General features: G+C 46.7%; 40 protein-coding genes and 1 pseudogene. 16 read left to right on the top strand and 25 right to left on the bottom strand.

The genetic code is table 11. The features are described 5' to 3' along the window. Positions 1-24 precede the first annotated feature (24 nt). Positions 25-2,172, bottom strand: a complete 2,148-nt coding sequence (locus BBG47_RS17940; protein WP_065292837.1) for a DNA topoisomerase III — start codon at positions 2,170-2,172, stop codon at positions 25-27. Positions 2,173-2,306: 134 nt separating this feature from the next. On the opposite strand from BBG47_RS17940, the gene BBG47_RS17935 reads away from it, so the two are divergent. The 5 genes from BBG47_RS17935 to serS all read left to right on the top strand — a co-directional run bounded on the left by BBG47_RS17935 (position 2,307) and on the right by serS (position 6,819). Continuing rightward, a complete protein-coding gene (locus BBG47_RS17935) occupies positions 2,307-3,038 on the top strand; it encodes a TraX family protein (RefSeq protein ID WP_065292836.1) in 732 nt (243 codons plus the stop codon). 98 nt (positions 3,039-3,136) lie between these two features. After that, positions 3,137-3,862 carry a TraX family protein gene (locus BBG47_RS17930; RefSeq protein WP_065292835.1) on the top strand — a complete coding sequence of 242 codons (726 nt, stop codon included), beginning with the start codon at positions 3,137-3,139 and terminating at the stop codon, positions 3,860-3,862. A gap of 374 nt (positions 3,863-4,236) precedes the next feature. Then, positions 4,237-4,716 carry a glutathione peroxidase gene (locus tag BBG47_RS17925; RefSeq protein ID WP_021254754.1) on the top strand — a complete coding sequence of 160 codons (480 nt, stop codon included), beginning with the start codon at positions 4,237-4,239 and terminating at the stop codon, positions 4,714-4,716. Positions 4,717-4,737: 21 nt separating this feature from the next. Then, on the top strand, positions 4,738-5,214 hold the full coding sequence (locus BBG47_RS17920) for a MarR family winged helix-turn-helix transcriptional regulator (RefSeq protein WP_083189416.1): 477 nt from the start codon (positions 4,738-4,740) through the stop codon (positions 5,212-5,214). A gap of 321 nt (positions 5,215-5,535) precedes the next feature. Continuing rightward, entirely contained in the window at positions 5,536-6,819 is a 1,284-nt protein-coding gene (gene serS / locus BBG47_RS17915) for a serine--tRNA ligase (RefSeq protein ID WP_065292834.1), read from the top strand. Positions 6,820-6,872: 53 nt separating this feature from the next. Here the strand turns inward: serS and BBG47_RS17910 are convergent, their stop codons facing one another. The 3 genes from BBG47_RS17910 to BBG47_RS17900 form a co-directional block, all read right to left on the bottom strand. Then, positions 6,873-7,391: a VanZ family protein gene (locus tag BBG47_RS17910; protein WP_021254757.1), complete on the bottom strand. Its 519-nt coding sequence runs from the start codon at positions 7,389-7,391 to the stop codon at positions 6,873-6,875. A 13-nt stretch (positions 7,392-7,404) separates the two neighbouring features. Continuing rightward, entirely contained in the window at positions 7,405-8,370 is a 966-nt protein-coding gene (locus BBG47_RS17905) for a copper amine oxidase N-terminal domain-containing protein (protein ID WP_065292833.1), read from the bottom strand. Positions 8,371-8,700: 330 nt separating this feature from the next. Further along, entirely contained in the window at positions 8,701-9,366 is a 666-nt protein-coding gene (locus BBG47_RS17900; RefSeq protein WP_065292832.1) for a tetratricopeptide repeat protein, read from the bottom strand. 166 nt (positions 9,367-9,532) lie between these two features. On the opposite strand from BBG47_RS17900, the gene maa reads away from it, so the two are divergent. Continuing rightward, positions 9,533-10,156 carry a maltose O-acetyltransferase gene (gene maa / locus BBG47_RS17895; RefSeq protein WP_065292831.1) on the top strand — a complete coding sequence of 208 codons (624 nt, stop codon included), beginning with the start codon at positions 9,533-9,535 and terminating at the stop codon, positions 10,154-10,156. Between the two features lie 119 nt (positions 10,157-10,275). On the opposite strand, the gene BBG47_RS17890 is transcribed toward maa, so the two are convergent. After that, a complete protein-coding gene (locus BBG47_RS17890) occupies positions 10,276-11,235 on the bottom strand; it encodes an MraY family glycosyltransferase (RefSeq protein ID WP_065292830.1) in 960 nt (319 codons plus the stop codon). Positions 11,236-11,485: 250 nt separating this feature from the next. On the opposite strand from BBG47_RS17890, the gene BBG47_RS17885 reads away from it, so the two are divergent. After that, positions 11,486-12,406 carry an aldo/keto reductase gene (locus tag BBG47_RS17885; protein ID WP_065292843.1) on the top strand — a complete coding sequence of 307 codons (921 nt, stop codon included), beginning with the start codon at positions 11,486-11,488 and terminating at the stop codon, positions 12,404-12,406. A 258-nt stretch (positions 12,407-12,664) separates the two neighbouring features. Further along, a complete protein-coding gene (locus BBG47_RS17880) occupies positions 12,665-13,291 on the top strand; it encodes a nitroreductase family protein (protein ID WP_065292829.1) in 627 nt (208 codons plus the stop codon). Positions 13,292-13,438: 147 nt separating this feature from the next. Here the strand turns inward: BBG47_RS17880 and pstA are convergent, their stop codons facing one another. The 7 genes from pstA to BBG47_RS17845 form a co-directional block, all read right to left on the bottom strand. Next, a complete protein-coding gene (gene pstA, locus BBG47_RS17875; protein WP_021254764.1) occupies positions 13,439-14,320 on the bottom strand; it encodes a phosphate ABC transporter permease PstA in 882 nt (293 codons plus the stop codon). Beyond that, positions 14,317-15,270 carry a phosphate ABC transporter permease subunit PstC gene (gene pstC / locus BBG47_RS17870; protein ID WP_065292828.1) on the bottom strand — a complete coding sequence of 318 codons (954 nt, stop codon included), beginning with the start codon at positions 15,268-15,270 and terminating at the stop codon, positions 14,317-14,319. Before pstC ends, pstA begins: the two co-directional genes overlap by 4 nt. 82 nt (positions 15,271-15,352) lie before the next feature. Then, positions 15,353-16,216: a phosphate ABC transporter substrate-binding protein gene (locus BBG47_RS17865; RefSeq protein WP_065292827.1), complete on the bottom strand. Its 864-nt coding sequence runs from the start codon at positions 16,214-16,216 to the stop codon at positions 15,353-15,355. A 26-nt stretch (positions 16,217-16,242) separates the two neighbouring features. After that, entirely contained in the window at positions 16,243-17,685 is a 1,443-nt protein-coding gene (locus BBG47_RS17860; protein WP_065292826.1) for a stalk domain-containing protein, read from the bottom strand. 272 nt (positions 17,686-17,957) lie between these two features. Continuing rightward, the gene (locus BBG47_RS17855) at positions 17,958-18,671 is read right to left on the bottom strand and encodes a class I SAM-dependent methyltransferase (protein WP_254659855.1); all 714 of its coding nucleotides are present in this window, start codon (positions 18,669-18,671) and stop codon (positions 17,958-17,960) included. Positions 18,672-18,697: 26 nt separating this feature from the next. Then, positions 18,698-19,327 carry an HXXEE domain-containing protein gene (locus tag BBG47_RS17850; protein ID WP_065292825.1) on the bottom strand — a complete coding sequence of 210 codons (630 nt, stop codon included), beginning with the start codon at positions 19,325-19,327 and terminating at the stop codon, positions 18,698-18,700. 128 nt (positions 19,328-19,455) lie between these two features. Further along, positions 19,456-20,061: a TetR/AcrR family transcriptional regulator gene (locus BBG47_RS17845; RefSeq protein ID WP_065292824.1), complete on the bottom strand. Its 606-nt coding sequence runs from the start codon at positions 20,059-20,061 to the stop codon at positions 19,456-19,458. Between the two features lie 255 nt (positions 20,062-20,316). Between BBG47_RS17845 and BBG47_RS17840 the strand changes: the two genes are divergently transcribed. The 3 genes from BBG47_RS17840 (at position 20,317) to BBG47_RS17830 (ending at position 23,041) form a co-directional block, all read left to right on the top strand. After that, positions 20,317-21,075: a DeoR/GlpR family DNA-binding transcription regulator gene (locus BBG47_RS17840; RefSeq protein ID WP_065292823.1), complete on the top strand. Its 759-nt coding sequence runs from the start codon at positions 20,317-20,319 to the stop codon at positions 21,073-21,075. 22 nt (positions 21,076-21,097) lie between these two features. After that, positions 21,098-22,372 carry an NUDIX hydrolase N-terminal domain-containing protein gene (locus tag BBG47_RS31220; protein WP_083189415.1) on the top strand — a complete coding sequence of 425 codons (1,275 nt, stop codon included), beginning with the start codon at positions 21,098-21,100 and terminating at the stop codon, positions 22,370-22,372. Between the two features lie 90 nt (positions 22,373-22,462). Next, positions 22,463-23,041, top strand: coding sequence for a thymidine kinase (locus BBG47_RS17830; RefSeq protein WP_065292840.1), 579 nt, complete (start codon positions 22,463-22,465; stop codon positions 23,039-23,041). Between the two features lie 77 nt (positions 23,042-23,118). Here the strand turns inward: BBG47_RS17830 and BBG47_RS17825 are convergent, their stop codons facing one another. Continuing rightward, the gene (locus BBG47_RS17825; protein WP_065292822.1) at positions 23,119-24,150 is read right to left on the bottom strand and encodes a polysaccharide biosynthesis protein; all 1,032 of its coding nucleotides are present in this window, start codon (positions 24,148-24,150) and stop codon (positions 23,119-23,121) included. A gap of 220 nt (positions 24,151-24,370) precedes the next feature. Continuing rightward, complete coding sequence (locus BBG47_RS17820; protein WP_175400568.1) at positions 24,371-24,739, bottom strand: hypothetical protein; 369 nt, start codon at positions 24,737-24,739, stop codon at positions 24,371-24,373. Positions 24,740-24,941: 202 nt separating this feature from the next. Here BBG47_RS17820 and pepV point away from each other — a divergent pair, with 202 nt between their 5' ends. Next, positions 24,942-26,372 (top strand): dipeptidase PepV, encoded by a 1,431-nt coding sequence (gene pepV, locus BBG47_RS17815; protein WP_065292820.1) that lies wholly within the window; start codon positions 24,942-24,944, stop codon positions 26,370-26,372. Positions 26,373-26,440: 68 nt separating this feature from the next. On the opposite strand, the gene BBG47_RS17810 is transcribed toward pepV, so the two are convergent. After that, positions 26,441-26,806, bottom strand: a complete 366-nt coding sequence (locus BBG47_RS17810) for a YybH family protein (RefSeq protein ID WP_065292819.1) — start codon at positions 26,804-26,806, stop codon at positions 26,441-26,443. Between the two features lie 258 nt (positions 26,807-27,064). Further along, a complete protein-coding gene (locus tag BBG47_RS17805; RefSeq protein WP_065292818.1) occupies positions 27,065-28,528 on the bottom strand; it encodes a PAS domain S-box protein in 1,464 nt (487 codons plus the stop codon). 688 nt (positions 28,529-29,216) lie between these two features. Here BBG47_RS17805 and BBG47_RS31405 point away from each other — a divergent pair. Continuing rightward, positions 29,217-29,470: pseudogene (locus BBG47_RS31405) on the top strand (IS30 family transposase); the annotation flags it as partial. Between the two features lie 102 nt (positions 29,471-29,572). On the opposite strand, the gene BBG47_RS17800 reads toward BBG47_RS31405, so the two are convergent. From BBG47_RS17800 to BBG47_RS17785, 4 genes are read right to left on the bottom strand one after another with little or no spacing between them, the layout of a single operon-like run. Further along, positions 29,573-30,325: an iron ABC transporter ATP-binding protein gene (locus tag BBG47_RS17800; protein WP_065292817.1), complete on the bottom strand. Its 753-nt coding sequence runs from the start codon at positions 30,323-30,325 to the stop codon at positions 29,573-29,575. Next, a complete protein-coding gene (locus tag BBG47_RS17795) occupies positions 30,322-31,386 on the bottom strand; it encodes an iron chelate uptake ABC transporter family permease subunit (RefSeq protein ID WP_065292816.1) in 1,065 nt (354 codons plus the stop codon). Before BBG47_RS17795 ends, BBG47_RS17800 begins: the two co-directional genes overlap by 4 nt. Beyond that, entirely contained in the window at positions 31,383-32,393 is a 1,011-nt protein-coding gene (locus BBG47_RS17790; protein WP_094183184.1) for an ABC transporter permease, read from the bottom strand. Before BBG47_RS17790 ends, BBG47_RS17795 begins: the two co-directional genes overlap by 4 nt. A gap of 34 nt (positions 32,394-32,427) precedes the next feature. Further along, positions 32,428-33,441, bottom strand: coding sequence for a siderophore ABC transporter substrate-binding protein (locus tag BBG47_RS17785; protein WP_065292815.1), 1,014 nt, complete (start codon positions 33,439-33,441; stop codon positions 32,428-32,430). A 229-nt stretch (positions 33,442-33,670) separates the two neighbouring features. On the opposite strand from BBG47_RS17785, the gene BBG47_RS17780 reads away from it, so the two are divergent. After that, positions 33,671-34,243, top strand: coding sequence for an endonuclease/exonuclease/phosphatase family protein (locus tag BBG47_RS17780; protein WP_483310735.1), 573 nt, complete (start codon positions 33,671-33,673; stop codon positions 34,241-34,243). Positions 34,244-34,455: 212 nt separating this feature from the next. Here the strand turns inward: BBG47_RS17780 and BBG47_RS17775 are convergent, their stop codons facing one another. The 5 genes from BBG47_RS17775 to BBG47_RS17755 all read right to left on the bottom strand — a co-directional run bounded on the left by BBG47_RS17775 (position 34,456) and on the right by BBG47_RS17755 (position 38,765). Beyond that, positions 34,456-35,190 (bottom strand): MerR family transcriptional regulator, encoded by a 735-nt coding sequence (locus tag BBG47_RS17775; protein WP_065292814.1) that lies wholly within the window; start codon positions 35,188-35,190, stop codon positions 34,456-34,458. Positions 35,191-35,209: 19 nt separating this feature from the next. Then, positions 35,210-35,524 carry a DUF4870 domain-containing protein gene (locus BBG47_RS17770; protein WP_065292813.1) on the bottom strand — a complete coding sequence of 105 codons (315 nt, stop codon included), beginning with the start codon at positions 35,522-35,524 and terminating at the stop codon, positions 35,210-35,212. Between the two features lie 509 nt (positions 35,525-36,033). Beyond that, entirely contained in the window at positions 36,034-36,873 is an 840-nt protein-coding gene (locus tag BBG47_RS17765) for a DNA alkylation repair protein (protein ID WP_175400567.1), read from the bottom strand. 212 nt (positions 36,874-37,085) lie between these two features. Further along, positions 37,086-38,015, bottom strand: a complete 930-nt coding sequence (locus BBG47_RS17760; protein ID WP_065292812.1) for a manganese-dependent inorganic pyrophosphatase — start codon at positions 38,013-38,015, stop codon at positions 37,086-37,088. A 117-nt stretch (positions 38,016-38,132) separates the two neighbouring features. Next, complete coding sequence (locus BBG47_RS17755) at positions 38,133-38,765, bottom strand: NAD(P)-dependent oxidoreductase (RefSeq protein ID WP_065292811.1); 633 nt, start codon at positions 38,763-38,765, stop codon at positions 38,133-38,135. A gap of 263 nt (positions 38,766-39,028) precedes the next feature. Here BBG47_RS17755 and BBG47_RS17750 point away from each other — a divergent pair, with 263 nt between their 5' ends. After that, positions 39,029-40,123 (top strand): ABC transporter substrate-binding protein, encoded by a 1,095-nt coding sequence (locus BBG47_RS17750; protein WP_065292810.1) that lies wholly within the window; start codon positions 39,029-39,031, stop codon positions 40,121-40,123. Beyond that, complete coding sequence (locus BBG47_RS17745) at positions 40,113-40,973, top strand: alkaline phosphatase family protein (RefSeq protein ID WP_065292809.1); 861 nt, start codon at positions 40,113-40,115, stop codon at positions 40,971-40,973. The genes BBG47_RS17750 and BBG47_RS17745 overlap by 11 nt, the downstream gene beginning before the upstream one ends. Positions 40,974-41,055 lie beyond the last annotated feature (82 nt).

The following is a 41,055-nucleotide window of genomic DNA, read 5'->3' as shown; positions in this document are numbered from 1 at the left end:
TTACTTTTACTTTTACTTTTACTTTTACTTCTCCTCCTGCTTCGCCATCGCTGCCTTCAGCAGATCCCCTAGACTGTTTCCGATTGACTCCTGCTTCTCGTATTTCTTAATCAAATTCCGTGTCTCATGCTTGCGCGCCTTGCCCCCGCCCTCTTCCAGCTTCTCTGTAATATTGCATGCGAGACATTGTACATACTTGCCTGCCTTGCCGATCTTGAACTCCATCTTCTTATGGCACTGTGGACAGCGGCGATTCGATAGCTGCTTCTCGTCAGAGCGCTTGTAGTCACAAGATTTGCTGGAACAGATAAGGCGTGTTCCGCGTTTCGACTTCCGTTCCATCAGACGCGAGCCGCATTCCGGGCAATGACGGTTCGTCAAATTATGCGGTTTGTACTCGGCGCTGCTCGTCTTCACTTCTTTGACCAACTGTTCGGTCATATCCCGAATCTGATTCATGAACGATGATGTGCGCGCTTCGCCGCGGGCAATGCGCTCCAACTCCCGTTCCCATCGTGCAGTAAGCTCGGGTGAACGCAGTTGTTCAGAGGTAAGGCGAATCAACTGCTCTCCCTTGCCAGTCGGTTGAAGTGAAGCTCCTTGGCGCTCAATCGTATCCGAAGATACCAGCTTCTCAATAATATCCGCACGAGTTGCTGGCGTACCCAGGCCGTGTTTCTCCATCTGTGTCAGCAAAGTCGCTTCCGTATAGCGTGCCGGCGGCTTGGTGCGGTCTCTGCGCGTCATGACCCGCTTTACCGCAAGCTTCTCCCCTTGCGTCAAACTCGGGAGACGCTGATCCTTATTCCACGCCGATTGATTGTCGTGCTCTTGATCCTCATTCGAGGACGCATCGTCCCAATCGCCTTCATAGGCTTGGCGCCAGCCGCTGTCCAGCATCGTGCGGCCCTTCGCATATAGTCGTTCGCCGCCAATCTCGATGGTAACTGCGACTTGCTCGTACTTCGCCGCAGGCAGGAACAGTGCCAGATAACGCCGCGCGATCAGGTCGTACAGCTTGCGCTCATCTGTAGACAATGCTGACAACCGCAGCGGCTCATCAGTTGGAATGATCGCATGGTGATCCGTTACCTTGCTGTCGTCCACAATACGCTTCGTAACAGACAGACTGCCGCGTATGAGAGACTTCGCAACCACAGCATATGGACCGATCGCCATCGCGCTCAATCGCTCCTTCAATGTACCGACCATATCTGAGGACAAGTACCTGCTGTCCGTTCGCGGATACGTGACGAGTTTATGCTGCTCATACAGACGCTGCAGTACATTCGAGGTTTGCTTGGCCGAGAATCCATAACGGCGGTTCGCATCCCGCTGCAGTTCCGTTAGGTCATAAGCGAGCGGGTGCGGCTCACTCTTAGTAGACTTCTTCAGTTCCGTCACGACCGCTTGCCGACCATTCTGCAGCTTGGCTGCTGTTGCCTGCGCCGACTGTTCGTTGAAGATGCGGCCATCTCCATTCGTACCGCGCCATACCGCTTCGAAGCCGCCGCAATCGACGTGAATGGTGTCATATTCTTCAGAGCGGAAATTCTTAATCTCCTGTTCGCGCGACATCATCATCGCAAGCGTTGGCGTCTGTACACGCCCTGCGGATAATGGAGTCTCGAACTTGCAGGTTAAGGCGCGAGTCACATTCAAGCCGATCAGCCAATCCGCTTCTGCCCGGCAGCGAGCAGACTCATACAGCCGATCGAATTGATTGCCTGGCTTCAGCTGGCGGAATCCTTCCTTAATCGCCTTATCCGTCTGCGACGAGATCCATAGGCGGCGGAACGGCTTGTTCCACTTCACCATTTCCATGACCCAGCGCGCCAAGAGTTCTCCTTCCCGGGCGGCATCTGTTGCAACGATCAGTTCCTTAATATCCTGTCGCTTACACAGCTGCTGAACAACCTTAAATTGATGAGACGACTCCCGCAGCACCTTTAGCTTCATCTTCTGCGGGATCATCGGTAAGTCTTCTAGATTCCATGTCTGATACTTCTTATCATAGTCTTCTGGCTCCGCCAATCCAACCAAATGGCCTAATGCCCATGTGACAACATAGTCAGGCCCTTCGAAATATTGTTTATGAGACGTGCGGCATCCAAGCACCCGGGCAATCTCACGACCGACCGACGGCTTCTCTGCAAGTACGAGTGATTTCATACATCCATTCCTTCCCTTCATTCTGCTGCCCCTATTATAGCATGACCTTCAACCGACTTCTGGCTTCTGATATGATAAGGGTGTTGTGTTTAGCAATTTGCATGGCTTATATAGGGAAAGGAGAAACTAAAGTTATGTCGTTCAACGCCTTTCAGCTGAAGCTGCTTGCAGCCATGCTCATGACATTGGATCATATACAGGCATACTTTCCGGACTCCGTACCTCTCGCTTTTCATTGGCTCGGCCGCATATCAGCACCCATCTTTTTCTTCCTGCTTATCGAAGGCTATACATACACCCGCAATCGGAAGCGTTATATGCTCCGTCTTGCTGCTGGAGCTGCCTGCATGGCTATCGGAAGCACATTACTCCTCCAGTTGCTGCCCGGCGGTACGATCCCGAACAATATTTTTCTATCGATGCTAGGGGCGCTAGTCCTACTGGCATCCTATGAATGGACGCTGCGTTCCGAATCCGGTGCTGCAGGATGGATGCTCTGTTGTGCGGTAGCCGCTGCTATGGTTGTTGGCGTCGAATTCAGCTGGCTAGCCGTATCCATGACCCTCGTGTTCTATTTGTTCCGTGGACGCAAGCGTGCGATGGCAATTGCATATATCGCCTCGTCTCTCGTGTTCACAGTCGGGCTCGATTTGTTCGATATGTTCATTTACGGTGAGACAGCGATGTGGGTCGAAGAATATAGCTTGTGGACCTATTCGCAGTGGATGATGGTATTCGCCATTATTCCCATTGGGTTATACAATCACCGCCGCGGGTATCAGTCCATGTGGGCCAGATATGGATTCTACTTGTATTACCCGCTCCATATCTGGATCCTGTATGCAGGCAGTATTATGTTTGAATGAAGGAAATCTATGAGCCAACGCTGACTAGCTCCCATTCTACAGCGAATTAAGCTGGCACCTACGAACAACAACATCAGAATAGAATTGGAGGATTCAATGTGCGTTTGGATGGTTTCAAATTAAAACTGCTCGGCATAACGCTTATGCTACTTGACCATATGAAGCAGTTTCTGCCGGACATGCCTATATGGTTCGGATGGCTCGGCCGCATAGTCGCTCCTATCTTCTTCTACTTCATCGTAGAAGGCTTCTTCCACACACGGAACCGAGGCAAATACATCCTCCGCTTATTTACATGGGCGGTCATTACCAAGCTTGGCAGCACACTGCTTACACTCGCCCTGCCAAGTGAGTCTATCAGCATCATGAACAATATCTTCTTATCCCTGCTGCTGGCGCTTCTTCTTCTAACTGCTATCGAATGGACGAAACAGACTCGCAACTATACGCTAGGAACCCTGTACATCATTCTTACTATTTTGGGCGGATCAATTACAGAAGCATTCATACTTGGTGTGGCCATGACACTGATCTTCTACCTGTTCCACGAGCGCAAGGGACTGATGGCATTCGCATACGTAGTCGTAATGCTGTTTATCTCCCTAGGGCTCGGATCACTCGGCGTCCCAACTGAAGAAGTATTCTCCTATGACAATTTATTTGTCCTGAACTACCAGTGGATGATGATATTCGCAATTATCCCGATACTGCTCTACAACGGAGCACGTGGTTATCATGCCAAGTGGTCCAAGTATATGTTCTATGTATTCTATCCATCGCATATTTGGATTCTATATACAATCGGAATGCTCATTCGAGGATAAAGGGATTGGGCTATCTCCTCCATAGTTATTGAACAGCATGGAGCGGGACTGCCCTGTTTTTTTCACCTAAATACGACAGCAACCTTCCATTTGGATCGCCTTTGAAAGCACAGCTATCTTGTGTGCAGTTGTTGCGGATGTACAATCAGAGGTACCACCACCCCTATTAAATTGTACACAATTTAATTTTGCAAAATACAATTGCTTTTATTCGTGTTCCATGCTATAACTATTACAACAACTATGCCACATCCCTTCCCTCACAGCTGTCACATGTTTGGCGTGACCGATTTGAAGGAATGAAGCGTGTATGTACGTGTAAACTGCCATTCATCATTTCATCTCAATGATGACAACAAAGGAGAGAACGAATAATGACTACGGTATATGATTATTCCGTTAAGAAGCCTAATGGAGAAGTAACATCGTTGGATAGCTATGAAGGTCATGTGATCCTTATCGTCAATACTGCCAGCAAATGCGGCTTCACCCCTCAATTTACTGAGCTTCAGCAATTGTATGATCAGTATAAGGACAAAGGGTTGGTCGTTCTCGGGTTCCCTTGTGACCAGTTCGGCAATCAAGAGTTTGGAGACATGAAGGAGACGATGGAGTTCTGCCAATTGAATTATGGCGTCAACTTCCCTATGTTTGCGAAGGTAGATGTGAAGGGCGACAATGCAGAACCACTGTTCCAACACTTGGTAACAGAGAAGAAGGGTCTGCTGGGAAGCACTGATATTAAGTGGAACTTCACGAAGTTTCTCATCGACCGCAAGGGCATTGTCGTGAAGCGATATGCACCGCAGACGTCCCCATCTAAGCTGAAGGAAGATATAGAAGCCTTGCTGTAAGGCACAACAGGAGATGAAACCATGACTTCTAAGCCGGACAACACCATGCAGCCTAGCGACATGCTCAAGCTGGATCAACAGCTCTGCTTCGCCATCTACGCAGCATCCAAGGAAGTAACGAAGCTCTATCGGCCTATGCTGGAGAAGCTGGAGCTAACTTATCCACAATACATTACACTGCTTGCATTATGGGAGCAAGACAATGTCACCGTGAAGGAGCTTGGCCAGCAGCTGTTCCTCGACTCAGGAACATTGACACCTATGCTCAAGCGGATGGAGCAGCAGCAGTTGATTGAGCGGAAGCGGGGAGCACAGGACGAGCGGCATGTATTCATTACCTTAACGAATAAGGGACGTGACTTGAAGTCAGCTGCCAGCTGCATTCCAGCGGAGCTCGTCAGCAAGGCGGCTGGCGCCGATATTCCAGTTGACAGCTTGATGCGCAATCTTCAGGAGCTTACCGCTTATCTGCAAGCTATCAACCATGTGGGCGAATAGTGCGTTGACTTTTGGGAAAGATGCTATATAATGATATCAACAAATTAGATACGGTTATTCGCCAATGAAGAGCATCCAACTCGGAGGCGTTCTCGTCAAGGCGTCGGCTTGCCCGGCGTGCCCTAAGTGAACCGGCACCGCCCGTTACCGCGGAACCAAGAGGATCTTCAGCATGCTTCCGGTGTGCTGTCTGCTTACTTGCAGCGCTGAAGATCAAGTTGGGTGGCACCGCGAGCTAGCGCTCCTCGTCCCAATCGGATGAGGAGCGCTATTTGTATTTCTATTCGTACAACATCACTCGCGGTAAAGGAGACGGTTCACATGCTAGATATGAAATGGGTTCGCAATCATCCAGAAAAGGTGCAGCTGGCAGCTCGACAAAAAGGAATAGACTTCAATGTTCAGGAACTGCTTGCATGCGATCAGCTTCGCCGAGAGCTGCTGCAGAACACGGATGCCTTGCGACAGGATCGCAATACCCTGACCTCCCGGATCGCAGCAGCGATGCGTCTAGGGGAACAGCAGAACGAAGTTGACACATGGAAGGCGCAAGTACGCCAATGCAACGACAAGCTCGCACAATTCGAAGCGAAGCTAACCGAGGCCGAGCAACAGTTCAGCCGCCTACAGCTGCTGGTGCCGAACATCACATCTGCAGATACTCCGGTCGGCGCTTCGGATGAGGATAATATAGAAGTGCGGCAGGTCGGGGAAATCCCCAGCTTCGAATACCCACTGCTTGATCATGTCGAGCTTGGCGAGCAGCTGGGCCTCTTCGATCTTCGCCGCGGGGTTAAGGTGGCAGGCTCTCGCGGCTACTATCTGAAAAATGCTGGACTGCTTCTTCATCGTGCTGTACAGCAGTTCGCACTCGACCTGCTCATGGATCATGGGTTCACTGTGATGGATGTTCCACTTATGGTTCGTCAGGACGCGCTCGTCGGTACCGGATTCTTCCCGCTTGGCGAGGATCAATGCTATGCCCTGTCGGAGGATGGCCTGTGGCTTGTCGGCACATCGGAAGTAAGCCTCGTCTCCTATTGCAGCAACGAAATTGTAGATGTCACCGAGCCGATTCGCATGGCTGGCGTATCTGCCTGCTTCCGGCGCGAGGTAGGCTCCGCGGGCCGAGATGTTCGCGGCCTATATCGCGTCCATCAATTTGCAAAGGTTGAGCAAGTCATCATTGCACCGAATGATGCCGAGATGTCGAATCAGCTGTTGGAGGAAATGGTAGGCTACTCGGAAGCCATCCTGCAAGCGTTGGAACTTCCTTACCGTGTAATGGCGGTATGTACCGGGGATATGTCGCAGAAGACGCATAAGCAATATGATATCGAGACATGGATGCCGTCACGTCATCAATATGGAGAGACACATTCTGCATCGAACTTGCTAGATTTCCAAGCTCGCCGCTGCAACATTCGCTATCGCGACGAAGCGGGAGATCTCCAATATTGTCATACGCTGAACAATACAGCAGTAGCCAGCCCACGCATTCTTATCCCACTGCTGGAGAATCATCAGCAGGCTGATGGATCCATTCGCATTCCAAAAGCCCTTCAGCCGTATATGCGTGGTATGGAAGTAATCAAGCCGCAATAAATTACAAGAAGGCCGCTGGAGATCATACCTCCAGCGGCCTTGCTTCCTTAGCTTTATGGAAAATGCAGCCCTCTTCCCTTCCCCTTGCGGCGGCTGAACAAGCCTGCGATGAGGAACAACAGCACGACGAGCACAACCCCAATCGAGTCTACCGCGACGTCAATCGCATGTCCGGTTCGATTCGGGACAAAGCTCTGATGCCACTCATCGGATGCTGCATATGCTATAGAAATGACGGCGCCAATAACAATGGCCATCCAACGTTCCCATCTCATAGCGAGCAATGTTCGAATGACAAGAAAAGCTAATATCGCGTATTCCGTTACATGTGCTCCCTTGCGAATGAAAAACTCCACAAAATCATAAGGCTGCTTCCAAGTCACCAAGCCTCCATCATACGTAAACTCAATATGCGGCAGCCACTGCTCCAGTATCGGCAGCGGCAGCCAGGCCGCGAGAGTCGGCCGTAGATCTTGGTCTGCATACGTCTGGGAAGACTTATAGAAAATAAAAGCCATCCATGCTGCTGTGGCAACCAGCCACCATACCATTTTCTTATTCCGTACCTTCATGTGTACTCCTTCCTTACATGCGCTCCTCCAGAAGAGGTCGCACATCCGTCCGCTTCTCTCCTCGAATAGACATTACTGCGTCGGCATTTGATCGCAGCTTCATCTTCACCTCGAACTTGCCAAGCTCCGTCGAACGGCCTTGCGCGTCTATTTTACCATATGTAACGAAATCCTCTACGGGGAAGGAATGACGGAAGTATACCATCGCTGAGCCGAAGTCTGGCTTGCTTCCGATTTCTTCAATAACCTTATCCGCAGTCGTACCCGTTCTCCCCTGCCATATGACCTCGGCCAATCCGTCCTCTGAAATCGCAATGATGCTTGTAACATCCTTAATATGATAGCGGTAGCGAAGCGCCTCCCCTTCTGGGAACACAATGTTCGCCTCGAAACCTTCTGACCGCGGCTTGATCTCCCGGTTCGGATAGACAAGCGGCAGACGCAGCGCTTCCTGTCGGGCTGTTTCCAGGTCTCCCGCCCGTATCAACTCGTCACGCTTCACCCGCTCCGGTGTGCGAATGATGGCGGCCCTCTTCTTCACATCCCATTTGACCTTGCCACCGAGCGCTTCACTAATGAATCGCAGCGGCACATAAGTATGGCCCTCTATTATTCGAACAGGGGCATCAAGCGCCACCTTTTTCCCATTTACCCAAGCGATAGGCTGTTCCGCAACCAGCTTAATCGTACGTGATTTATCGGCAGAGTATACCCATACCGTTTTGGCAGCTGAATCCCATTTGTAGGTGATATCCTGCATGCCTTTATTGCCATCCTGAATGAAATAGCTATAATCATCAAATGCAAACAGCGGAACGACGATATGCTGCTGATCCCATCGCCACTCCGTTATATCGTATCCATTGAAGTACACCTTCGTCTGCTGTTTAGCGGATGGTGCTGCTTGTTCGGCCTGTGCCTGCATTGAGGAACCGAACCATACCAACATGCTTATCATGATGAGCAGCCACTTTCTCATATTCGTTCCGCTCCTTTCACAATCTTTACTTTCCTTAGGGATTCTACTTCTTTAGACATATCCCTGCTAGAAAAAGTTTCAAATTTCGACGAAAGACGAGGATAATTAGGCTACAATCCTTACTATGTTAGCAACATTTAATGTCTTGCAAGGAAGCATGCAAATGAACAATCACTGTTCAATTTCTTCTGATGACCTAGCAATGATAGTATGCTTATGTCCTTCGAACGAAATCTGCATAGCACATCGCCAAAAAAGCTCTGTCATTCGACAGAGCTAGTTCGAACATAATTTGTTATTCATACCACTATCGTTCATGTGCCATGCTTGCTATTTCTTCATTGCACATCGCAGCATCCATTTGCGTTCCTTGCGCTTCATATATCGAGGCAGTCCCCGGTAAATATGGATACCCTCTTCCCATGCCTTCTTCGCATCTTCCTTCTGCCCCATCTGCTCATACAACACACCAAGCCGATAGTAAGCTTCGCAAGAGGAAGCGTGAATATCTTGAAAAGACTGCAAGTAAGCTACAGCCTTCGCCTTATCCGCATTGGAATATATCGCAGCAAGCCGCAAATAGGGCTGCCCGTATTTAACTCGGGGATTCAATTCTAATGCGCGAACAATAGCCGCTTCTCCCAATTCGTTGTCCCCTGTATGTAAATAGCAGGTTCCTAGATCATCCCAATACTCTGCTGATTGCTCCATTCGCTCCTGCAATGGTTCGAGATATTCGCGCGCTTCACGATAGCGTTTGCGTTCCATCAGCAGCCTTGCTAGTTCATGCTTGGATGATACATCGTGGGGATTCGCCACCAGCTGCTGCCGGAGCTTCGAAGTCCGACTCCATCTCTTAAGCGGTTGGAAGATACTCGGGGATAATCCAATGAACTGCCGATCAACGAAGTATACAATCATTAGCAATACGATGATCGCAAGAAATGGATTGCCAAGCAGCCAAGTAAGCATTCCGAAGGCTAGTAATTTACTCAACGTTGTTTCACACCCTCTACTAAGGATGCAACTATCATACCATATTTTGGGTCACCAAAAATAGAATAGATTCTCTTCCTTGCAAATGATGCTGTCACCCTCGATAATAACGGTATTACACAACACCCCCTGCTTATTACAGGGATATGGAGAGGAGCTACACATGATGATCATACGTACAGAGAAAGAAAAAATGATAGCAGGCGACATGTATATGGCCGCAGATGAAGAGCTAGTTAGAGATCGTGAACAAGCGAGACGCCTAACCCGCATGTACAACCAAACGATCGAAACAGACTATAGCGAACGAACAGAAATACTTCAAAAGTTATTCGGTGCCGTTGGTGAAGGCGCATACATTGAACCTACCTTCCGCTGCGATTATGGCTATAACATTTATCTTGGCAAAGGATTCTATGCGAACTTCGACTGTGTAATGCTGGATGTATGCGAGATTCACATTGGGGACAACTGCTTCCTCGCACCAGGCGTTCATATCTATACAGCGACTCACCCATTGGATCCCATGGAGCGAATCTCCGGCGTTGAATTCGGCAAGCCAGTTACAATTGGAGATCGCGTATGGATTGGCGGTCGCGCGGTCATTAATCCAGGCGTCAATATCGGCAATAATGTTGTTGTGGCATCCGGTGCAGTGGTTACGAAGGATGTACCAGACAACGTTGTCGTCGCTGGCAACCCTGCACGAATTATTAAGCATATTGAAGTCTTGCACGATGATAGAACAGGCTCCGAACCAGTAAAGTTCGAGGCCTTCATTGCTTTGTAATGGGACATATGGACGCTCCGATAAAGGATAAATCCCCCTTACCAGCAACCCATTTGCTAAAATCGCAAAAAGAGCCTTTCCTGAACGGAAAGGCTCTCTGTCATCATGTATGAATTGTCTTATACCTGAAGCAGCGTCAAAATAATGGACGTTAATCCGAAGCACAGATTGACTAAGCACAACACGGCCACTACCTGCTTCTGATTCAGACCTCCTGCCAACAGCCGGTAATGAGCTTGCGTAGCATCGGCTTTGTAAACAGGCTGGCCATTCAGCATCCGACGGATGACAACGAATACGTTATCAAGAATCGGAACACCTAAGGCCAAAATCGGAATGAACAAGGACAATACGGTCGCCTGCTTGAAGGCACCATCCAAGGCAATTACGCCGAGAATAAAACCTAAGAATGTCGCACCTGCATCCCCCATGAACACCTTCGCCGGCGGCTTGTTAAATCGCAAATAGCCAATGGATGCTCCCACGAGAATAATGGCCATCATCGCAGATACATTCTGCCCTTGCGCAAGTGCTACTGCGAACAAAGTTCCACCTGATATCGCTGTTAATCCACCTGCCAGACCATCCATTCCATCCGAGAAGTTAATCACGGTTGTTACACCGAAGATCCACATCACAGTCAAGATGCACTGCAGCCATGCAGGCAAGTTTACGAACTCATGCGTGAATGGGTTCGTAAAGCCTTCGAAGGTAATTCCTGATAGATATACGATAACTGCTGCGCATATTTGCACGAGCAGCTTCGGCAGTGCTGGAAATTCCTTGCCATGCGTCTTGTACCAATCATCAACGGTGCCGATTGCAAGAATCAACAGCCCTCCGCTAATAATCGCGATGGACTCGATCGCAGAATTCCGGACAAAAATAACATAGGCTACAATAAATGCGATAAATATGGCAATGCTCGCCGTAAGAGGGATCGGCTCCCGATGAATTTTCCGTTCATTATCCGGCATGGGCTTGTCTACAAAATCAATGCGGAATGCAAGCTTGCGCAGTGGAGGTATCAAAAACATCACGATACATGAAGAGATCAGAAAAGCTAATAAATAATACATACCTTCCTCCTGTAATCATGCGTTAATCAGACATAATCAGTGATCTTACTGAAACATACTTTGCAACTATAACTCATATTATCACGAATAATAGCGGATATTGAAATTAAATTTTTTTTATCTAGGTCCTGTCACACCGAAAACTCCCGTTTATAGGCTTGGCACAACTTCCTGTGCTATCATTACGGTAAGCAGCATACACATCAACCCTAAAGTTAATATGTGAACAATATAGAAAGGTGTGAGTCTTCTGCAATATCGCAAACTGGGCAAGACAGGAATGAAGGTGTCGGTTATCGGCGTAGGTACTTGGCAATTCGGCGGGGAATGGGGACATGATTATACCCAATCAGAAGTTGATCGTATCCTACATAAAGCGAAAGATCTTGGCATTAACTTCATTGACACGGCTGAATGCTACGGAGACCACTTGTCTGAATCATTCATTGGGGATTACTTAAGCCGGGACAACCGCGAGGATTGGGTCGTGGCAACGAAGTTCGGACATCAATTCCATTCCCACTTGAATCGGACAAATCAATATGGCGCGCCAGAAGTGTTGAAGCAGCTTGATGATTCCTTGCGTGCACTCAAGACCGAGTACATCGATTTATACCAATTCCATTCGGGCGATGACGAGGCGTTCAACAATGACGCGCTCTGGACCATGCTGGACAAGCAAAAGGAAGCGGGTAAAATTCGCCATATCGGTCTATCCTTGAACAAAAGCAACAGTATGCATCAGACTACCAATGCAGCCGATATAGGCGCAAGCGTCATTCAAGTCGTCTATAACCGACTTGATCGAGGCCCCGAGCAGGATGTGTTCCCTTCCTGCACTCATCAGAACCTGGGCGTTCTAGCACGTGTTCCACTCGCTAGCGGCTTGTTAAGCGGCAAATACAAGCCAGGCACATCCTTCGCCGACAATGATGTACGGCATCGCCATGAGCAGCAGTTCATTGATGACCGTCTGCAGCAAGCCGAGTACATTCGACAGACCGAGGTACCTGAAGGAGTAAGCTTGGCAGAGTGGGCGCTCGCTTGGTGCTTGCGTCATGACGCGGTTACAAGCGTCATTCCAGGCTGCAAGAACGAAGCCCAAGTCGAGGCCAATGCGAGAGCTGCACGACTCGTAACTGCGGATCATCCGCAGCTCTGGCAGAACTAATTTCGCCAATACCCTGTACCATCCGCATCCGCGAATAGTGCGGCATCAGCAGACGAGAGGCATGCATGCCTCTCGTTTTTTGCGCATTAAGATGTGCCTCTCTTCGCTTTCTACAGCTTGCCGATGTTTAGGAAGTTCAACAAAATGTGTGATAATTTTAATATTTTTTCGTAAATTACTTACTTTATTATAGTTAATATGATATGATTCTTTTACTACCAATTTAACGGACGATAAATGAACCAGGAGATGATACATATGCACGATGTAGAAACGATCGTTAAACAAAGACGTTCCGCGAACAAGTTCTTGAAGGATGTCGAAATCTCGGAAAAGGAACTTACCGAAATGTTCTCGCTCACGAAGTTCGCTCCATCCGCCTTCAATCTGCAACATACACATTATGTGGCAGTTACGGATAAAGACAAAATGAATATGCTGTACGAGGCTGCATTCAAACAATATAAAGTGTTGACCGCATCGGCTGTCATAGTTGTACTCGGTGATATGGATGCCTATAAACATGTTGCCGCCATGAATGAGGGGCTGCTCAATCTTGGTGTCATCAGCCAACAGGAATATGATCAAATCGTAAGCAGTACGACGGATTTTTATCTCAATCGCGGGGAGTCCTTCCGTCACGAAGATGCCGTACGCAATGCCAGCCTCTCTGCCATGCAGCTCATGCTTATTGCCAAGGATAAGGGCTGGGACACTTGCCCGATGATTGGCTATGATCCGGATAAGGTTCGCAGTGCGCTCAACGTCCCTGATCATCTCGTCCCCGTTATGATGATCACCATTGGCAAGGAAGATACGTCCAGCCAGCGCCCACGCGGATATCGGAAGCCTAGTCACGAATTCGTTACATTCCAATCTTTCTAAGCTTCCAAATCCATAATGAAGAAAGCTTCCCGAAACAAGCCATCTCGGGAAGCTTTTTTAGGTTTGCGATTGTTGTGGACGACCAACACGATAACAATCCCATGCAGGAGAGCCTATTGGCTCTTCCACATGGGATGATGAATGGACTTACTTTTTCAATTTGCGATTATTGAACCAGAGTGGAATGCGGAACACGAGATTGATGAATAAGACGACGAAGACGAGCACCGCTGCTGCCTTATCGGCAATCTGACTAGCATCCTCTACAATTGCCTCGGATTGCACATACCAGAGATGAACGGCAAGTGTTTCGCCCGGGGAGAACAGATTGAAGTCCCACATCTCTCCGGAAGTACTCAAGCCCGCAGTAAGAATAATAACCGCTGATTCACCAAATGCACGACCAGCTACCAAGCATATGCCCGTAATAATCGCTTGAAGTGCTACAGGAAGAACTACTGTCCGAATCGTCTGGAACTTCGTTGTGCCAAGTGCATAGGCTGCATTGCGCAGATCGACCGGCACATCGCGGATCGCCTCTTCCGTAACGCGGCACAGCATAGGCAGGTTAAGGAATGCCAAGCTTACTGCCCCGCCTAGTATTGTAAGTCCAATTTGGAAGTACTCTGCAAAGATTGCGAGTCCAAGCAAGCCGAACACAATCGAAGGAACGGATGATAAGGATTCCACGCACATGCGAAGCCCTTCTGTAAAGCGATTTGCAGGCGCATATTCCGCCATATAGATACCTGCCCCAACTCCAATTGGAACGGAGATTAGCAAGGACAAGATCAAGATGTAGAACGAGTTGAACAATACAGTGCCGATACCGCCCCCCGCATCCATCTCTTCCGGAACCTTCATTAAGAATTCCAAGGTGATGCCTGGCAGCCCCTTGCTCAATATGGTGTACAGCAGCCAGAAGATCAGCATCAGCACCGCTATTCCTAACGCATAGAACAGCCCTGTAGCCACCTGATTGTACAGCTTGGCGCGATTGTTTTGGCCGCTTGCTGTGAACGAACTCATGCGCGAGCGCCCCCTCTCTTGCTAATGAAGCGAATAACGACAATCAGCAGGAAGGAGATGAGCAGAAGCAGGAATGCCATCATATGAAGCGCGTAGTTCCATGTTGAATCGAACTCCACGTTCGAGATTTGCATGACGATGTTGCTCGTAAGAACCGCAGTTGGCGTGAACAACGAATCGGCAAGCTGTGCCGTGTTCCCGATAACCATAACAACGGCCATCGTTTCTCCAATTGCACGGGTCATACCCAGAATAATTGCTGCAACAATCCCCCGCTTCGCAGCCGGGAGTACAACTCTCATAATGACCTGCAAGCGGGTGGAGCCTAGCGCATAAGCCGCTTCCCGATATTTCTTCGGTACGGCTGCAATCGCTTCGTCACTGACCCGACATATGGTCGGCAATATCATAAGGGATAGAACGAGCGCGGCTGCCAGCAAGCCGTCTCCCAAGTTCTCCCCTGTCCATTCACGAATAAGTGGTATTAAAACTGTCAACCCAAGATAACCATATACAATGGAAGGAATCCCAACCAGCAAGTCGAGCACTGGTCGTACAAACCTTTTGAACCACATTGGAGAAATCTCCACAAGCAGAACGGCCATACCAACAGAAATAGGAACGGCAATCACCAGGGTTAGCCCTGTTAATAGCAGCGTGTTAATGATAAATGCACCGGCCCCGAATTTCCCATCTTCCGGCGTCCAATCAAGTGATAAGAAGAAATCTGACAGCGAGATGTCGCGGAAGGTCAAGATTCCCGTCTTGCCAATGAAGAAGATGACCAGTCCGAGCACAACACATAAAGCTAAAATGCACAGCAGGAATAAGTACTGGAACAGGCGGTTCGTAAATCGTACCCGTGCATAACGATCGAACCGGCTTTTCTTGGATGTAGTTAGGATATTGGCTCCGGCTACCGGTGCCAGCTCTTGAACAGGCGTGCTCATTCTCGTTCCCCCATAGAACAACCAGCCCCCGTCTTCCTGAGGGCTGGCCGTGAATGAAATCTCTTACCGTGAATCGTTCAACTTACTTCATTGCGGAAATCGGGATGAACTTCAACTTTTTCAACGAACCTTGTTGGAACTTCGCGCTTTGAATGTACTCAATGAATGCTTTTGTAGCGCCAGTTGGTTGACCTTTTGTCATGTAGTAGCCATATGCCCATACAGGGTACTTGCCTTTGATTACGTTGTCTGTGGAAGCTTCTACGCCGTTGAATTTAACAGCTTTAACATCACTATTCACGTATACAAGATCGATGTAGCCGATTGCGTTAGGTGTTGTTGCAACAGCTGTCTTCATGTCGCCGCTGGAACCAACTTCTTTGTAGTTGTCCTTCTTCTTCGTAATGTCGCCGCCATCCAATGCTTTCAATTGGTAGTTAACGCGCGTACCGGAACCGAAGGAACGAGTGATAACAACGATATCCGCGTTGTCGCCGCCAACATCTTTCCAGTTCGTAATTTTACCGGAGTAGATGCCTTTCAACTGTTCAGTCGTCAGGTTGTCTACTTTTACGTTTTTGTTCACGATTGTCGCAAATGGAATTACCGCTACTTTGTGAGCCACTTGACCTTCGAATGCTTTGAATCCTGGAACGTCCATGCTTGCATCCCAGTCGCATGCGCCGATTTCAGCGATGCCTTTCTTAACAGCTTGTGGTCCAGTGATGGAGCCTTTACCGGAAGCTGCAACTTTCACTTTTGGATGCAGCTTCTGGAACTCCTTCGCTGCTTGCAATGTCATTGGCAACAATGCCGTTGAACCATTGATTGTTACTTTGCCTTTCAATTCGTCCTTAGCCAGAGCTGTAGACGCTCCTCCCAAAGCTGAAGATACAAGGAATAAAGATGCGAGAATTGCCAAAGATGCGATTTTTAATTTTCTCATTGTTATTGCTCTCCCTTCGGAACTGTTTATTTCGTTAACGTAACCGCTTGATTATTACCTACCAATTTCACTTGTCCATCCTCGATAACCGCAACTTGAGAACCGTCTGCGGAAGGGAATACTTCAGTAATCGCACCTTCAGTTGTATACAGCTTCGACTTGGAGCCATCTGCCTTCACCACATAGATGCTCGACTTGCCGTCTTTCTCTGTTGCAGCGATAATCAATTGGCCCTTCGCAGAAATAACAGCAACGGATACATCTACATCAGCTACGAGATCCGATACCTTCTTCTCCTTCGCATGAACAACCTTCAATACGCTGTTCTCAACCTTACCCTCTGTATCACCACTCACATAGACAGCTCTTCCGTCTGCCAGCAGGTTCGGATACAGCTTGTTGTCCGACGTAGTTGTCAACTGAACCGGCTTCGCATCCTTCGCAGTCAGATCCAGTGTGAACAACTGGGAGCCTGCTCCGGAGAAGTCGATGGATAAGGAGTCTTCTGTGCTATCCTTGTCATTTTTCGCTACGCCTGTAATGTTAACTGCGTACAGAACCGTCTTGTCATCTGCCGACAGGCGGATGTCCGACTTGTTTTCTACTTTATCAGCCAGCACGCTTGTAATCTTGCCGCTGTCTACGTTCACGCAAGCGATTTTCTCTTGCTTGTCCCCTTGTACGAAGTACACTTTTTTACCGTCTGCGGACCATGTCAGATCAGTCTTTACGGAAGTATCTTTACCAATTGCCTGTGCAGTTCCAAGGCTCAGATCCATCAAGTACAATTGACTGGACTCATCCGTAAATACGCCCCACTTCAGGTCAGGCGATACTGCAGTGTTTGCTGCGTTCTCATTAGAAGTCAATGCATCGTATATCCGGTATGTAGAATTCCATTTATACAATTGAACCGTTCCATCAGCTTCGCGAGCCGCTATCACTTCACCGTTGCTGTTCACGCGCAGGGAGCTGAAATCGCCCTCGAGAGGCTTCACACTAACAACATCCAGCTTGCTGCCGGAACCAGATACTTCTCCGCCAAGTGCTTCAACAAGTGCGTTAAGCTCCGCGTAGATCACACCTTTTTGCTCTAACGGTGCAACTGAGAAGTTCTTCGCAGCGCCATCCACTTCATAAGCGCCCGAGTTCACTCGAACCGTAATCGTCTGCGCTGGGTTGCCACCAACGAGTGTAATTCCGCTCTTGCTTTCTTGGATATCTGCGCCAAAAATATTGGCGATGTCGCGAACGGAGTACAATACCGTTCCTTTGACATTCAGTGTGCGAATATTGCTGCTTACACCATCAACCCCGATTGACAGATTGGATGCTTTTGCTGCTTCCTTCGTCACTGCTGCGATGCTTACTTGCCCTTTGTTTGCTTCCGCTGCGCTGACAGCACTAGTAGAAATGATCGTAGATAGTGCGAGCGACGTTGCGATGACCGTTAACATGTTACGATTCATGTCTTCACCCTTTTCTCATGGCAATAGGTATTGCAATAGGCTTCTGGAAGTATTTTCACATACGAATGTTAACGGGAATCGTGAGTAATATTTTGGAATTGTAAATTTTCGGGTTTACGCAAACAAAAAAAAAGCAGCCTTGATTGCTCAAGTCCGCCTGTTCCGAATGCTCTCATTTTTCATTCACTCTACATACATTGCCTGCAGTTCGCTCTCTCTGCCAGATTTACACCTAATCCCTTCTTCATAAATATCTCGAGTTCATCATGTCGCTACTTCTTCTTGATGTACAGCATTGTATTGCCGCCGCGCATGAATTCATAAGGAACCGTACATTCCTGTACCTCACAGCCAAGATGCTTGGCCTGCTCGATCACGATGTCTACTTGAGGTGGCCGCTTCCCTGCCAAGTCAATCAACGGGAAAATTCGTACTTCCTCCTTCGCTACACGAAGAAGTTGAGCGAGCGTATTGCGGTGAAACGCTTCATCCAGCCGATCTCCGTACATGAAGAGGAAATGTGCGGAGAGAACCACGTCAAACTCTCCGTCCTCGAAAGGGAGAGACGGAAGAGTCGCATGAACATACCGATGCGGTTCTTCTCTTCGATGTACTGAGCAGTCCCGCAATGCTTGCAAACGATGGGCTCGCAAGCCATCGATATCACCAAAGAACCCCCACTCGTATTGTTCAGCAGCATACGCCATCTGCTCCATCGCATGCGCTACATCCTGTAGTCCCTTCCGCTGCAAATCATCAGCAGCATATTCATATGCGATGTCGCATGCCATAACATCAATCCCCTGACGAACTGCGGCTGCGGTGAAGGAACAAGCCCCTGATGGGCAGTCTAATATGCGCTTCCCTTGCAGATCTTCGATGTTCAAGTCGAACATGCTGATATATTCATCGTAGGTTCGCCCGATAAATACGATACGCTCCAAATCAAGCTTCATAGCTCTGTCATTCTGTTCAATCCCTGGCATCTTCATCTCTCCCACCTTTTATTCATTTACATCTGCTTGGAATAGGGGCCTAATTGATTCGCCGTAAAACGATATGGGGAGTTCGGATTCTTGAGCCACATATTCCCCTTAACGATCAAGACATATACGGCAGCAAGGAAGTAAACCGTCCCAATGATCCAATCAGATGTATGGACAATTCCTGTCGTTGTAATATGAAAAACATACCAGCACCCAACAGGGATGTGCAAGACTAACACAGAGAAGAGTCCGGGATTGTAGAGAGATCCTGCCTTACTATTTGCGAAAATACCATGCCAGATTAATTGAAAGAACCCCATGAACATGGGAGCGAGACCAAGCCATATCACTTCAGGGAACAAGACGGGCAGCAAATAAAACACATAAGCAATAATCAGGTTAATAATCATAGCCGAATGCAGGTTCAGCGGATAATTGTGAGGATGCTTGCTCTTGAATAGAACTGCATTGAACAAGCCCCCGAAGTATCCAGGCCACCGATATTCTTCGAATTGGTGAACCAGAATCGCCACGAAGCTCAACCAAAGCATCACCGTGATGTCAGGAATCGCAGTTCCTCTTACCAACAAATAGATACACACCATGACAGCAACAACCATTCCAAGATCCTGCCAATACTTTCTGAGAACATCCATCTCGATTGCCTCCTATTCGCAGGGACACAGCCTCTGCATGTGTAATGGACTTCATCATCATTGCAAGGTTGCTAGGTTCAAGAACGAGTCACCTCTGGAATTGCATCATTCAAGCAAATGCAAAAAATTCATGATTGTAATCTTGAATCTCGATGGAAATAGCGTGCAAACAACAAGTCAATCTGTGCTTCGACAGACGCAACTGCCACTCCCGTACCCGATTCAAGCAGAGGCTTCATTAATACGGGGAGAAACACGGCACCGAATAGCTGCATCATCATCATTGTTAATACTTCATGATTGTCCTCGCGCGTAATCTCCTGGATTGTATGCTGAACTTTGTCAAAGCCGACAGCTTGCAGAAATTGTCCATACTCTTGCTGAGAGGCAAACATGGCAGAGCCAGCAGTTATCGTACGTGAGATAATTGCTGGATATTGTTGAATGACCTGTACATATTGAATCAGGAACAAGCGCAGTCGTTGCAGAGGCTCTATGCTGCGATCATCAAGAACGTTGAACGAGCTGCGGAAGCCAGATAACAATATTTTGATTGCCTCATTGATCAGAGCATCCTTCGATCCGAAGTAGTAGTTGATTAGTGCTATGTTCGTGTTGGAGCGAGACGCTACTTTGCGAATCGTAATCTGCTCAAATCCTTCCTCCTTGATCATATCCAGGGTCGCATTCAAGATCTTCTCCTTCGTCTCAAGCGACTTTTCAGGTTGCTTCATCTAATCCCTCCCGCACATGATTTAAACAATGATTTAAACAATGTTTAAAATATCGTTTAGCCATATACTACCACTCCTGTTTTATCCAATCAACCCTAATTTGATCCATCCTTCACATTCGCGTCTTCAGATGTGTGTCCCCGTTGCATTGCTACGTTTTTCACATAAAATAGAGCTTATATTTATACAAAATACTTACATGTACTTGAAATATTGCTTACATATACTTAAAATCAGAAGTATGAGGTGGAGAATATGTACCAAGAAGAGCGCCTTCTGCGCATATTAACGCATTTAGAAGAGCAAGACACGATGACTGTCGGAGAAATCTGCGCGATGTTCGACATTTCCAGAGATACGGCAAGGCGTGACATCGTGAAGCTGACTGAAAGCGGTGCCGTAACACGTACCCATGGAGGAATTACGCTCCCCCGGCTGGAACAGAAGATTGAGGCCTATGCTGCTCGACTGCATAATGAACCAGACGGCAAGATGCGCATCGGACGCCATGCCGCTAAGCTTGTTCAAGATCACGACATGATCTTTCTGGACGTATCGACCACAGTGCAGTGCATCATACCGCATCTAACGCCTGCTTATGCAACCGCCGTGACCCATTCGATTGATAATGCTTGTATGTTGGCTGATCAAGCCGCGGTACAGACCCATCTATTAGGAGGCATCGTGCAGCCGAAGACAAGACATTTATCTGGCTACTCGACGCTAGACAAGCTGCGTGATTTCCAATTCGATAAGGCGTTCTTAGGCGCAGCAGGCATCTCGGAAGCAGGCATTTATTATCATTATGAAGAAGACATATATATGAAGAGAGAAATTGTTAGCCGTTCAAGACAGACAATCGTACTTGCGGATTATACGAAGCTTGGACACACCCATTACTATCGGGGGCTATCCTTGTCCGACATCGATATTCTCATTACGAACCATCCACTGTCGCCTGAGCTAGCCAATGCGATGAAGGCCAATCATGTGCAAGTGATCATAATCTCTTAAACCATCAAGGAGGATGAATGCAATGATACGAGCCGTTTTGTTTGACTTTGACGGGACACTAGCTGATACCCTTCCATTGACACTTCATGTGTTCCAAGACATATTCAAACGATATGACAATCGAATGGTATCGAAGGAGCAAATTATTGCGATGTTCGGCCCGACGGAAGAGGGCATATTGACTGCAAATATGAAGTATAGAGGTCTATTGCCTTCCGCCATCGAAGAATATTTTGAAATGTACCGCAATTGGCATCCCAGCCTTGTTCATGCTTCACCAGCAATTATTCAGATGCTGCAGCATTTGAAGGAGCATGGCATATCGATCGGCATTATTACAGGCAAAGGGCGGCGAGCGTATGAGATTTCCAGTGAAGCGCTCGGCTTGACTAAGTATGTGGATATCGCCATCACAGGCGATGAAGTAACGAGGCCGAAGCCCGATCCTGAAGGCATTCACGCTGCGCTGGATGCATTACATATTCGCGCCGACGAAGCGATATGGATCGGTGACAGCAACGCTGATATTCAAGCCGGCCTTGCCGCTAACGTGCATACGATAGGAGCTAAATGGTTCGATACTGTTCAGTCCGCCACATTCGAGACAGCTCCACATGACATCTACTCGAAGCCGGCAGAGCTTATCGAACTGATCGAACAGTTGGTAGAAAATCCAGCTCTCGATTGGAGACAGCTGCATTGGGCCAAGCGGATACAAGCTCTCGCACAGATCGGCTTAACGTACACAGAAAACGCTTACGACCGCGAGCGGTATGAAGAATTGCGCGACATTAGTGTCGATATGATGGCTAACTGCGCCGAAGTAGATAAGGAACAAATCCGCCTATCCTTCGCAAGCGATACAGGTTACGCAACGCCGAAAGTAGATGTCCGGGGTGTCATCTTCCGTGATGGAGAGCTTCTGCTCGTCAAGGAAAAGGCCGATGGAGCATGGTCTCTTCCCGGCGGATGGGCAGATATCGGCTTCTCTCCATCTGAGGTTGTTGTGAAGGAAATCCAAGAGGAATCCGGCTTCCAAGCAAGAGCCATCCGACTGCTTGCCGTGCTAGATAAGCGGTTCCACCAGCACCCGCCTGAACCGTTTCATGTGTATAAATTATTCATCTTGTGTGACATTATCGGAGGGGAAGCTGCCAGCGGCACAGAAACGAGCGAGGTAGGCTTCTTCCCCGAACATGCGCTGCCGACATTGTCGGCTGAACGCAATACGGAAGCGCAGCTGCGCTTAATGTTCCAGTTGTACCATCATCCCGAACAATCCGTAATCCTGGACTAAGCAGCATATCCATTCTCTGTTCCTGTACCTGAGACGCTTCCTATGCTATTCTATAATCTCATCAACAAAGAATGGAACGGAGTGGCGAAGTTGGCTCAGTTATATTTTCGATACGGCGCAATGAATAGTGGGAAATCCATTGAAATATTGAAGGTTGCCCATAATTATGAAGAGCAGGAGAAGTCCGTATTGATCTTCACCCCTGCTGTAGATGATCGGGACGAGAGCGGATATATATCTTCTCGCATTGGTCTGCGCCGCAAGGCAATTTCGATCCATGAAGACACTGATTTATTTGAGATCGTACAGCATCATGAAGGACCCATTTCCTGCGTGCTGATTGATGAAGTGCAATTTTTGGATCATACTCAAATTATGCAGCTTACCCGCATCGTCGATGAGCTCGATATTCCTGTTATGGGCTTCGGATTGAAGAATGACTTCCGAAATGAGTTATTTGAGGGCAGCCGTTATATGCTGCTGTATGCGGATAAAATAGAGGAAATGAAAACGATATGCTGGTTCTGTGAACGCAAAGCAACGATGAATCTGCGCGTTGACGCAAATAACCGTCCTGTCTATACGGGAGAGCAAATCGTAATCGGCGGTAACGATACGTACTATCCGGTATGCCGGAAGTGCCATAAAAATCCGCCATTGCAATCCTAGAAACTTATAACGCCCTTGAAGCCACATGCTTCAGGGGCGTTCTCATGCTATACATAGAAACCTTCCATGTCTCTTGATTAGTCCCGCGAGCCTTGAGCTTGCTTGGAAACGTGCACCTCATACAACAAGCCGCTATCGAACAGCAATTCACGTATCTCTTCCTTCGTCATTGCCCCCTCTGCAGATGTGTACTCCCCAACAGCCATAGAAGGATACGACGCATAATGCTCATGCAGTCTCGGCATGCCTAATAGAGGAAGAACGATCAAATAAGAATCATCTGACTTCACGGTATGTCGGCTCTCACTTTCTGAGATGAGAATATCATGAATCTTCCCTTTGCCAGTCGACGCTGAGCCTGTAAAAATAAGCCGTACATCTCTCTCGCCACACATTTCTATAAATACCTCAGCCATATGCACTAGAGCGCAGGACGGCATTTTCATCGTGTAGAGCTCGCCGCCAATTCCTGATTGCAGCGCCTTCAGCAATAAGGCGACTGCCTGCTTCATCGGCGTAAAGAAACAGGTCTTCCCCCGATCCATCATACTAACAAGCTTCTTATTCTTGATCTGATCCAGCAGTACATGAGGTACACTCCCGTGTGTTCCTAGAACATTACTGCTGCGAACAGCGATAAATCTCGTGGATTCGCTTACGATGTTGGCGTTCATTATTATATTCTCACCCATCGCTTTCGTCATTCCAAAGCAGCTCGTAGGCTCCACGGCTTGATCCGTCGATGCAAATATAACCGCCTTAACCCGATTCGCAATAGCGGCCTCAATCACATATTGTGTACCAACCACATTCGTCTTCAACGCTTCTTGCGGATGCTCCTCACAAAAGGATACATGTGTGAGCGCAGCGAGATGGAAGATATAGTCGACCCCTTGGCATGCCTGATGGAGGGAGTCTTGATCGCGCACATCGCCAATCCAGAACGCCAGTCTTGCATCCTCAAATTTGCGGCTCATAATGAACTGGCTCGTCTCATTGCGCGAATAAACGATGATGCGAGCAGGACGATGCAGCAATAATTGTTCAACGAGGGCATAGCCCAATGAACCGGTTCCGCCTGTTACTAGAATCGTAGCATTAGCTAACACGCCGTTCCCTCCTATAGACATAGGTTGCTGGTGCAAAATGAAGATTATACTACTTATAAAATGCACCCATAGATAGAAGGGATTGGACAAACGATAGGTAGGCATCGAAAATAGGCCGCCTTATCCCTACCCGAGGGCAAAGCAGCCTTCCCTTCCTTATCGTCATGCATATGTACAATCCATCTTCTCAAAGTTAATCGGTGTCTTGTCTGTCGGTTCTCTATTGCGTCATATACGCATCTATAAGTGCAATTCCTTCCTCTATATCGAAACACAACTTCAACTTCACGCCCTCTCCAATGTCCCGGTCACGGTTTATTTCCTCCATCAAGTTGTTCAGAACCCCTCGCACCGATTGAACACTGTTCTTATCCCACTCCTTCACTTGACGCACAATAGTCGACATGTGATCGATCCATTTCATATAACGATTCGCTGCCTCTACCTCTATCCCTTGAAGTGGGAGATAAATCGAGCGGATCTTGCGTGATATCTGTTCAAACAGCAGAGCTACTGGTTGAGCTGAACGATAGTCTGGAAGGATGGCTGGACTTCGATATAAGCCCATCCACCACAGAGCCCTCAGCACCAATATAAACATCCGTGAACATATTCTGGGTGATACTGAACCCTACAATCTCTGCGATTCGCCAGCTCCCTGTATGTTGTTACTGGACTTCACCTGTTATAATTATGCCAAGGCGGCAATCATATGTTCATGGATGAGCGTCGCATATACACGACCACTATTAACACATGTTCAATTTTCAATACAAAAGGAGTGCGGCTTGATGAACTGGATGGAAGAAGTATTGAAGCGCAAGGACGATCTGCTGCAGGATCTGAAGGGATTGCTCAGCATCGAAAGTGTGAAGGATGCCAGCACGAGCGAACCTGGCAAGCCTATGGGGCAAAATGTAGCTCGCGCGCTTGATTATGTGCTGGACATGTCCCGTCGCGACGGATACCGTGTGACGAACCTGGACGGATATGTAGGCTACGCCGAATATGGCGAATCGACGAGTGGCGAATATGTCGCAGCACTATGCCATGTTGACGTCGTCCCTGCAACCGGACATTGGACAACCCCGCCATTCTCCCCTGACATCCGTGAGGGCAAGCTGTTCGCACGTGGCGCCATTGATGATAAAGGGCCTACACTTGCAGCTTATTACGGCTTGAAGATTGTGAAAGAACTCGGCTTGCCATTGAAGCACAATGTGCGCGTTATCTTCGGTGCAGATGAAGAGAGCGGGATGGAATGCATGAAGACCTATACGAAGCGTGAGAAAATGCCGCTATACGGCTTCGCTCCAGATGCCGACTTCCCCATTACACATGCGGAGAAGGGTCAAATCAATACCCGCTTCCTGCTGAAGCCAGACGATTCTGCTTCCGGGCGTCAAGAGGGGCAGCTAGAGCTCGTATCCTTCCATGGCGGCGGTGTTGAGAATATGGTGCCGGAATCTGCAACAGCAACGATCTCTGGCGAGTCTGCTGCTCTTGCAGAATTGGCAGCCAAATTCGAGAGCTATTACACAGAGCAGCAATTGAAAGGCTCTTCCGAAGTGAATGGCAATCAAATGACGCTCAGCCTCAAAGGGAAATCCGCCCATGGCATGGAGCCTCATCAAGGCATCAATGCTGCATTGAAGCTGTTCGGATTTTTGCGTTCGTACTCCTTCCAAGCCGATGCTGACCGCTACATTCGCTGCGTCGATGCTTATTTGACGGACGATCACTTGGGCAGCAAGCTGGGCATTGCGTATGAGGATGACATTACAGGGCCATTAACCGTCAATGCAGGTATTTTCGAATTCGGAGCGGACAAGCAGCCATTCTTCCATCTGAACATTCGCTTCCCCGTCACACAGGATCTACCGACGATTCTGGATACATTGGCAGCGAAGATGGATGCATTCGGCTTCCTCGTAGAGGAGCCTGACTTGAAGGAGCCGCATCATGTCGATGCAGAGCATCCAATGATCAAGGTGCTGCAGAAGATTTATGCGGAGGAAACACAGCTTGAGCCTACCTTGCTGACAACAGGCGGTGGTACATACGCTGCATTCATGGAATATGGAGTCACATTCGGCGCCTTATTCCCAGGAAGAGAAGAGATGGCTCACCGCGTAGACGAATACATCGAGATCGAGGATTTGTTGAAAGCAACTGCGATTTATGCCCGCGCCATTTATGAATTGGCGAACTTGGACGCATAACAATAACAGAGGTGTCATCCTGCTGAATACCATCAGCGGATGACACCTTTTCTACGTAGAAGACATTCTTATTTCAGTGCACTCAAATGTTCATGCACAAGCTTCCATTCGCCACTGGTTTGCTTGAACACATTGGTCGCTCTTCCGCTCCCTGCTGCCTGCTTTCCTTGATAAAGGCCGCTCCACTGATACGTGTACAAACAGACAGCCGTCTGTCCGTCCACGGCGATCCACTCCACATCTGTCGCACAATAGACTTCATCCTGAATCACGTCCCACGCATGTTCGAAATACGCCCTAATCTCAGCCATCGTTGAGCAGGTACGATCAGAGAACCAGTAGACTGCACCATCATCCAAACATGCTTGCACATTTGTGAATTGATGCGTATTTGTCGCTTCGATGTAACGTTCCAATGCTTGCTTATGACCCATTGTACTGTTCACCTCTCATATATCTCATCCCAATATTTTCAATAACCAATTCGCTAGAATCCATCCAAAATCCTTGTCTCCGTCTCAATCGCCAGCTTCCATGCACCTGCTTCAAATGATTGGAACCCTCAACTGCTTGTGGTAAGGTTACGTTAGGAAAATATCGCAACATTCTGGGAGTCCTTAGATTCGATGATTGCAAATACAACAAAGCGATAATGCGCAATAAGGTTACAATAGCAGCAAGGGGAGAAGCTGTTACAGAGCGTCTTCCCCCTCCTTGACTTGGACAAGCGGTAATCGAATGATGAATGTGGTTCCTACACCAATCACACTATCCACCTCAATGGAGCCGCCATGCTTATCAATAATATTGTAGCTCACCATCAGTCCTAGCCCTGTCCCCGTATCCTTCGTCGTATAGAAAGGCTGACCCAGTCTGCTCACTTTATCTGCTGGAATCCCACAGCCTTCATCCTGTATGGATATAGCCGCATAGTCGCCCTCCAGCTTGGCTCGTACATAAATATTGCCACCCCCTGACATCGCTTCGATTGCGTTTTTGATCAAATTAATGAACACCTGCTTAATCTGATTCGGTTCACAATCAACCCAAAGCGCCTCTTCCGATAAATCGGTTACAATATTGCTGTTCTTCAAAGTGGATTGCACACTCATAAAGGCGATGATTTGTTCCATGAGATGGATCAGATCTGTCCTTCGACTATTCACCACATTTGGCTTCGCGAGAATGAGCAGCTCATTGGCAATTACTTCGATGCTCTTCAGCTCGGATTCCACGATATCGAAATACTGCTCCTTATCTGTCTTCATCGTACGCATCAGCTTCAGGAAGCCGTTAATCGACGTCAGTGGATTCCGAATTTCATGCGCAATGCCGGCAGCAAGCTGCCCCACGATGGACAACTTCTCGGACTGCAGCATTCGCTCCTCTTCCTTGCTCCGATCGGTTATATCTTGATAGACCCCTATAGTCGCCTTCTCCCCATGAAATGTCGTGGGCAGCGAGAAACCTTCAACCCGCTTCATCTCTCCGTTTGCACATCGGATATCATATTTTACTGGCCCGAGCTTAATACCCTCCCGATACTTGCGTCTTCGCTCATACACAAGGTTGTGATTCGTAGGCTCAACAATATCAAGCACTGGCTTGCCAAGAATGCCGGCTGCTTCATCCGCACAAATTAAATTAATCGAGGCACGATTCATATAATGTATAATTCCATTATGCGTCACGATGACAGCGAGGGGCAGCATTTCCAATAACGATTGGAAGGAATCCTCCTTCTCCTTCAGGATCGCTTCCGTCTGCAGATGCACTCGTTCTGACTGTTTGCATACCGTAATATTTTGAAATTGAGAAAAAAAGAAAAGCGGCTTGCCGCTCTTATCCAGGACAAGCGATACGGTAAGCAGCATCCATATCACTTCTCCTAACTTGCCTATGTAACGTTTCTCAATATGAAAAGACGAGATCTGTCTGTCCAGCAGCTGCTGAATATGTAGGATACTCTCTTCCAGATCGTCTGGATGGGTAATATGCTGATAGTCCAGAGAGAGCAATTCACATTCTGTATAGCCGATCATATCGCATAAGGCATGATTTGCTTTCATAAAGCGTCCTTCCAGCGAGACGATCGCCATTCCGATCGATGCATTGTTAAAAGCTAAATCGAACATATCAATTTGCTCCAAATGCATGTAAATCTCCCCTCCAATTCATCACAAACCCACATTTACCCATTTATCATTATAAATCGCTCTTCCTATCATCATCAATTAAAATCTTGCCAAATTCCCACAATCGGCGCAAAGAGGTACCAGCTCACCTGCATCAATATAAACTGGTACCCATAAAGCGAGTGGATCAGTGCGCAGATTGTGGGAAGAAAGCCTACGAGAAGGACGGAATTCAAGGGACTAGCGACTTGCGCAAGAACCAAAAGCGTTAAAAAGGATGACCCCTGTACGATACAGGAATCATCCCTTAAGTGTGGCTTAACTTTTGTTACGGCTCCAACAGGCCGTATTTCGTTTTGACCCGGTCCAGCTTTTCAAGCATAGACCTAGAGAGTGTGAATCAGCACACTGTGTTCCGATCCATTTTTTTAGATGACGGATTGTACTATGGAGTGCGACAACTAAAAAGGCTCATGTCAGTTTCGTGTAAAATGGGAGTTACCATACACCCATTCATACAGGATAACCAACATGAGCTTCACCCATCTTAGCATAATTGAACGTAGTAAATTAGAAGCTCTGCATAAGAAGTCGAGTGCGGCAGCTTAGAACAGGGATGCGAAGCACAGTCAGCTCAACAAGCTTATCGTTACCGCAGGGCATCCTGTGTTCCCGTCAGCAAATATACTCCTGAGCTTGCAAGCGATAAACCTTCGGTCACTGGGGGTTGGACACCGTTGTCTCCAGCCGTGGCAAAAACAAGGCCTGTGTAGACGCTTTCATATAGCGCAAGACTCGTCACTTCATGGCCTTGAAAATACCCGATCGCACCGCCTAGATGGTGGCAGCCAAGTCAATATCCTCAGGCTGCCTTTCAAACTGTTACTGTGGATCGTAGGGAAGGGTTTCTTGTTATGCCAAGCTTGAGACCGTTCATCCCTAAAAGTTTACTTTGCAGATCCAAGGCTTCAATGAGAACGGCAATCGCCCTTGTAAATATCTAGGTTGGATACCTGCTAACGAAGCTTGAATGAGCTGTCGCACTTTGCTTGACAATCCGTCTAACTAATAAACCGCAATTGGCCCATAGGGACCATCAATAATTTCTATTTTCGTTTCAAAAATATCTGTCAAAACCTCTGGATCCATAACCTCTTCTACTGTTCCAAAAGCGGCAATTTGTCCATCCTTCATTGCACAAATTCGATCAGAATATTTGGCTGCAAAATTAATATCATGCATAACAGTCAGAATTGTTCTTCCAAATTCATTAGCAGCAAGCCTCAAATGCTCCATCATTTGAACAGAACGTGCAACATCAAGATTGTTCAGCGGCTCGTCCAAAAGTACATATTCAGTCTCTTGGCACAAAACCATCGCTACATATGCCCTTTGCCTTTGACCACCAGAAAGCTCATCTAAATATCTATTTTCTAGATCAGTCAAACCCAAAAAATCGATATATTTAGAAATAATAGCCTCATCCTCTTTCGTTAATCTTCCCTTGGAATAAGGAAAACGTCCAAATCCAACGAGTTGTCTAATCGTAAGCCTCGTTACAAAATGATTTTCTTGACGTAAAATCGTTAAAATCTTTGCTAAGTCTTTTGATTTAGATTCAGTAACATCCATATTCGCTACCTGAATTTGGCCTTCATCCATATCCAAAAGTCTTCCAATCATCAAAAGTGTCGTAGACTTTCCAGCACCATTTGGTCCAATTAAAGAAGTAAGACCCGCTTTTGGTATTTCAATATTCAAAGGCCCTATCTTTACCTTATCCGTATACAATTTTCTAACATTATTAATCTTTATCATAGAGCCCTCTTCCTTAAAATTGCAATTAAGAATATGATTCCACCAAATAATTCAATTATAACGGAAACGACGCCTTGAGCATTGAATACATGATACATTAAGAAGTATGCACCGGTTATTATCAAAAACCCTATAGCAAGAGACATTGGAAAAACATATCTATGATCATAGGTTGGCGCTGCTTGATAAGTCAAAGTTGCAACTAAAAATCCATAGAAAGTAAGTGGTCCAATCAAAGCCGTTGAAATTGACATCAAAATAGAAACTAATATAAGCGTATAAATGATACTCGATTGATGCTTTACTCCAAAAGAAGTAGAGACATCCTTTCCAAGTGACAATACATTTAGATTCTTAGAATGAGCAAGAATTAACAATGCTACAATGATTACTATAGGAATTACAATAGGAAAATAGGCAGCGTCTGCATGATTAACAGAACCAAACAATCTAGCCTGTAAGATATCAAACTCAGAAGGCGAAAGAAGTCTTCTCATAAAAGCTGACACAGATTTTAGGCCTGTGCCAATAATAATTCCAACCAAAAGCATAATCTGCAAATTTCCGTACTTTCCAGAAAGCAACCACCCATAAAGGATCAAGCTCATCAAGACCATAACAATAACTTGAATGATAAAGGGTACAATACCAGTAAAATTCACCAATGCACCAACACCAAAGAAAAATATGGTACTTGTATGAATGGTTGAGTAAAGTGATTCAAAGCCTAAAAGAGAAGGGGTTATAATTCTATTATTCGTAATCGATTGAAAAGCAACAGTGGACAAACTCTGACAAACGGCAGCAATGATCATTGCGACAAGAGCTACCATCCTTCTTTTAGCAACTGGGATAAAAGAAGGTGAATCGATCGGAACTGGATTGTTATAAACTAAAAGTCCATATGAAGAAAGGATGCCCAAAACAATTAATGTTATGAGCAACATCCAATAACGTTTTTCTGCTTGCTTAGAACGAAAAGCTCTAGCTGATCTATTTTTATTATGAAGGCTAGAATCGATAACGACATTGTCGTTATTTCTATATTCCAATGCGTTCATCTTAGCCTCCTTGGTTTTCTTTGTCTCAATAAAATAGCAATAAATACGACTGCACCCATTATCCCGAGTATTAAAGATACTGGTACTTCAAAAGGCATGATAATTGTTCGAGAAATGATGTCACAAACCGTTATCGTACCCATTCCTATCACACATACCCAAGGCAAATTACTCCTAAGATCATCTCCCCTAAACATGGAAACAATATTGGGGACAATTAATCCTAAAAAAGGTAAGTTTCCGATAACTGCTGCAACAATTCCAACTGCTAACGAAATAAGACCCGTACCCAAAAGAACGACTCTATTGTAATTGACTCCAAGACTTGTTGCAACATCTTCCCCTAGTCCAGCTAAAGTCAGTCTATTCGCATACATAAAAATAAGAAAAGTAACGACAACAATGATCCATAAATATTCATATCTTCCAATTTGGACTGCCGCAAAAGAACCTACAAACCAAGATTCAATACTTTGCGTACTTTGAAAAAGGAGCCCAATAAAAGTGGAAACTGCAGAAATGACTGCTCCAAGCATCAGTCCAATAATTGGGACGATTAAAGACGATCGAAGTTTCACTCTTTTTAAAAATAAAAAGAAAATCATAGTTCCTATAAAAGAAAAAACAATTGCACCAGTCATTCTTAGAACTAACGTAGGTGCAGGAAATACTAAGTAAACAAAAAGAAGTCCGAGCCCCGCCCATTCAATAGTTCCTGTTGTGGTAGGTTCAACTAAACGATTCTGTGTAATAAGTTGCATAACGAGTCCCGCCATGGACATGGCAGCCCCGGTAAGCATTAATGCAGCTGTTCTTGGAACACGAGTAATGAAAAACATCTCCATTCCATCCTCTTGTCCGCGTATATTATAAACTCCAGTAAATAGAGATATAATTCCTAAAATAATAACAACGATAATCGCAAATATAAAGGGTTTTGTCCATAACTTGTTATGGTTATAAAGCCGGGGTTGAGAATTATTCTCAACCCCAGAAATTTTTTGTATTGTCTTTTTCAGCACGATGTTATGCTCCTTTAGACTACTTAGCTAAAGTACTTGCCATGTTTTTAAAGATCTCAATGAAAGTTTGGATTGATTCATTTGTATAAGTGTCATTTGGTGCAAATATAATCTGTCCTTTAGAAACAGCAGTTACTTTTTGAAGAGCAGGTGAATTATTAATCACATCTTTTGCGGGAACAGCTTCACTTTCAGAAGATATTGCAGCATCACGATCTAGTACGAAAATCCAATCCGGATTACTTTTTGCAATAGCTTCAACAGAAATCTCATCACCTTTATGACCTGATGTAGCATTTGCAATTTCTAAAGCTGGTTTCCATCCAAACATTTCAAACATAGGTCCCCAAACACGTCCAAACCGTGGAGCGGAGAATCCAATATTCCCACCAGAAACTTCAACACCCATAACTGTAGCCGTTCCGTTATAGGCAGACTTAGCGTCTTCGATAGATTTATCAAAATCAGCTACCAATTGTTTAGCTTCTTCATTTTTATCAAAAATTTGTCCTAAAATAATTGTGGAATCCTTAAGTCCTTTTACTAAGTTTTCCCCAGGCTTATCAGCTTTCTCAGAAACATCAAAATTCAGGTCAATAACGGCTGCATTCGGCACTAATTTTTTGATCGATTCATAATGGTTAGCAAATCGTTGACCGACAATGACAAGTTCAGGGTTTGCAGCCGCGATAATTTCAAGATTTGGTTCACGGTGGTTCCCAATATTTTGAACTGCTTCATCTTTTACATACGGTGATTCCTTAGGCATTACATCCTTTGGAGCAGCCGCTAATTTAATGTTCCAATCAGCCAAAGTTTCAAAAGTTCTGCTATCCAGAGCAATTACATTTTTAGGATTTACAGGAACAGTAACCTTTCCATGAGCATCAGTGATTTCAACCGTTGAAGCTTTAGCAGCTTGATTTTCTTGCCCCGTCGTCTCCGTCTTTCCATTTCCATTACTTGGATTCGAGCAAGCTGCCAACATCAACACAAAAACTGCTAAAAATACTGTTACTTTAAATTTTCCCATTTCCCATACTCTCCCCTTATATAAGCTTAATAGTCAAACAGATTATTGAATTGATGAAATTATTATCTATGTATGTTTTTATGCGTGACTTAATTATGATTATCTCTATTTCACTATGGTGCACAGCGACAATATAAAAACAGGATCGATAATGATTATCAATTGCAACACTATACTTAGTATATCAATTCAAAATATATTGTCAATTATTTATTGCCAGCTTACATAAATTTATGGAGAGGATACCATCGCGGTGCTCGCTGAACAATTAGGAATGCATTGGTGTTATGGAGACAACGTGATTCACGAGCCTGAGCCTGGGCGAATGCAGAAAAGGGAATATGGAATAGCCATATTGAGCAAGTACAAGATCCTCTCACATCAGCATTACCCGCTCAGCAGCGATGAGAGTGAACAGCGCGGTCTGCTTGCAGCTGTTCTTGATGCAGACGGAATAAATCTACATTTCTACACTACACATTTGGGATTAGCACAATCGGAACGGGTCGAACAAGTGAAGGAGATAATCAACATCGTCGCGAGCCATACAATGGAACCGTGCATCATTACGGGAGATTTCAATGCACATCCAGACTCTGTTGAAGTTGCTAGCATGTCTCCAGCATTCTGCAGCGCTTTCGCAGATGAGCATGATGCCTTCACCTTCCCTGCAGGCAATGCTGTCGAGACGCTCGATTACATATTCGTCAATCATCAATCGGGAAATATCGAAGATAGAACGGTTATTCATTCTTCACTTGCATCGGATCATTATCCGCTTGCAGCCAAGCTGCTGCTATAGCGCCGAACCGTTATAGGGTTCATATCGCTCATCCACCCGCACAACAAGAGGCTGCTCCAGAGATAGAATCTCATTGAGAGCAGCCCCATTTAACGATAGGCCCGATGAGCGACAATCCCGGGGCTCCATAGGAATGGAAATATCCCTGCGTTCTCTGAAAGCGTTTGTTGCAAAGAGCCCGTTCGCCGCCAAGCCTAATGTATCCATTACCTCTATTGCGTACAAGACATCACTTGGAATGCTTCGATTAGAAATACCTGTTCTTCCTCTGTAAATGGAATGAGGATGTTTGATTGATCCGTTGGTGCATCTGCCTGCGCCACCGATGCAGGGCTTATTTTCGCAACGGTATATTCGTACAGCTCCATAAATCGCTTCATGAAACTCTGTGCTTCCCCCGAATCTGGACTTACCTGGCTTGCAATCAGCTGTTTCAATTCCGTAAGCAATGCAAAATACTTTCGATCCAGTTCTGCCCGTTCTTCATTGCGAAAATTATAAATTGGATTGCCCTCTAGGTTGTGCGACTCTATGTGCTCTTCTTCCCACATAATCGAATGCACGATAAAGCAGAACAACCGCAAATCAATGATAGGATGATTCGAAATGATCGTCCCCATATGATCCAATTGATCTATCATGAGCTGAATCCGCTCCTGCTCCGCTATAAGCTCCTTCTTCTTGAACGCAATCACGCTGCGAATATGCGCTTCTTCTACCTGTGGCTTGTCTAATAAATCAGCGATATCTTTCAAGGAAAAACCGATGAACTTCAATGCTTGGATTTGCTGCAAACGGCTGAGATCATCTGCATTGTACAACCTGTGTCCGCCCTCTTTGTAATCACTTGGTGTTAGCAATCCAAGCTTGTCATAGTATCTAAGCGTTCGAATGGTAATTCCTGTGCGGGCAGACAACTGCCCGATCGTCAGCATATCGGTTGTCATGGGGTATCCTCGATTCTGTCTACTTTTTCAGGTAAGGTATGGCTGGATAACGATAGGCTTTCTTAAGCGCAATCCTTATCATTGCATATAAAATGATCACCGTTTCAACAAGTAAGACTATGTACTTGAACCATGGCGGCAGTGCATAGCTCACAATAAAGAACGGCAAAATGGTCAGATGAAAATTCAATGCTGTGCGGCTAGCATCACGATAATACGATTCTGTCCTTCTTGTCACGAGGAACATTACAAGAGGTGGCAGGACGCCAAGAATTAATGAGATGGCCAGCATGAATTGGACGATTGCAATTTCTTTGCGTGTTGGTTTGTTCATCGATTGTCACCTTTCTACTTGAATTTCTCAAGTACTAGCATAAAAGGTGACGCGAGTAGAGGTTCAACCCCTTGCCTATAAGCGGTATGACAAAGCAACATTACGGTCATTGAGTCCTTCTGGACTCATGGAATTAGTTTATTTATAACTGATAGGCTCATATCAAAAACGCCGACTGGGGGGAAAAGCATAAAGAGAGAGTTCTTGATACTAGAACGATGGAAGACGAAAAGCTCTAAATAAAACAAAGAGCAACGCAAAAAGAGGGAGGGATACAAGAAAAACTGTACAGACCGAACAAAGAAAAATTCAGAGGAAGCTTCGGAGATAGATTGATAAGGGGGAAACTGAATTGAAAACGGAAATGCGAATCGAGCAAGTACCTAGAGATTCGAAATAGTCGCGAAAGAATGGGGAAGCGGATCAAAATAAAATATCCGCTGGATAAGCTGCCAGCGGATACGATATGACATCGGTAAAGTCGACCAAGCTGCTGCTGTTCCGGTCTGCTATACCTGCTTCTGCAAGGTTCGCTGAGCCTTGCTTACAATTCGCGCTGTTGCCTTTGAGTCAGACTCATTCGTCCAGCGCTCGCACAGCTCCCTTACCCAGTCCGGATTCGTCTTGCTCGCATCATTCAGCCAGTTGCCAACCGAATCCTGCACATACTTCGCCGGATCAGATCTGAGAGGCTCTAGCAACGGAAGCGCCTGCCAAGGGCTCTGCTTCAATGCCTCAATATGCTTCGTCCACACTCCTCGTGGACGCGTCGCTTCCGTAGCGAATCTCCGTACATTGGCATCCGTATCAGATGTCCAAGTGGATAAGATGGATATGGCCCCCGACAAATTCGACTCGATATGAGCGCGCACAGCCATCCATGCAATCTCCCTAACGCCAAAATGAGAGTCAGCCGCAAATCGGTGAATACGTGACAATGCTTCGTCGATAGACATGGAGTCATCACCGCCTGCCATGTAAGCCCCCCAGCATCGAACGGAATCCGAGCGATGTTCGGCGATCGCCATAAACGGCTTGGAATCTGTAACGGGCGCATCCTCGGTGCTGCAAAATTCATAGAGTCGCTGCCCAATAAGCCGTATCGCCTTCATGCCGCGTATACTATCCGTTTCCTTTATTTCCAGAAGCAGATCGGAAAGCTTCTTCTCTAAACCAACTTCCGGCAATACATGTTCCAGCAAAGTCATATGATCTACAGCAAGCCACTCTGTTAAATTCACGCTTTCTATCCTTCCTGTATGTAATAGCTGCTGGACTTCAACTGGAATATTTGCTTCTTTTGTTGCACCCTTGCGCTGCAAAATCGTATCTGGGATGGAACAATCCAATTTAATTGCCTCCTTTACATCAAGACGAGTAAATCTGGCTCATCTTCTCTGAGAACATATCCCTTACGTATTCTACAAATGGAAATGGATCCCTCTATCCTGTTCCCTTCCCCTCTGCTCTCTAACCTCCTCCAATAAAAAACGACCGTTTCCCATAAGGGAAACAGCCGTTGTATAACAGATGAAATCTGCTTCATATAGGATGACATCAATTACTTGCTAAGCGTATCTGTCAGTACAGGCACGATTTGCTTCTTACGGGAAACAACGCCCTTCAGCAATGCCGTATTGTTTTCCAACGTAACATTGTACGCTTTCTCAACTGCTTCTGTCTTGGAACCAAGTGCCAGCGCCACAGAGTCACTGTTCAATATATCTGTTACCACGAATACGAAGAGGTCAAGACCTTTCGTTGCGATAATGTCGTTCAAAGCCGCTTCCACTTCAGCTTGACGGGACAATACATCATTCACGTCTACTGCGTTTACTTGTGCGATTTCAACCTTGGAGCTGCCCATGGAGAATTCCTTCGCATCAAGAGAGATCAGCTCAGCAATCGTTTTCTGGCTCAAGTCAGCACCAGCTTTGAGCATGTCCAATCCGTACTTCTCAACGTCTACACCAGCGATTTCAGCCAGCTCGCGAGCTGCTGCTACGTCTTGCTCTGTGCAAGTTGGGGATTTGAACAGCAAGGAATCCGAGATGATTGCGGACAGCATCAAGCCAGCGATGTTTTTGCTGATCGTTTTGCCGTTTTCTTTGTACATTTTGTTCAAGATCGTCGCTGTGCAGCCTACAGGCTCAGCACGATAGTACAAAGGGCCGCTTGTCTCAAAGTTCGCAATGCGGTGGTGGTCGATAACCTCAAGAACTTCCACTTGTTCGATATCGTTTGCACTTTGCTGACGCTCGTTATGGTCAACAAGAATAACCCCTTTTACTTCATTCGCTACCGTCTCTACCAGACGAGGCGCTTCTGCTTGGAAGGTATCCAATGCAAATTGTGTTTCTCCGTTCACGCTGCCGAGACGAACCGGCTCAACGTTGAAGCCCAATTGTGTTTTCAAGTCTGCATATGCGATTGCGGAGCAAATCGTATCGGTGTCTGGATTTTTATGTCCGAAAATAAGTACCTTTTCCATTTCGCTAACTCCCTTTTTACACGAGATTTGTAGTGAGAAGAGTATAACGTAGATCGTCTTCTTCATTCAAGATTATACCGCAAATGTTGGTAAAATCCCATTCCATTAGTAGGAATATTATTGTGAAATAAACGGTGTTTTTCGTAGAAAAGCAGCGTCTTGTACCTGATCTACGAGAAACCGTGCAATATGGGTATTTGATATTTTCGTACCCGGCATATCATATTGGTCAACCTTTACTGGCTTCATGACATCGCGTTCATGCACGAACGGCAATCGCACAAGCGTCCAATCTAGATCGCTATCCCGAAGCACGCCGAGCTCACGCTGCCTGTCCCGAATAAAGTCCCCATATAGTAAGCGAAATAAGCGTGCACCCATTCGGTTCATCCAGGACTTGCGATCCCCTTCAATATCAAGCGATCCTCCTGACACGCCGACATATCTGCGAATACCGGTTTCCTTCATGCCTTGGAGCAAACGTGCCGCAACTTCGCTATAAATCGGCTTGTCCTTCATCGGCTGTCCAAAAGCATTGATCACACCGTCACATCCCTCAAGGAGGGAGTGAATGGCAGTTTTATCTGTTACGCTTCCTACTATTATAATGGCGTGCGGTGACTTCAATTGGACTCGCTCCGGACGACGAGCTAGAATGCGAACCGAATATCCTTGTTTAATTGCTGTCGCAGCCACATGCTTCCCTACTGTACCTGTTCCTCCTACGATCGCAATCGTTTGCCTAGACAATATCCTTCTCCCCCATTCTTAGAAATGCCAATATTCTTTGATACGTGTCCACCCATAAAACGATCCATATTTTTCATATAAATGCCATACTCCCCCCATACTTCCCCCACCATGTCATTCTGACGCCGAGAACTTGTTTCGGTTCTGCCTTTACAATACCTTATCACCCGCTTGATGTTGGTTTAACTTTGTTTGTTTATGATTAGAGACGTAAACAGAAGGAAAACAAAACGAAAACTAAATGAAAAAGGAGTCATGAACTCATGCGAACTCATCGTTTCATGAAATGGACAGCAACCGTACTTGCTTCCGCATTTTTGCTTGCAGGCTGCTCATCTGGACAAGCTGCGAACGAAGCAGTCGACGCTTCCAAGCTGACCTTGGATCAAATTGTGGAAAAGGCCAAACAAGAAGGGCAAGTCAACTCGGTCGGCATGCCTGACACTTGGGCGAACTGGGTGCAAACGTGGAACGATTTAGGAACGAAATATAGCTTGAAACATACGGATACAGATATGTCCAGTGCTGAAGAACTGGCGAAGTTCGAGTCGGAGAAAGACGACGCAACCGCTGATATCGGCGACGTCGGTATCGCATTCGGACCGCTTGCGAAGCAAAAAGGTCTAACACTGCCATACAAAACGTCTTACTGGAACGACATTCCGGACTGGGCTAAGGATGATGAAGGACACTGGCTGCTCGGCTACACGGGTACATTGTCCATCATTACAGATAAGAACAAAGTGGCAAACCCGCCGAAATCTTGGGCAGACATTAAAAATGGAACATTCAAAGTCGCTGTTGGCGACGTGATGAAGGCAAACCAAGCACAATTCGCTGTTCTTGCGGCTGCTTACGCATTCGGCGGTGACGAGAAGAACATTCAACCGGGCATCGACTTCTTCGCAGAGCTGGCGAAACAAGGCCGTCTCGCTTCCAATGATGCAGGTCTTGCGAACTTGGAAAAAGGCGAAGTCGAAGTTGGATTCCTGTGGGACTTCAACGCACTAGGCTACCGTGACAAAATCGACAAGAACCGCTTCGAAGTTGTCATCCCGCAGGAAGCTTCTGCAACAAGCGGCTATGCAACGGTTATTAACAAGTACTCGAAGCATCCGCATGCAGCGATGCTGGCACGTGAATACATTTTGTCCGATGAAGGACAATCCAACTTGGCTCGTGGCTATGCTCGTCCAATCCGCTCCAACGCGAAGCTGGCTGACGATGCAAAGGCAATGCTCCTCCCGGATGAAATGTACAAAAACACACAGCCTGTGAAAGATTTGAAGGCATGGGAAGAAACAACGAAGCAGCTCCCACAGCTGTGGCAGGAGCAGGTACTTATTCATGTCAAATAACATCACGAACCGCTCGCACAATCACAATAAGCTCATCTTCATCATGCTGGACGGCCTGCGCCATGACACCGCCGTCACGCAAATGGGGTATATGCATCACTTGGTGGAATATGGCAAGGCAGCGCGCTACAAAGTGCGCTCCGAGCTGCCAAGCCTGTCTCGCCCGCTCTATGAGGTGCTGATGACCGGAACTCCGGTATGGCGCCACGAGATTGCAACGAACCAGACTGTGCGGTTATCGCACGAGCGCAGTCTGTTCCACTTAACGCGGGAACAAGGACTTACAAATGCGACTGCCTCTTACTATTGGGTAAGCGAGCTGTATAACTCGGCTCCATTCCACCCAGCTGTTGATCGCATTCAGCTCGATACAGACAAGCCGATTCAGCATGGCATCTTCTACTTCGAAGATCACTATCCTGACACGCACTTGTTCGCTGATGCGAACTTCTTGCTCACGCAATATGCTCCAGACTTCTTGTACGTCCATTCGATGAACATTGATGATGACGGACATAAGTTCAGTGGGGATTCGGCGCAATACCGCAACCGGGCACTGGCGGCGGACATTATTCTTGCAAGCGTGCTGCCAGCTTGGATGGAGGCAGGCTATCAGATTATTGTTACGGCTGACCATGGCATGAACAATGATGGCAATCACGGCGGAACGACAGACGCCGAACGCCATGTTCCACTGTTCGTCATTAGCAATCTGGTGACCCCTGGCGTCTATGAACAGGAAGTACCTCAATTGCAGTTGGCGCCGCTCGCCTGCCGCTTGATCGGCATTGCCCCATCGGAAGCGATGCAGCCGCTATCTATGTTGGAGTTCAGGCCGGCGTCTCCGTAAGGGGGCGCCTTTTGTTCACCAATTCGCTTTTGATCACGAAGTAAATCATGAGGTAACTCGACATCGAATCTTGCACTCACTC

The sequence above is a fragment of the Paenibacillus sp. KS1 genome, assembly GCF_001680695.1.
Lineage (GTDB): Bacteria > Bacillota > Bacilli > Paenibacillales > Paenibacillaceae > Paenibacillus_B > Paenibacillus_B suaedae.
This window is presented reverse-complemented; position numbering and strand designations above follow the sequence as displayed.

What these genes read in the sequence shown, in the direction of transcription:
- BBG47_RS17940 (WP_065292837.1), bottom strand. Translation starts at nt 2,172, where the DNA reads ATGAAATCACTCGTACTTGCAGAGAAGCCGTCGGTCGGTCGTGAGATT.
- BBG47_RS17935 (WP_065292836.1), top strand. Translation starts at nt 2,307, where the DNA reads ATGTCGTTCAACGCCTTTCAGCTGAAGCTGCTTGCAGCCATGCTCATG.
- BBG47_RS17925 (WP_021254754.1), top strand. Translation starts at nt 4,237, where the DNA reads ATGACTACGGTATATGATTATTCCGTTAAGAAGCCTAATGGAGAAGTA.
- BBG47_RS17920 (WP_083189416.1), top strand. Translation starts at nt 4,738, where the DNA reads ATGACTTCTAAGCCGGACAACACCATGCAGCCTAGCGACATGCTCAAG.
- serS (WP_065292834.1), top strand. Translation starts at nt 5,536, where the DNA reads ATGCTAGATATGAAATGGGTTCGCAATCATCCAGAAAAGGTGCAGCTG.
- BBG47_RS17910 (WP_021254757.1), bottom strand. Translation starts at nt 7,391, where the DNA reads ATGAAGGTACGGAATAAGAAAATGGTATGGTGGCTGGTTGCCACAGCA.
- BBG47_RS17905 (WP_065292833.1), bottom strand. Translation starts at nt 8,370, where the DNA reads ATGAGAAAGTGGCTGCTCATCATGATAAGCATGTTGGTATGGTTCGGT.
- maa (WP_065292831.1), top strand. Translation starts at nt 9,533, where the DNA reads ATGATCATACGTACAGAGAAAGAAAAAATGATAGCAGGCGACATGTAT.
- BBG47_RS17890 (WP_065292830.1), bottom strand. Translation starts at nt 11,235, where the DNA reads ATGTATTATTTATTAGCTTTTCTGATCTCTTCATGTATCGTGATGTTT.
- BBG47_RS17880 (WP_065292829.1), top strand. Translation starts at nt 12,665, where the DNA reads ATGCACGATGTAGAAACGATCGTTAAACAAAGACGTTCCGCGAACAAG.
- pstA (WP_021254764.1), bottom strand. Translation starts at nt 14,320, where the DNA reads ATGAGTTCGTTCACAGCAAGCGGCCAAAACAATCGCGCCAAGCTGTAC.
- pstC (WP_065292828.1), bottom strand. Translation starts at nt 15,270, where the DNA reads ATGAGCACGCCTGTTCAAGAGCTGGCACCGGTAGCCGGAGCCAATATC.
- BBG47_RS17865 (WP_065292827.1), bottom strand. Translation starts at nt 16,216, where the DNA reads ATGAGAAAATTAAAAATCGCATCTTTGGCAATTCTCGCATCTTTATTC.
- BBG47_RS17860 (WP_065292826.1), bottom strand. Translation starts at nt 17,685, where the DNA reads ATGAATCGTAACATGTTAACGGTCATCGCAACGTCGCTCGCACTATCT.
- BBG47_RS17855 (WP_254659855.1), bottom strand. Translation starts at nt 18,671, where the DNA reads ATGCCAGGGATTGAACAGAATGACAGAGCTATGAAGCTTGATTTGGAG.
- BBG47_RS17850 (WP_065292825.1), bottom strand. Translation starts at nt 19,327, where the DNA reads ATGGATGTTCTCAGAAAGTATTGGCAGGATCTTGGAATGGTTGTTGCT.
- BBG47_RS17845 (WP_065292824.1), bottom strand. Translation starts at nt 20,061, where the DNA reads ATGAAGCAACCTGAAAAGTCGCTTGAGACGAAGGAGAAGATCTTGAAT.
- BBG47_RS17840 (WP_065292823.1), top strand. Translation starts at nt 20,317, where the DNA reads ATGTACCAAGAAGAGCGCCTTCTGCGCATATTAACGCATTTAGAAGAG.
- BBG47_RS31220 (WP_083189415.1), top strand. Translation starts at nt 21,098, where the DNA reads ATGATACGAGCCGTTTTGTTTGACTTTGACGGGACACTAGCTGATACC.
- pepV (WP_065292820.1), top strand. Translation starts at nt 24,942, where the DNA reads ATGAACTGGATGGAAGAAGTATTGAAGCGCAAGGACGATCTGCTGCAG.
- BBG47_RS17810 (WP_065292819.1), bottom strand. Translation starts at nt 26,806, where the DNA reads ATGGGTCATAAGCAAGCATTGGAACGTTACATCGAAGCGACAAATACG.
- BBG47_RS17805 (WP_065292818.1), bottom strand. Translation starts at nt 28,528, where the DNA reads ATGCATTTGGAGCAAATTGATATGTTCGATTTAGCTTTTAACAATGCA.
- BBG47_RS17800 (WP_065292817.1), bottom strand. Translation starts at nt 30,325, where the DNA reads ATGATAAAGATTAATAATGTTAGAAAATTGTATACGGATAAGGTAAAG.
- BBG47_RS17795 (WP_065292816.1), bottom strand. Translation starts at nt 31,386, where the DNA reads ATGAACGCATTGGAATATAGAAATAACGACAATGTCGTTATCGATTCT.
- BBG47_RS17785 (WP_065292815.1), bottom strand. Translation starts at nt 33,441, where the DNA reads ATGGGAAAATTTAAAGTAACAGTATTTTTAGCAGTTTTTGTGTTGATG.
- BBG47_RS17775 (WP_065292814.1), bottom strand. Translation starts at nt 35,190, where the DNA reads ATGACAACCGATATGCTGACGATCGGGCAGTTGTCTGCCCGCACAGGA.
- BBG47_RS17770 (WP_065292813.1), bottom strand. Translation starts at nt 35,524, where the DNA reads ATGAACAAACCAACACGCAAAGAAATTGCAATCGTCCAATTCATGCTG.
- BBG47_RS17760 (WP_065292812.1), bottom strand. Translation starts at nt 38,015, where the DNA reads ATGGAAAAGGTACTTATTTTCGGACATAAAAATCCAGACACCGATACG.
- BBG47_RS17750 (WP_065292810.1), top strand. Translation starts at nt 39,029, where the DNA reads ATGCGAACTCATCGTTTCATGAAATGGACAGCAACCGTACTTGCTTCC.
- BBG47_RS17745 (WP_065292809.1), top strand. Translation starts at nt 40,113, where the DNA reads ATGTCAAATAACATCACGAACCGCTCGCACAATCACAATAAGCTCATC.